55 protein-coding genes (2 of these 55 running past the window's edge) are annotated in these 56383 nt (G+C 71.7%); 42 read left to right on the top strand and 13 right to left on the bottom strand.

The features are described 5' to 3' along the window. Window positions 1-425, top strand: partial view of a 2-isopropylmalate synthase gene (locus ACZ52J_RS26075; protein ID WP_465622203.1) — the 3' end only. Its footprint begins 1303 nt before the window's first position; 425 of the gene's 1728 nt are visible here — the last part of the coding sequence; the start codon falls outside the window, past its left edge; the stop codon is at window positions 423-425. Here the strand turns inward: ACZ52J_RS26075 and trpD are convergent. After that, window positions 397-1452 (bottom strand): anthranilate phosphoribosyltransferase, encoded by a 1056-nt coding sequence (trpD, locus tag ACZ52J_RS26070; RefSeq protein ID WP_465622201.1) that lies wholly within the window; start codon window positions 1450-1452, stop codon window positions 397-399. The two genes, ACZ52J_RS26075 and trpD, sit on opposite strands and share 29 nt — an antisense overlap. 155 nt (window positions 1453-1607) lie before the next feature. On the opposite strand from trpD, the gene pdxR reads away from it, so the two are divergent. Further along, the gene (gene pdxR / locus ACZ52J_RS26065; RefSeq protein ID WP_465622199.1) at window positions 1608-3026 is read left to right on the top strand and encodes a MocR-like pyridoxine biosynthesis transcription factor PdxR; all 1419 of its coding nucleotides are present in this window, start codon (window positions 1608-1610) and stop codon (window positions 3024-3026) included. Window positions 3027-3047: 21 nt separating this feature from the next. On the opposite strand, the gene ACZ52J_RS26060 is transcribed toward pdxR, so the two are convergent. Together ACZ52J_RS26060 and ACZ52J_RS26055 are read right to left on the bottom strand one after the other, a co-directional pair. Next, window positions 3048-3623, bottom strand: a complete 576-nt coding sequence (locus ACZ52J_RS26060; protein WP_465622197.1) for an anthranilate synthase component II — start codon at window positions 3621-3623, stop codon at window positions 3048-3050. Beyond that, on the bottom strand, window positions 3620-5122 hold the full coding sequence (locus ACZ52J_RS26055) for an anthranilate synthase component I family protein (RefSeq protein ID WP_465622195.1): 1503 nt from the start codon (window positions 5120-5122) through the stop codon (window positions 3620-3622). Before ACZ52J_RS26055 ends, ACZ52J_RS26060 begins: the two co-directional genes overlap by 4 nt. A 207-nt stretch (window positions 5123-5329) precedes the next feature. Here ACZ52J_RS26055 and ACZ52J_RS26050 point away from each other — a divergent pair, with 207 nt between their 5' ends. Further along, on the top strand, window positions 5330-6673 hold the full coding sequence (locus ACZ52J_RS26050) for a class II 3-deoxy-7-phosphoheptulonate synthase (protein ID WP_465622194.1): 1344 nt from the start codon (window positions 5330-5332) through the stop codon (window positions 6671-6673). A gap of 123 nt (window positions 6674-6796) precedes the next feature. On the opposite strand, the gene ACZ52J_RS26045 is transcribed toward ACZ52J_RS26050, so the two are convergent. After that, window positions 6797-8044, bottom strand: a complete 1248-nt coding sequence (locus ACZ52J_RS26045) for an acyltransferase family protein (RefSeq protein ID WP_465622192.1) — start codon at window positions 8042-8044, stop codon at window positions 6797-6799. After that, window positions 8031-9227 carry an alpha/beta hydrolase gene (locus ACZ52J_RS26040; protein ID WP_465622191.1) on the bottom strand — a complete coding sequence of 399 codons (1197 nt, stop codon included), beginning with the start codon at window positions 9225-9227 and terminating at the stop codon, window positions 8031-8033. Before ACZ52J_RS26040 ends, ACZ52J_RS26045 begins: the two co-directional genes overlap by 14 nt. A 307-nt stretch (window positions 9228-9534) precedes the next feature. Here ACZ52J_RS26040 and ACZ52J_RS26035 point away from each other — a divergent pair, with 307 nt between their 5' ends. The 5 genes from ACZ52J_RS26035 (at window position 9535) to ACZ52J_RS26015 (ending at window position 15146) form a co-directional block, all read left to right on the top strand. Further along, a complete protein-coding gene (locus ACZ52J_RS26035; RefSeq protein WP_360507414.1) occupies window positions 9535-10191 on the top strand; it encodes a response regulator transcription factor in 657 nt (218 codons plus the stop codon). Window positions 10192-10296: 105 nt separating this feature from the next. Further along, on the top strand, window positions 10297-11970 hold the full coding sequence (locus ACZ52J_RS26030; RefSeq protein ID WP_465622189.1) for an amidase: 1674 nt from the start codon (window positions 10297-10299) through the stop codon (window positions 11968-11970). Between the two features lie 44 nt (window positions 11971-12014). Continuing rightward, window positions 12015-13415, top strand: coding sequence for a 3-isopropylmalate dehydratase large subunit (gene leuC / locus ACZ52J_RS26025; protein WP_465622187.1), 1401 nt, complete (start codon window positions 12015-12017; stop codon window positions 13413-13415). Window positions 13416-13471: 56 nt separating this feature from the next. Continuing rightward, complete coding sequence (leuD, locus tag ACZ52J_RS26020; RefSeq protein WP_465622185.1) at window positions 13472-14044, top strand: 3-isopropylmalate dehydratase small subunit; 573 nt, start codon at window positions 13472-13474, stop codon at window positions 14042-14044. 196 nt (window positions 14045-14240) lie between these two features. After that, window positions 14241-15146: an ArsR/SmtB family transcription factor gene (locus tag ACZ52J_RS26015; protein WP_465622183.1), complete on the top strand. Its 906-nt coding sequence runs from the start codon at window positions 14241-14243 to the stop codon at window positions 15144-15146. Window positions 15147-15508: 362 nt separating this feature from the next. On the opposite strand, the gene ACZ52J_RS26010 is transcribed toward ACZ52J_RS26015, so the two are convergent. Beyond that, window positions 15509-15805: a hypothetical protein gene (locus tag ACZ52J_RS26010; protein ID WP_465622181.1), complete on the bottom strand. Its 297-nt coding sequence runs from the start codon at window positions 15803-15805 to the stop codon at window positions 15509-15511. A gap of 231 nt (window positions 15806-16036) precedes the next feature. Here ACZ52J_RS26010 and ACZ52J_RS26005 point away from each other — a divergent pair, with 231 nt between their 5' ends. The 3 genes from ACZ52J_RS26005 (at window position 16037) to ACZ52J_RS25995 (ending at window position 23957) form a co-directional block, all read left to right on the top strand. Next, window positions 16037-22270, top strand: a complete 6234-nt coding sequence (locus ACZ52J_RS26005; RefSeq protein ID WP_465622179.1) for a beta-ketoacyl synthase N-terminal-like domain-containing protein — start codon at window positions 16037-16039, stop codon at window positions 22268-22270. Between the two features lie 169 nt (window positions 22271-22439). Then, window positions 22440-23369 carry a helix-turn-helix transcriptional regulator gene (locus ACZ52J_RS26000; protein WP_465622177.1) on the top strand — a complete coding sequence of 310 codons (930 nt, stop codon included), beginning with the start codon at window positions 22440-22442 and terminating at the stop codon, window positions 23367-23369. A gap of 165 nt (window positions 23370-23534) precedes the next feature. Then, window positions 23535-23957 carry an organic hydroperoxide resistance protein gene (locus ACZ52J_RS25995; RefSeq protein WP_360507392.1) on the top strand — a complete coding sequence of 141 codons (423 nt, stop codon included), beginning with the start codon at window positions 23535-23537 and terminating at the stop codon, window positions 23955-23957. A gap of 141 nt (window positions 23958-24098) precedes the next feature. Here ACZ52J_RS25995 and ACZ52J_RS25990 read toward each other — a convergent pair whose 3' ends face one another. After that, a complete protein-coding gene (locus tag ACZ52J_RS25990) occupies window positions 24099-25043 on the bottom strand; it encodes a LysR family transcriptional regulator (protein WP_465622175.1) in 945 nt (314 codons plus the stop codon). Between the two features lie 114 nt (window positions 25044-25157). On the opposite strand from ACZ52J_RS25990, the gene ACZ52J_RS25985 reads away from it, so the two are divergent. From ACZ52J_RS25985 to ACZ52J_RS25970, 4 genes are all read left to right on the top strand, one after another. Further along, window positions 25158-25970, top strand: coding sequence for an inositol monophosphatase family protein (locus tag ACZ52J_RS25985; protein ID WP_465622173.1), 813 nt, complete (start codon window positions 25158-25160; stop codon window positions 25968-25970). A gap of 48 nt (window positions 25971-26018) precedes the next feature. Continuing rightward, window positions 26019-26666 (top strand): NADPH-dependent F420 reductase, encoded by a 648-nt coding sequence (locus ACZ52J_RS25980; RefSeq protein ID WP_465622171.1) that lies wholly within the window; start codon window positions 26019-26021, stop codon window positions 26664-26666. A 173-nt stretch (window positions 26667-26839) separates the two neighbouring features. Then, complete coding sequence (locus ACZ52J_RS25975) at window positions 26840-27355, top strand: TetR/AcrR family transcriptional regulator (RefSeq protein ID WP_465622169.1); 516 nt, start codon at window positions 26840-26842, stop codon at window positions 27353-27355. A gap of 152 nt (window positions 27356-27507) precedes the next feature. Next, on the top strand, window positions 27508-28404 hold the full coding sequence (locus ACZ52J_RS25970; RefSeq protein WP_465622167.1) for an SDR family NAD(P)-dependent oxidoreductase: 897 nt from the start codon (window positions 27508-27510) through the stop codon (window positions 28402-28404). A 39-nt stretch (window positions 28405-28443) separates the two neighbouring features. Here ACZ52J_RS25970 and ACZ52J_RS25965 read toward each other — a convergent pair whose 3' ends face one another. After that, the gene (locus tag ACZ52J_RS25965) at window positions 28444-28899 is read right to left on the bottom strand and encodes a MarR family winged helix-turn-helix transcriptional regulator (RefSeq protein WP_465622165.1); all 456 of its coding nucleotides are present in this window, start codon (window positions 28897-28899) and stop codon (window positions 28444-28446) included. A gap of 120 nt (window positions 28900-29019) precedes the next feature. On the opposite strand from ACZ52J_RS25965, the gene ACZ52J_RS25960 reads away from it, so the two are divergent. The 6 genes from ACZ52J_RS25960 to ACZ52J_RS25935 all read left to right on the top strand — a co-directional run bounded on the left by ACZ52J_RS25960 (window position 29020) and on the right by ACZ52J_RS25935 (window position 34382). Then, a complete protein-coding gene (locus tag ACZ52J_RS25960) occupies window positions 29020-29412 on the top strand; it encodes a nuclear transport factor 2 family protein (protein ID WP_465622163.1) in 393 nt (130 codons plus the stop codon). 332 nt (window positions 29413-29744) lie between these two features. Further along, window positions 29745-30338 carry a TetR/AcrR family transcriptional regulator gene (locus tag ACZ52J_RS25955; RefSeq protein ID WP_465622161.1) on the top strand — a complete coding sequence of 198 codons (594 nt, stop codon included), beginning with the start codon at window positions 29745-29747 and terminating at the stop codon, window positions 30336-30338. 76 nt (window positions 30339-30414) lie between these two features. Next, on the top strand, window positions 30415-31635 hold the full coding sequence (locus ACZ52J_RS25950) for an MFS transporter (protein WP_465622159.1): 1221 nt from the start codon (window positions 30415-30417) through the stop codon (window positions 31633-31635). A 46-nt stretch (window positions 31636-31681) separates the two neighbouring features. Continuing rightward, window positions 31682-32614, top strand: coding sequence for an MBL fold metallo-hydrolase (locus ACZ52J_RS25945; RefSeq protein ID WP_465622157.1), 933 nt, complete (start codon window positions 31682-31684; stop codon window positions 32612-32614). Window positions 32615-32794: 180 nt separating this feature from the next. Further along, window positions 32795-33004 (top strand): hypothetical protein, encoded by a 210-nt coding sequence (locus ACZ52J_RS25940; protein ID WP_465622155.1) that lies wholly within the window; start codon window positions 32795-32797, stop codon window positions 33002-33004. Beyond that, window positions 32991-34382: an amidase gene (locus ACZ52J_RS25935; RefSeq protein WP_465622153.1), complete on the top strand. Its 1392-nt coding sequence runs from the start codon at window positions 32991-32993 to the stop codon at window positions 34380-34382. The genes ACZ52J_RS25940 and ACZ52J_RS25935 overlap by 14 nt, the downstream gene beginning before the upstream one ends. 175 nt (window positions 34383-34557) lie before the next feature. Here the strand turns inward: ACZ52J_RS25935 and ACZ52J_RS25930 are convergent, their stop codons facing one another. After that, on the bottom strand, window positions 34558-35004 hold the full coding sequence (locus tag ACZ52J_RS25930) for a cold-shock protein (protein ID WP_465622152.1): 447 nt from the start codon (window positions 35002-35004) through the stop codon (window positions 34558-34560). Window positions 35005-35278: 274 nt separating this feature from the next. Then, a complete protein-coding gene (gene mshB / locus ACZ52J_RS25925; RefSeq protein ID WP_465622151.1) occupies window positions 35279-36214 on the bottom strand; it encodes an N-acetyl-1-D-myo-inositol-2-amino-2-deoxy-alpha-D-glucopyranoside deacetylase in 936 nt (311 codons plus the stop codon). A 308-nt stretch (window positions 36215-36522) separates the two neighbouring features. On the opposite strand from mshB, the gene ACZ52J_RS25920 reads away from it, so the two are divergent. The 16 genes from ACZ52J_RS25920 to ACZ52J_RS25845 are packed head-to-tail and all read left to right on the top strand — an operon-like array spanning window position 36523 to window position 50056. After that, window positions 36523-37806 carry an amidohydrolase family protein gene (locus ACZ52J_RS25920; protein WP_360509192.1) on the top strand — a complete coding sequence of 428 codons (1284 nt, stop codon included), beginning with the start codon at window positions 36523-36525 and terminating at the stop codon, window positions 37804-37806. 58 nt (window positions 37807-37864) lie between these two features. Then, window positions 37865-38809, top strand: coding sequence for a hypothetical protein (locus ACZ52J_RS25915; RefSeq protein ID WP_465622148.1), 945 nt, complete (start codon window positions 37865-37867; stop codon window positions 38807-38809). Continuing rightward, window positions 38806-39009, top strand: coding sequence for a (2Fe-2S)-binding protein (locus tag ACZ52J_RS25910; protein WP_360509196.1), 204 nt, complete (start codon window positions 38806-38808; stop codon window positions 39007-39009). The genes ACZ52J_RS25915 and ACZ52J_RS25910 overlap by 4 nt, the downstream gene beginning before the upstream one ends. Before the next feature lie 22 nt (window positions 39010-39031). Beyond that, window positions 39032-39997 carry an acetylxylan esterase gene (locus ACZ52J_RS25905; RefSeq protein WP_465622146.1) on the top strand — a complete coding sequence of 322 codons (966 nt, stop codon included), beginning with the start codon at window positions 39032-39034 and terminating at the stop codon, window positions 39995-39997. 3 nt (window positions 39998-40000) lie between these two features. Then, window positions 40001-40948, top strand: a complete 948-nt coding sequence (locus ACZ52J_RS25900; protein WP_360509199.1) for a hypothetical protein — start codon at window positions 40001-40003, stop codon at window positions 40946-40948. Beyond that, complete coding sequence (locus ACZ52J_RS25895; protein ID WP_465622144.1) at window positions 40945-42186, top strand: ATP-grasp domain-containing protein; 1242 nt, start codon at window positions 40945-40947, stop codon at window positions 42184-42186. Before ACZ52J_RS25900 ends, ACZ52J_RS25895 begins: the two co-directional genes overlap by 4 nt. 46 nt (window positions 42187-42232) lie before the next feature. Continuing rightward, window positions 42233-43108 (top strand): hypothetical protein, encoded by an 876-nt coding sequence (locus ACZ52J_RS25890; RefSeq protein WP_360509203.1) that lies wholly within the window; start codon window positions 42233-42235, stop codon window positions 43106-43108. Then, entirely contained in the window at window positions 43105-43368 is a 264-nt protein-coding gene (locus ACZ52J_RS25885; RefSeq protein ID WP_360509204.1) for a PqqD family protein, read from the top strand. The genes ACZ52J_RS25890 and ACZ52J_RS25885 overlap by 4 nt, the downstream gene beginning before the upstream one ends. Continuing rightward, on the top strand, window positions 43365-44627 hold the full coding sequence (locus ACZ52J_RS25880; RefSeq protein WP_360509206.1) for an MFS transporter: 1263 nt from the start codon (window positions 43365-43367) through the stop codon (window positions 44625-44627). Before ACZ52J_RS25885 ends, ACZ52J_RS25880 begins: the two co-directional genes overlap by 4 nt. Next, a complete protein-coding gene (locus tag ACZ52J_RS25875; RefSeq protein ID WP_465622141.1) occupies window positions 44624-45310 on the top strand; it encodes an MOSC domain-containing protein in 687 nt (228 codons plus the stop codon). The genes ACZ52J_RS25880 and ACZ52J_RS25875 overlap by 4 nt, the downstream gene beginning before the upstream one ends. After that, window positions 45307-45975 carry a hypothetical protein gene (locus tag ACZ52J_RS25870; RefSeq protein WP_360509210.1) on the top strand — a complete coding sequence of 223 codons (669 nt, stop codon included), beginning with the start codon at window positions 45307-45309 and terminating at the stop codon, window positions 45973-45975. The genes ACZ52J_RS25875 and ACZ52J_RS25870 overlap by 4 nt, the downstream gene beginning before the upstream one ends. Further along, window positions 45972-46658 (top strand): HAD family hydrolase, encoded by a 687-nt coding sequence (locus tag ACZ52J_RS25865; RefSeq protein ID WP_465622139.1) that lies wholly within the window; start codon window positions 45972-45974, stop codon window positions 46656-46658. Before ACZ52J_RS25870 ends, ACZ52J_RS25865 begins: the two co-directional genes overlap by 4 nt. A 13-nt stretch (window positions 46659-46671) precedes the next feature. Beyond that, on the top strand, window positions 46672-47157 hold the full coding sequence (locus ACZ52J_RS25860) for a CYTH domain-containing protein (protein ID WP_465622138.1): 486 nt from the start codon (window positions 46672-46674) through the stop codon (window positions 47155-47157). After that, on the top strand, window positions 47154-48530 hold the full coding sequence (locus ACZ52J_RS25855) for a hypothetical protein (RefSeq protein ID WP_465622136.1): 1377 nt from the start codon (window positions 47154-47156) through the stop codon (window positions 48528-48530). Before ACZ52J_RS25860 ends, ACZ52J_RS25855 begins: the two co-directional genes overlap by 4 nt. A 41-nt stretch (window positions 48531-48571) precedes the next feature. Next, window positions 48572-49564 carry an aminotransferase class I/II-fold pyridoxal phosphate-dependent enzyme gene (locus ACZ52J_RS25850; protein ID WP_465622135.1) on the top strand — a complete coding sequence of 331 codons (993 nt, stop codon included), beginning with the start codon at window positions 48572-48574 and terminating at the stop codon, window positions 49562-49564. Window positions 49565-49591: 27 nt separating this feature from the next. Further along, window positions 49592-50056 (top strand): hypothetical protein, encoded by a 465-nt coding sequence (locus ACZ52J_RS25845; RefSeq protein ID WP_465622134.1) that lies wholly within the window; start codon window positions 49592-49594, stop codon window positions 50054-50056. 88 nt (window positions 50057-50144) lie between these two features. On the opposite strand, the gene ACZ52J_RS25840 is transcribed toward ACZ52J_RS25845, so the two are convergent. Continuing rightward, window positions 50145-50975, bottom strand: coding sequence for a helix-turn-helix transcriptional regulator (locus ACZ52J_RS25840; protein WP_465622132.1), 831 nt, complete (start codon window positions 50973-50975; stop codon window positions 50145-50147). A 310-nt stretch (window positions 50976-51285) separates the two neighbouring features. Here ACZ52J_RS25840 and ACZ52J_RS25835 point away from each other — a divergent pair, with 310 nt between their 5' ends. Genes ACZ52J_RS25835 through ACZ52J_RS25825 form a run of 3 tightly spaced genes read left to right on the top strand, consistent with a single transcriptional unit; the run spans window position 51286 to window position 53400 of the window. Further along, entirely contained in the window at window positions 51286-51474 is a 189-nt protein-coding gene (locus tag ACZ52J_RS25835; protein WP_465622130.1) for a hypothetical protein, read from the top strand. Between the two features lie 46 nt (window positions 51475-51520). After that, window positions 51521-52747: an ATP-grasp domain-containing protein gene (locus ACZ52J_RS25830; RefSeq protein WP_465622128.1), complete on the top strand. Its 1227-nt coding sequence runs from the start codon at window positions 51521-51523 to the stop codon at window positions 52745-52747. Window positions 52748-52764: 17 nt separating this feature from the next. After that, a complete protein-coding gene (locus tag ACZ52J_RS25825; protein ID WP_360509227.1) occupies window positions 52765-53400 on the top strand; it encodes a class I SAM-dependent methyltransferase in 636 nt (211 codons plus the stop codon). Window positions 53401-53604: 204 nt separating this feature from the next. Here the strand turns inward: ACZ52J_RS25825 and ACZ52J_RS25820 are convergent, their stop codons facing one another. Further along, entirely contained in the window at window positions 53605-54249 is a 645-nt protein-coding gene (locus ACZ52J_RS25820) for a response regulator (RefSeq protein ID WP_465622126.1), read from the bottom strand. Next, window positions 54213-55460 (bottom strand): sensor histidine kinase, encoded by a 1248-nt coding sequence (locus tag ACZ52J_RS25815; protein ID WP_465622124.1) that lies wholly within the window; start codon window positions 55458-55460, stop codon window positions 54213-54215. The genes ACZ52J_RS25820 and ACZ52J_RS25815 overlap by 37 nt, the downstream gene beginning before the upstream one ends. Before the next feature lie 465 nt (window positions 55461-55925). Here ACZ52J_RS25815 and ACZ52J_RS25810 point away from each other — a divergent pair, with 465 nt between their 5' ends. Together ACZ52J_RS25810 and ACZ52J_RS25805 are read left to right on the top strand one after the other, a co-directional pair. Further along, window positions 55926-56102 (top strand): hypothetical protein, encoded by a 177-nt coding sequence (locus ACZ52J_RS25810; protein ID WP_360509232.1) that lies wholly within the window; start codon window positions 55926-55928, stop codon window positions 56100-56102. A gap of 79 nt (window positions 56103-56181) precedes the next feature. Continuing rightward, window positions 56182-56383: the 5' portion of a DedA family protein gene (locus ACZ52J_RS25805; RefSeq protein ID WP_465622122.1), read on the top strand. 470 nt of this gene lie beyond the right edge of the window; the window shows 202 of its 672 coding nt (coding positions 1-202); it begins with the start codon at window positions 56182-56184; its stop codon lies off the right edge, out of view.

Below are 56383 nucleotides of genomic sequence, written 5' to 3'. Positions count from 1 at the left end.
TCTGCGAGCAGATCGGGGGTGAGGTCGACTCCGCCGAGCTCTGGCGCACCTTCGAGAAGACCTATGTCGCGCCCGGCCAGGCGCCCGACGAGGCCGAATCGGCGACCGTGACGGACCGCTTCGACGAGGACGGGCCGACGGCTGAGGGGGAGTGGGCCGAACAGGCCCGCTCGCTGCTCGCCGCCGCCGGCGGCACCGCTCGGCTCGGGCACCTGGACCTCCACAAGGCAGGCGGCCGCACCCAGGCGGTCGTCGCTTGCTGCGAACTTCTGGTGGACGGCCGCCCGGTGTGGGGAGTGGGTATCCACGAACGGGCCGGGCAGGCCGTGCGGGCCGGGGTGTGCGCGGCCCTGGAGCGCATCCGCCGCACCGCCCGGCCCGTGGACGGCGCCGCGATCAGGACACCGTCGTCCGCGGCGCACTGACGGTCACCCAGTGATCCAGCAGGGCCGCAGCGGCCCCCGAGTCGACCACTTCGGCGGCCCGCGCCAGCGTAGCCGCCAAGCGGTCGGCGACCGGCTGGTGCGACGGCTCCAGGGCGGCCAGCCCGGCCGCCGCGGACAGCAGGACCGCGTCGCGCACCGGACCGCGCTCGCCGCCCAGCACCGAGCGTGCTACAGCGGCGTTGTGCGCCGCGTCGCCGCCGCGCAGCGCGCCGCGATCCGCGAGCGCGATTCCCAGCCGACGCGGGTCCAGGCGCTCGCACTCGACCTGTCCGCCGTGCGTCGACCAGATCGTGGAGGAGCCGGTGACGGTCAGCTCGTCCAGGCCGTCGTCCCCCCGGAACACCAGCGCGCTCACCCCCCGCTCGGCCAGGAACTCCGCGATCAGCGGCCCCAGCCGGGGGTCCGCGACCCCGACCGCCAGCGCGCCCGGGTCGGCCGGATTGGTCAGCGGGCCCAGCGCATTGAACACCGTCGGCACCGCCAACTCCCGCCGCACGGCCGAGGCGTGGCGGAACGCCGGATTGAACGCCGGGGCGAAGCAGAAACCGATGCCCACCTCCCGCACCGAGCGCACCACCTCCTCGGGCGAGGACTCCAGGCCCACGCCGAGCTGCTCCAGCACATCGGCCGAACCCGACGCGGAGGACGCCGAACGGTTGCCGTGCTTGACCACCCGTGCCCCGGCCGCCGCAGCCACGATCGCCGACATGGTGGACACGTTCACCGTACGCGCCCCGTCCCCGCCGGTGCCCACGATGTCCACGACAGGCCCCGGTACGCTCAGCGCCACCGCGTGGCTGCGCGCGCAGGCGACCAGTCCGGCCAGCTCTCGCGCGGTCTCGCCCTTGGCCCGCAGCGCCACCAGGAAGCCGGCCAGCTGCGCCGGGCCCGTCTGGCCGCGCATCACCCGGTCCATCGCCCACGAGGTGTCGGCGGCATCCAGATCGGTCCCGGCCAGCAGCGCGGTCAGCAGCCCCGGCCACGTCCTCTGATTGATTCCCACCATGAGTTCCTCACCTGATATCGGATTCCGGTTTCGTCTGCCGGGCCGTTCGGCCCCGCATCGGGAATTCTTCCGTCGGAAATCCGCGTGCCACCAGACCAATTGACCGCTGCTCCCTCGGACCGCTTTTCCACGACAATTCCCCAAAGGGAGTACCGATGACTTGGCACACGCTGATCGAGGTCTCACGGAAAGCCGGACCCTCACTCACTGCCCAGATCCAGGGCACACTGCGGCGCGAGATCACCGAGGCGGTCCTGCTGCCCGGCACGAGACTGCCCTCCAGCCGCCAGCTTGCCGAGGACCTCGGCGTCTCGCGCAGCGTCGTGGTGGAGGCCTACGGGCAACTGATGGCCGAGGGCTACCTGGAGGCCACGCCCGGCTCCGGCACCCGGGTGGCCGCTCGCCCCACCGCCGCCTCGCCCCCGCCCACCCTGCTGCGCGAGGACCCCGCCCCACCGGTGCGCTGGGACCTGCGCACCGGCACCGCCGGCCTGCCGAGCTTCCCGCAGCGCGAATGGCTGGCTTGCTACCAGAACGCCGTGCGTGGCGCCTCCCGGCGCGACCTCGGCTACCCCTCGCCCTCCGGGGTGCCCGAACTGCGCGCCGAACTGGCCGGCTACCTCGGCCGGGTCCACGGCGTGCACACCACGCCCGAACAGGTCGTGGTGGTGTCCGGTTTCGCCCACGCGCTCGGCCTGGTCTGCGCCGTCCTGCCGGAGTTGGGCATCGACGCGCTCGGCATGGAGGACCCCTGCCACCTGCGCCAGCGCCAGTTCGTCCGTGAGACCGGGCTGCGCCCGCACGCCGTCCCGGTGGACGGCGACGGCATCGACGTGGCCGCGCTGTACCGCTCCGGGCTACGGGCAGTCCTGGTCACCCCCGCCCACCAGTTCCCCACCGGCGCGGCGCTCACCGCCGAACGCCGCGAGTCGCTGGCCCGATGGGCCAGGGACGTCGACGGCTGGGTCATCGAGGACGACTACGACGGCGACCTCTGGCTCGCCCGCGGCGTGCGGGTCCCCGCCCTGCAACGCCTGCTACCCGAACGCACCCTCTACGGCGGCACGGCCAGCAAATCCCTGGCCCCCGGCCTGCGGCTGGGCTGGCTCGCCGTGCCCCGCCGCCTGCTCGCCCCGTTGGAACGGGTCCGCTCCCGGCGGGACCTCGGCTCCGACGTGCTCACCCAGCTCGCTCTCGCCGAACTGATGCGCTCCGGACTGTTCGACCGCCACCTGCGCGCCCAGCGTGCTCACCTGCGCGGCCGCCGCGAGAGCCTCGAACTCGCCGTCCAGCGCTTCCTGCCCGGCACCCGGATCCTGGGCACCGCCATGGGACTGCATGCCTACCTGCGCCTGCCCGACCACGTGGACGAGGCCCGCTTGGTGGCGGCCGCGCTGCGCCGCTCGGTACTGGTCCAGGGCGGGCGGCTGTTCCACCACCGCCCGCGCCCGGACGCCCCGGCCCTGGTGCTCGGCTACTCCAACCTCCCGCGCTCGGCGGTCACGGAGGTCCTGCGCATCCTCGGCGAGGCCTGCGCCGAACAGCCGGCCGGGCGCCGCCGCAGCTGCGCCTGACCGGCTGTCCGGAATCTGTTCTCAGGAGCGGGCCCCAGCCGCCAGGAAGTTCTCCAGCAGCCGCATCCCACCGGTGGTAGTGATGCTCTCCGGGTGGAACTGCAGCCCCTCCACCGGCAGGCTGCGGTGCCGCAATCCCATCACGTAGCCGTCGTCCGCGGCGATCGCGGTCAGCTCCAGCTCCTCGGGCAGCGGCTGCGCCACGACCAGCGAGTGGTACCTGGTTGCGGTCAGACTGTTGCCCAGCCCGGCGAAGACGCCCCGGCCATCGTGCGTCACCGTGCTGGTCCGCCCGTGCATCAGCCGGCCCGCCACCTCCACCCGGCCGCCGAAGGCCAGCGCGATCGCCTGGTGCCCCAGGCACACGCCGAGCAGTGGGATCCGCCCGGCGAAGGCGTGCACCAGCTCGACGTGGCCGGAGGCCGCCGGGTGTCCCGGGCCCGGGCCGAGCAGGATTGCGTCCGGGGCGGATGCGGCCAGCTGCCCGGGGGTGCGGGTGTGGGCGCGCACGACCTCGGTCTGCGCGCCCAGCGAGCGCAGGTACTGGTCGATGATGTGGACGAAGCTGTCCCTCGCGTCCACCAGCAGGACCTTCACGCCGTCAGCTCCTCACCGGTCAACGCCCAGTACCCGGCGCCCAGTTTCGCCAGGGTCTCGTTCCACTCCGCCTCCGGCGTCGAGTCGGCCACCACTCCCGCCGACGCCTGCACCGAGTACACCCCGCTGTGGTGGGAGACGGTGCGGATGCACAGCGCCAGCTCGCTCCAGCCGCCGACGTCGATCAGCCCGACCGCGCCCGCGTAAGCGCCGCGCGGCTCGTGCTCGATGTCCTGGATGAGCTCCATTGCGCGCAGCTTCGGCGCGCCGGTCATGGTGCCGGCCGGGAACGTCGCGCAGAGCGAGCGCCACACGTCCGCCTGCGGCTCCAGGCGGGCGGAGACCGTCGAGACCAGGTGGAAGACGTGCGAGAAGGTCTCCACCGTCATCAGGCCCTCCTCCGTCAGCGAGTGCGGACGGCACACCCGGCTGAGGTCGTTGCGCGCCAGGTCGACCAGCATGATGTGCTCGGCCTGCTCCTTCGGGCTGGCCAGCAGCTCCTTGATCCGCCGCTCGTTGGCCTCCGGGTCGCCGTCGCGGCGGGTGGTGCCGGCGATCGGGCGCATCACGATCCGCTCGTCCTCGATCCGGAACAGCAGCTCGGGGCTGGCGCCGATCAGCGTGCCGCCCGCGTTGGGCAGCAGGTACATGTGCGGCGAGGGGTTGCGCGAGCGCAGCCGCCGGTACACCTGCTCGGGGGTCAGCGCAGTGCACACGTCGATCCGGTGGCCCACCTGAATCTGGTAGATGTCGCCGACCCCGATGTGCTCCAGGCAGCGCCGCACCCAGCCGAGAAAGGTGTCGCGCTCGACGGTGTCGCGCACCGACTGCGGGCGGGCGGCGGGCGGGCAGGCCTGCGCCGGTGGCGCCTGGGCGGCCTCCCGGGCCGCGGCCGCCACATCCGCACCACCGGCCGTACCGAACGCGGCGCACTGCGCGCTCAGCAGGAGCGGCCGCTCGGGGTCGTCGAAGCGCACGCAGTCCCTGAAGAGGGTGAACACCGCGTCCGGGCGCTGCGCCGGCCGGGTACGCGCGGGCAGCTCGTCCATGTGCCAGGCCGCGTCGTAGGCCAGGTTGGCGAGGAAGCCGAAGCCGAACCCGGCCGGAGCCCGCTCTCGGTCCACGGCGAACAGGCCCTGGGTCCTGCGCAGCAGCTCCCACACCACGGTTGCGTCTCCCAGGTCCAGCCGGTCCAGGCCCTCTCCCGGGGTCGCCGGGAGGCCCAGGTCCGCGGCCACGGAGCGCAGCGCGGCGCGCAGCTCGGGCATGCCGTCGATCTCCAGGTAGGTGTCGTACAGCCTGATCTCGGCCAGCCGCCCGTAGCCGACCATGGCGGGCCCGCCGGGGTGGCCGGTGTCGGTCAGGCTCTCCAGCAGGTACACCTCGCCCGGCCCGTGGCGCCGGCCCAGCCGGCTGTACAGCTCCAGCGGGTCGTGCGCCGGCAGCGCTGCGGCGCCGATCCGGACGGCGAACGGGGGCGGTGGCGGAACTTCTGGCATCGGAATCCTCATCGCGAAAAGGCCAGGTCGGTATGGCCGGTGGACTTCGCATCCCAGTCAAACCGGCGTCGCCACAGGCCGGACAGACCAGTTCCCGGAAAGTCGAGCGGACCAATTCGCACTCGCTTGACCGGTTTTCCGGCAGTGGGTTGCAATGGGCGGACCCCTGCGATTTCCCCATTCGCCAGATTCCAGTGGAAGGCCACCATGAACCTCATTCCGCAGTACGAGCCGGGCGCCGCCTGGCGATCACTTCCGGCGGCTCAGCAGCCGAGCTGGCCCGACCAGGCGCAGCTGCGCGAGGTGACCGCCGCGCTTGCGGCCGCGCCGCCCCTTGTCTTCGCCGAAGAGTGCGACCGGCTGACCGAGCGCCTGGCGGCCGTCGCCCGCGGCGAGGCGTTCGTCCTCCAGGGCGGTGACTGCGCCGAGACCTTCGACGCTCTCACCGTGGACGCGGTCACCGGCAAGCTGCGAACCCTGCTGCAGATGGCGGTGGTGCTGACCTACGCCAGCGGCGTGCCGGTGGTGAAGATCGGCCGCCTGGCCGGGCAGTACGCCAAGCCGCGGTCCCAGCCGGACGAGACCAGAAACGGCGTCACCCTGCCCGCGTACCGGGGCGACGCGGTCAACGGACTCGCCTTCACCGCCGAGGCCCGCCGCCCGGACCCGCACCGCATGCGGCGGATGTACGAGGCCTCGGCGGTCACGCTCAACCTGGTGCGCGGGTTCGCCGGCGGCGGCAGCGCCTCGCTCCACCAGGCCCACGAGTGGAACCGGGGCTTCGTCAGCGACTCCGCCGTCGGGCGCCGCTACGAGGAGCTGGCTGATGGCATCGACCGGGCGCTGCGCTTTCTGCGGGCCTGCGGCGGCCCCAACAAGAAGCTGCGAGAGGCTGAGTTCTTCGCCAGCCACGAGGGGCTGCTGCTGGACTACGAGGAGGCCCTGACCCGGACCGACCCGCGCACCGGCCGGCGCTACGCGACCAGCGGGCACCTGCTGTGGATCGGCGAGCGCACCAGGGACCTGGAGGGCGCGCACGTCGCCTACTTCGCCGGGATCAACAACCCGATCGCGATGAAGCTCGGCCCCGCGGCCACCGCCGAGACCGTCCTGCCCTATCTGGAGCGCCTCGACCCCGAGCGCCGGCCCGGCCGGCTCACTTTCGTGGTGCGCATGGGCGCCGACCGAGTTCGCGACCTGCTGCCGCCGATCGTGGAGAAGGTCCGCGCCGAGGGCCGGCAGGTGGGCTGGCTCTGCGACCCGATGCACGGCAACACCGTGACCGCGGGCGGGCGCAAGACCCGTCGCTTCGACGACGTCGTCGACGAGGTCCGCGGCTTCTTTCAGGTCCACCGCGAGCTCGGCACCCACGCCGGCGGCATCCACGTCGAGCTCACCGGCGACGACGTGACCGAGTGCGTTGGCGGGGGAGACCGACTGCTGCCCGAGAATCTGCACCAGCGCTACGAGACCGCCTGCGACCCCCGCCTGAACCACCGCCAGTCCCTCGACCTCGCCTTCCAGGTGGCCGAGATGCTCGCCCGCCAGTGACACGGTCCGTTGTTGTGCCATCTCGTCGAGCCATGGCGGGCAGGCCGAGGGAGACGCTCGTCCTGACAGAGGATTGAGAGGCGTACGCTCGAGAGGTCGGCAAGTCGGCGCAAGACCGGGACACTAACCGAGCAGGGCGTACCCGACGAAGCCGAGGCTCAGCACCACCGCAGTCGTTCGTTGGGCCGTGGAGACGCCCGTCCACGGCTGTTCGAACCGCCGGGTCGCCAGGCCGATCGCGATCAGCGCGACGGCGAACAGCGGGATCCAGCAGAGCCGGGCCAGCGCCCACCCGGGCGAGTCCGGGCTGGTGGTGAGCCCGGGGACGGCGCCGACCAGGGTTGCGGACAGGCCGCCGGACAACATCGCGCTCTGGTGCCAGCAGAAGACCGTCATCGCGGACAGGTTCAGCACCACCGCGGTGCTCCACAGCCCCGGGTGCGAGAGCAACCGGCCCAGGCGCTCGCGTACCAGCACTGCCAGCCCGCACTGCACGCACGCCAGCGCGATCACCAGCAGGGACGGCGGGTGGGAGTTGGTGCGCTCCACGCCGGGCACGCCGACCATACTGGCTGGGTAGTGGAACTGCGTCAGTAGGACGGTGAAGAGTGCGATCCCGGCCACCAGCAGGAGCCGCGCGCCCGGCCGGCCCAGGCGCCGCTCGCTCCAGCAGACGCCGAGCTGGTAGCCGAACAGCCAGCCGGGCACCAGGTTGACCAGCCCGATCCAGGACGGAACGGCGTCGCTCGCCGGGCCGTAGCGCAGCAGGTCCACCACCGCCACGACGGCCACCAGCGGCAGCACTGACCAGCAGCCCGCCCTCCGGGCGGCCGCCCGGCACAGCGGTGTGAGCGTGGTCAGCCCGGCGTACACCGCGACGAACCACAGCGGCTGGATCACCAGGGTGGCCGCGGTGTGCAGCGAGTCCCCGGGTACCCCGAGCAGGCGCAGCGCGACCAGCAGCACCGCCCAGATCGCGGTCACGGCCAGGGTCGGGCGGCCCAACCGCACCATTCGGCGTCGGATCCAGTCCCCGGTGTCCTCACCGCGCCCGACCGTGCGCCCGAGCGAGAGCGCTGAGGAGTAGCCGCCGACCAGGAAGAAGATGGCGAGCATCTGCAGCACCCAACTGACCGGGGAGAGGTAGCCCATCGCGGTCAGCGGGCTGGCGTTGTGCAGGGCACCGCCGTCGTCGACGGTGAAGCCGCCGAGCAGCCAGTGCCCGAGCGGGACGGAAAGCAGGGCCAGGGCGCGCAGCCCGTCGATTCCGCGGTCGCGGTCCAGCGGAGTGGTGATCTCGATCCGGTGGACGACGGAGCGCAGCGGCTCCAGGACGGAGGGGCGGGTGACAGCCGGTTCAGTCAAGGTCATGGCGGCAGTCCTCAGCGGGTGGGGTGGCGGCACAGCGTACGGACGGGTACGAACCGAGGATGATGCGGGCGAAGTTGGCGAGCGATTCGGTGCCGGGCACGAAGTAGCCGGCGTGCCCGTCGGCTCCTTCTGCCGACACCACCCGGGCCCCGAAACCGGGATCGGTGGGGTCGCGGCCGTGGCCGAGGCCGAGCAGTTCCAACTTGGGGACGTCGCCGACCCAGTCGGAGTCGTTGCGCACCGCCCACACCCGGGCACTGGTCCCCAGGTCGGCGGCGCTGTCGGCGTGCATGCCCGGGCTTGCCACCGCCACCAGGTCGGCGACCAGGCCGGGGCGCAGCCCGTCCACCGCCTTGGCGCACAGCACCGAGCCGTAGCTGTGGCAGATCAGCGCCGGGGCGGGGGAGTCGACGGCGGCCAGGCCCTCCAGGAAGCGGCGCAGCCGGGGCGCGCCCAGGTCGGCGAGGCGGGTCGTGGCGGCGTCGACCCCGACCCCGACCGGGGTGGTGTACCCCACCCAGGCGATGGTGGCGACCCTCGTTGCGGGCGCCTGGCGGGCCATCTCCTCACGCAAGGCGCGGGCCTGGCCGGCGGTGCGGGCGTACGGATCCCCACCCTGGTCGAAGGTGGCAAGGTCGATGTCCGATCCGGGGACGACCACGGCGACGCGCTCCGCGGTGGAAAGGTCGCCGAAGACCTCGGTGATTTGGCCGCGCCCGCGCGGGTCGAAGGCGAGGTACTGGCCGTCTTTCGCGAGCAGTTCGGCGTACCGGTCGGTCAGCGTCGCCGCCTGCTCCCGCTCCCGGGCCGGCAGGGCGCCGTCGTCGGCCTCGGCCCGTTGCTGGTCGCGCTCCCGGCGAAGGGCGAGCGCGTTGGCGCGGTAGCGCAGTTCGACGGGAGCGCCGTCGAGGCTGCCCACCACCAGCGGGTGGCGCTCGGCCAGGGACGCCTGCTGCGTCGGGCTCAACGTGCCCGTGAAGTCGGCGATTTCGGAGACCGGGGTGGTGTCCGGGGCGGGCAGCTTCCGGCCCAGGGAGTGGTCGGCCAGCCAGGCGCTGGTGCCCACCGGCGGGCCTGTGACGGCGTTCTGGCTGTCGCCGGCGGCCCAGCCGGCCGTGGCCGGCACTGCCACGCAGACCAGGACGGCGGCGGCCAGCCGGCGGCGCAAACGGAAGCCTGGCATCGGGCGAGCCACTCCTTCAGGCGTTCGAGGAAAGGGAGTTCGCAACTCGACCCACCCGGGCGAGTCGCCGCTATCAGGGTCGCCCGCGACCCGGTGCCGGGTCAGTGGGGCGTGTGCCCCAACCGGGGTGGGGCCCGCACCACCAGCGACACACCAGGCACCACCACCATGTCGGTACGTATTGACGACGCTCCGTCAGTTTGTGGACGTAGGTGGTAGGTTGATCCTCGGTTGCGTGCAACGGGGGCACCGGAGAGTGCGCAGGAGCCCTGGGCGTCCCGCCGGGCTTTGTGGAACGGAGACTTCCGTGCGTGTGGTGATCGCGGAGGACAACACCCTGCTGCGGGAGGGCCTCGCGGCCCTGCTCGGCGGAGCCGGGCACGAGATCTGCGCGACGGTGCGCGACGGCGACGAACTGGCCCCCGCCCTGCTGCGCCACCGCCCCGACGTCGCGGTGGTCGACATCAGGATGCCGCCGACCTACCGGGACGAAGGCGTGCGCGGCGTGGCCGAGGCCCGCCGCCTGATCCCCCGGCTCCCGGTGCTCTTCCTCTCCCAGTCCGTCGACCGCCTGGTGGCCGGCGAACTGCTGAGCAACGGCGCCTCCGGCGTGGGCTACCTCCTCAAGGACCGGGTGGGCCGCGTCGAGGACTTCCTGGGCGCCCTGTGGCGGGTCGTCGAGGGCGGCACCGCCCTCGATCCCGAGGTGGTCGGCGAGCTGATGGCCTGGTGTCGAGGCGACCAACCGCTGGAACTGCTCACGCCACGCGAGCGGCAGGTGCTCGCCCTGATGGCCGAGGGCCACCACAACACCGGCATCGCCGAGCGGCTGCGCCTGGCCGAGAGCTCGGTCGGCAAGTACGTAGGCAACATCTTCGGCAAGCTGGGACTGAGCCCGGAGGGCGCCGGTCACCGCCGCGTCCTCGCCGTGCTGACCTATCTGGAGGCCGTGCAACCAGCGTGATTAAGGCAGCTGTGAAGTTCTTGGAGGCACACGGGCGGCGGTGAGACTCTGCTGTGGGCGCCGTGCACAGGTCACGGTGCCGTCTCGCTGACAGGAGCCCGTCCCGTGTCCTACCGGACCGCAGGACTGACACGTCGAGCCACCCTGGGTCTCGGCACCGCCCTCGCCGTCACCCCGGCGCTGGCCCAGGCCGGCCGGGCGTTTGCCGCACCGGAGCCGAACACCACCGGCCCCGACCCCTTCCTCCAGGAGTCGCCCGACCGGCCAGGTCTGGAGGAAGCGTCACTGACCGACCTTCAGAAAGCACTGTCCAGTGGGCTGTTGTCCTCGGTCGACCTGGTGCGCTACTACCTGTCCCGGATCGAACGGCTCGACCGCCACGGCCCCACCCTCGGCTCCGTCCTGGAGACCAACCCCGATGCCATCGCGCAGGCCCGCACCCTGGACGAGGAACGACGCGCCGGGAGGCTGCGCCACCCGCTGCTGCACGGCATCCCGGTCCTGCTGAAAGACGTCGTCGAGACCGCCGACCGGATGCACACCACCGCCGGCTCGCTCGCCCTGCTCGGCGCCCGCCCGGCCCAGGACGCCACCGTCGCCGCCCGGCTGCGCGCGGCGGGCGCCGTCCTGCTCGGAAAGGCCAACCTGACCGAGTGGGCCGGCAGCGAGGTCACCCGGGTCAATGGCTGGAGCACCCGCGGCGGGCAGTGCCGCAACCCCTACCGGCTGGACCGCTCACCCAGCGGATCCAGCGCCGGGCCCGCCGTCGCCGTCTCCGCGAACCTGTGCTCCGTCGCGATCGGCGCGGAGACCAACGGCTCGATCCTCAGCCCGGCCGCCGTCAACGGCGTCGTCGGCCTCAAGCCCACCGTCGGACTGACCAGCCGGGCCGGCGTGATCCCCTGCTCGCCCACCCAGGACTCCATCGGCCCGCTGTGCCGCACCGTCGCGGACGCCGCCGCTGTCCTCGGTGTCATCGCCGGGCCGGACCCGCGCGATGCGGCCAGTGCCGCCGCCGTCGGCCACACCCAGTCCGACTACACCCGCCACCTGGACCCGGATGGCCTGCGCGGCGCCCGTATCGGCGTCCCCCGGCAGGTCTTCTTCGGCTACAGCAGCCACGCCGACGCCGTCGCCGAACAGGCCCTGCGCACTCTGGCAGCGGCCGGTGCGATCCTGGTCGACCCGGCCGACATCCCCACTGCCCAGGAGATGGCCACCGCCGAGGCCCCCGGAACGGTGGCCCTCTACGAGAGCAAGCACAGCTTCGACAGCTACCTCGCGAGCACCCCTGGCGACCACCCGCGCAGCCTCACCGAACTCATCGCGTTCAACGAGCAGCACGCCGGCCAGGAACTGCGCTACTTCGACCAGTCCCCCCTGAAGATGGTGGACACCGCCACCGACGGCGACCTCACCTCCGAGCGCTACCGCAAGGCCCTCGCCGACACCCGGGACATGGCCCGCACCCGCGGCCTGGACGCGGTTCTCGCCGAACACCGCCTGGACGCCCTGGTCATGCCCACCTGGAACCCGGCCTGGAAGATCGACTACCTGAACGGCGACTTCTACCTCGGAGGCAGCTCCGGGCCCGCCTCCCTGGCCGGGTACCCCGCGATCACCGTCCCGGCCGGCACCGCCCTCTCCCTCCCGCTCGGCATCACCTTCACCGGCCCGGCCTGGAGCGAACCGGTGCTGCTCCGGCTCGCCTACGCCTTCGAACAGCGCACCCGGGCCAGGACCAAACCGGGCCTCCTGCCCGCCGAGACCGGGCTCTGACGCCCAAGCCGGACTCCCACCCCGCCGTTCGCACCGGAGGACCGATGAGTCGCCCCACCACCCTCGCCGACAAACTCTGGGACGCCCACGTCGTCCACGCCCAGGACGGCGAACCCGACCTGCTCTACGTCGACCTGCACCTCACCCACGAGGCCACCTCACCCCAAGCCTTCGACGGGCTGCGCCTGGCCGGGCGCACCGTGCGCCGCCCGGAGCTGACCCTCGCCGTCGAGGATCACAACGTGCCCACCGCATCGCAGGAGGTCACCGACCCCGTCAGCCGCCTCCAGTTGGAGACCCTGCGGACCAACTGCGCCGAGTACGGCGTCGAGCTGTACCGCCTGGGCCACGCCCGCCAGGGCATCGTGCACGTCGTCGGACCCCAGCTCGGCCTGGTCCAGCCCGGCATGACGGTGGTGTGCGGCGACAGCCACACGGCCACTCACGGCGCCTTCGGTGCCCTCGCCTTCGGCGTGGGCACCAGCGACGTGGAACAGGTTCTCGCCACCCAGTGCCTGACCCTGGAGCGGCCGCGCACGATGGCTGTGGAGTTCACCGGCGCCCTGCCGCCGGAGGTCGGCGCCAAGGACATGATCCTCGCGCTGATCGGCGCGATTGGCGTCAATGGCGCCCGCGGCCACATGATCGAGTACCGCGGCGAACCGGTCGAGGCCCTGTCGATGGAGGGCCGGATGACCCTGTGCAACATGAGCATCGAGGCCGGCGCCAAAGTCGGCCTGATCGCCCCCGACCGCACCACCATTGACTACCTGGCCGGCCGCCGGCACACCCCGACCGGATCCGCCTGGCAGCAGGCCACCGCGTACTGGCAGACCTTGCGCACCGACCGCGGCGCCACGTTCGACCGCACCGTCACCATCGACGTCTCCCACCTGACCCCGTTGGTCACTTGGGGCACGAACCCAAGCCAGGTGGTCCCGCTCTCCGGCGTCGTGCCCGCACCCGACGACCTTACCGATCCCGGCGAACGCGCCGCTGCCCGCCGGGCCCTGGAGTACATGGACCTGACCCCCGGCACCGAACTGCGCTCACTGCCCATCGACGTGGTCTTCCTCGGCTCCTGCACCAACGGCCGCATCGAGGACTTGCGGGCCGCCGCCGCCGTCCTGGACGGCCGAACCGTCCACGAGAACACCAGGATGCTGGTTGTCCCCGGCTCGATGACGGTACGCGCCGAGGCCGAACAGGAGGGACTGCACGAGGTCTTCCTCGCAGCCGGCGCCGAATGGCGCCTGCCCGGCTGCTCGATCTGCCTGGGCATGAACGAGGATCGTCTGACGGGTGCCCAGCGTTGCGCCTCGACCTCCAACCGCAACTTCGAGGGCCGCCAGGGGGACGGCGTGCGCACCCACCTGGTCTCCCCGCAGGTCGCGGCCGCGACCGCCGTCGCGGGCCGCCTCGCGGTTCCGGCGGATATCCGGTGACCAGCAGCACACCGATTTGACCCAGCCGTTTTGGAGTTTTCGTGATGAATTTCGAAATGCATTCAGGGCGCGCCGTCGTACTGGCCCGCGACGACATCGACACGGACCAGATCGTGCCTGCGGAGTTCTGTCGCAGAGTGGTGAAGAGCGGTTATGCGGACGCCCTCTTCGCCAACTGGCGGAAGGAGCCGGGCTTCGTCCTGGGTCGCCCGGAGAACCAGGGCGCCAGCGTGCTCGTCGCGGGCCGCGACTTTGGTATCGGGAGTTCCCGCGAGCACGCGGTGTGGGCACTCAAGGACGGAGGTTTCCGGGTCGTGGTGGCGGCCGGCTTCGGCGACATCTTCCGGCGCAACGCATTGAACAACGGACTGCTCCCGCTTGACCTCCCCTACGCGGAGCTCGGCCGGCTCGCCGGGCAGATTGCCGCCCACCCCGGCCTGGAGGTGGTCGTAGACCTGCGCGAGTGCACGCTGCGACTGGGCGGCACGTGCTGGCAGTTCGAGGTCGAGGAGCGCGGCCGCCGGATGCTGCTGCGCGGGGAGGACGCCATCGAGGCGGTGCTGCAGCATGGCGGTCTGATCTCTGCCCACGAGGCCCGGCGCCCCGCCTGGCTGCCGACCGTCGGCTGATCCCGGCGGACCGTCTGAAATCCGGGCCATCCCCGTCCCGACCTCCCCGCGGGCCCGTCCCCGAAGTCAGTCCCGGTCCTTCGGAAAACGGAATCTGGAATTCAGTTCGGTTCGTGATAGGATTCCGTGTGCAGAAGAATGAACCATTGATAGCCTGACCTCGCGTAACACGGCTGGCGGGGGCGCGCTATGCCAATTGGTCGGCTTTGACGCGGGGGAAACAATGCGGCGCATTCATTTTACGGCGGAAAGTCTGGCGAGCACTCGCTTTCTGATCGATATCGAGCAGATACGAGAAACGCTCCTGGCGCTCGACGTTTTGAGTACCGGAGTCGGCGGAGAGGCCTTCCGGGCCTGGCGCAAGAGAACCGCTGGCAGAAGTGACATCCGCCGCATGATCTCACTGGCCCAGGCACTGCGACCGCTCCCGGACCTCGACCACGTCGTGCAGACCCTGTTACAAGGCGACCCGGACGCCCCCGAAGCCGCCACCCAGTCACGCCTGTCAGCTGATCTGGAAAGCTTCCGTCAGATCGCCATCGCCCCCTATTGGGCGAGCATCGAACGGCGCCTGGCCGCCGACCGCGCCGCCCGCAGTGAGATCGTACTCAGTGGAGGGTGGGATCAGATGTTCACCTCACTCCACCGCGCCATCCGGTGGGACCCGCCGGTACTGGAGGTCCCGGGGGAGGGGGAGGACGTCAAACTGGGGTCGGAGGGCCTGTGGCTGGCCCCCTCGCTATTCCTCGCTGCGCGCCCCCCGATCCTCTTCGACCGCTACCTCGGCCAGGACCGCCCCACGTTACTCTATCCCATCCCCATCGACTGGGGCCGCTCCTCCTCCATCTGGGACGCCGTCGAGGAAGGCAACGGCGCCCTGCACGCCCTCATGGGCCGCACCCGCGCCGCCGTACTCGTTGCACTTTCCAGCAGCGCCACCACGACCGAAGTGGGCGAACGCGTGGGCATATCCTCGGCTGCCGCCAGTCAGCACACCGCCGTACTCCGCGCCGCCGGCCTGATCACCACCCTGCGCTCCCTGAACCGGGTCCAGCACACCCTGACACCACTGGGCGCCGCACTGATCACCCGACTGCACTGACCCCGGTCCACACCGGCAGGCGCGGCGCCGGAGAGCATGAACTCACGGAAAAGCTCCGCTTCTGACGCTAAGTCAGATGGTGAGGAGCGCACTCCCCGGGTCGGTAAGAAGAGGGGCTCTGTCCCGTCATCGGCTCTGCCCCGTCATCGGTGGTGATGGCCATCGTTGGCATGGTGTGCGTGAATGTCAACGAGCTTGTGGGTGTGGTGTTTTCGGGACGGACCTGCACTGACGGGTTGACGGGCTGGGGCCTCCCGGGGATCGGGAGGCCCCAGCCGTGAGCGGCCGCAGCGGTTCCGGTCGAGCCCGCCGCAGGGCAGGAGAACCGGGTGCGTCGGCAGTCGTTCGTCAGGCGTCGTTCGTCAGGCGTTGCAGGTGACCACCGCGCTGGACTGCCAGAGGGTCGGGCCGATCCGGATGGCGATCGGAGCACGGGTCAGCGAACACTGGGCGGTGGTGTAGCCCGCTGCCTTGGCCTGGGCGTAGGCGCTGTTGTAGGCGGTGATGTTCGAGGCGAACGGGCTGCCGCTGAAAGCGTTGCCGACGAAAAGGGCCTGGCCGGTGACGGCAGTCTGGGCGCCGGCCGGCAGTGCGCCGACGGTCAGCAGGAGGGCGCCGGCGGCAAGGGCGGTTCCGAGTGCGCGCTTGAGGTCGGTCATGATGAGGCCCTTCTGGGGATGGTGGCTCCTCGTTCCGAGGCGCCTCGACTTCGGGGATCTGTGGAGCCCGGTGTAGATCGAATTCTTGTCGTGGCGGTGGGGTGCGGACAAGGGCTGTACCCGCCTTCTGTTCGTGCCGTCGCCGGCAGGGAAGAGTCCGCGGCCACACCATGGGCAGGACCCTGATGCCCGACTTCAGCCGAACGTCGTGACCGACTGCCGAGGTGCAAGATGCATGAGCTGATCCTCCGTCACGCAGCGGATCTCAAAGACAAGATCGCCTTTGCCGATGCCGAGGACGCGGTGAGCTACGGTGATCTCGCCCGCCGTACTGCCCGGGTGGCCGGCAACCTCCCTGTCGATCGCGGCAGTCGGGTGGCGCTGTACCTGGGCAGCGGGGGGACCGCCATCGCGGCTACCCTCGGCGTCTGCCGCGCGGCCGCCGTCGGCGTTGTACTCGACCCGCGAAGCGGCGACGACGAGCTCCGGTTCCGTTTGGAGGACAGCGGCGCCGGGTTGGTGGTCACTGACCGCCAACGCCTGGCGCAGGTCCGGCGGGTGGCCGGCACCGGTGTGGTGACCGTTGACGACCTGCTCGCGCCCACCCGGACGCCGCCACGTGACGACCTCGAGCCGGACGAGCCCGCCTGGCTCCACTACACGTCCGGGACCAGCGGGGACCCGAAGGGCGTGCTGTCGACGCAGGGAGCCTGGCTCCGGTCGGCGGAGCACGCCTACCGGGGACTGCTGGGCATGTCCGGCGACGACCACCTGCTCTGGCCGCTGCCGCTGTTCCACGCCTTCGGGCATTCGATGTGCGTGGTGGGTGTCCTGGCCCTGGGCGCGAGTGCCTACGTGATGGACCGTTTCACGGCGGACCGGGCTGCCGCCCTGCTTCGCCGGACACCGTTCACCGCACTGGGCGGCGTGCCGACGGTCTTCACCCAGCTCCTGGACGTCGGGGCTCCGCTGCCGCCCAGGTGTCTGTCGGCCGGGGCCCCGCTGCGGGAAGAGCTGCGGGTCCGATTCCGCCGCAGGTTCGACCGTGAACTGCACGACGGCTACGGCAGCACGGAGACGTCCGGAAAGATCGCCATCGACGGCGTCGTCCTGCCCGGAATCGACACCCGATTCGTGGACGGTGAGATCCACCTGAGGATGCCCGGTGCCGATCGGTGGCACGCCACCGGAGACCTCGGCCGCGAGGAGCACAGCCGTCTGGTGGTGACCGGGCGAGCCGGCGAAATGATCATCCGGGGCGGGGAGAACATCCACCCGGTCGAGATCGAGCGGGTGCTGGCTCGCTGTCCGGGCGTCCGGGACGTGGTCGTGGTGGGTGAGCCCGACGCGGTGCTCGGTGAGGTGCCGGTCGCCTACGTCGTGGGCGACGTGGATCCGGCGACGCTGCTCGCCTTCTGCCGTCGCCGGTTGCCATCGCATCGGGTGCCGGAGGCAGTCCGCCCGGTCAGCCGGATTCCGCTGACCTCCTCGGGCAAGCCGGTGCGGAAACGGGTCCGGTTCCAGTACCTGCTCGACGTGGTCCGACGGGAGGCCGCGGGGATCACCGGCCTGTCACCCGAGGCGGACCAGCCATTCGTCGAAGCCGGTCTGGACTCGCTCGGCACGGTACGACTGCGTGACCGGCTGGGCGCGGAACTGGGTGTCGCACTGCCGCCGTCCCTGGTGTTCGACCACCCCACGCCCCGCGCGGTGGCCGACTACCTCGCCGGCGGGGCCGCCGACCCGCCGCCGCCCGCCCGCAAGGCCACCGAGCCGATCGCGATCGTGGGCATGGCGTGTCGCTATCCCGGCGGGATCACCTGCCCCGAGGACCTCTGGCGGGTGGTGGCCGCCGGCCAGGACACGATCACGGGGTTCCCCACGGACCGGGGCTGGCCCTTGGACGAGTTGTTCCACCCGGACCCTGACCATGTGGGCACCAGCTACGTCACGCGTGGGGGCTTCCTCGCCGACGCGGCCGACTTCGACGCCGGGTTCTTCCGGATGTCGCCGCGCGAGGCCCTGGCCACCGACCCGCAGCAGCGACTGCTGCTGGAGACGGCCTGGGAGGCGTTCGAGCGGGCGGGCATCGCGCCCGAGTCGGTGCGGGGCAGTAACACCGGTGTGTTCGTCGGCCTGATGTACAACGACTACGGCAGTCGCTTCCGGGGCGCCGCGCACCAGCTCGAGTCCCAGATCGCGTTGGGTGCGGCGGGGAGTGTGGCCTCCGGACGGATCGCCTACAGCCTGGGTCTGCACGGGCCGGCGCTCACCCTGGACACGGCCTGCTCCTCGTCGCTGGTCGCCATGCACCTCGCGGCAGACTCCCTCCGGGGCGGCCAGTGCGACCTGGCCCTGGCGGGCGGTGCGACTGTCATGGCCACACCGGACAGCTTCGTGGTGTTCAGCCGGCAGCGCGGCCTGGCCCCGGACGGACGGGTGAAGCCGTTCTCCGCGGCTGCCGACGGCACGGCCTGGTCGGAGGGCGTGGGGCTGTTGGTCCTTGAGCGGGTGGCCGACGCGGTGCGCAACGGTCACCCGATCCTGGCCCTGCTGCGGGGCTCTGCGATCAACCAGGACGGGGCGTCCAACGGCCTCACGGCGCCCAGCGGGCCGGCCCAGGCGGCCGTGATCCAGCAGGCGCTGGCCGACGCCGGGCTGACCGGCGCCGACGTGGACGTGGTCGAGGCCCACGGAACCGGCACCGCCCTGGGCGACCCGATCGAGGCGGCCGCGCTGCTCGCCACCTACGGTCAGGACCGGTCAGCTCCGGTCCTGGTCGGTACCGTCAAGTCCAACCTCGGGCACACCCAGGCAGCCGCCGGGGTCGCGGGCGTGATCAAATCCGTGATGGCGATGCGGCACCGCACCGTGCCGGCCACGCTGAACGTCGACGAGCCGACCCCGCACGTCGACTGGTCCGCCGGTGCACTTCGCCTGGTCACCGAGCGGACGCCCTGGCCGGCGCAGAACCGTCCGCGCCGTGCCGGAGTGTCGGCTTTCGGGATCTCGGGGACCAACGCGCATGTGATCGTCGAGGAGTACGAGCAACTGCGGGTGGCGTTCCTCTTCCCGGGGCAGGGGGCGCAGCAGCGGGGGATGGGACGGGACCTGGCCGCCAGGTACCCGGTGTTCGCCGCGGCGTTCGAGCAGGCGTGCGCCCAGCTGGATCCGGAGCTACGCGAGGCGATCGACACCGACCTGGTGCACCGTACGGACATCGCCCAGGCGGCCCTGTTCGCCTACGAGGTGGCACTGTTCCGCCTGTTGGAGTCCTGGGGATACCGCCCGGACGCGCTGATCGGGCACTCCGCCGGGCAGATCGCGGCGGCTCACGTGGCGGGCGTGCTGTCGCTGCCCGACGCGGCGAGGCTGATCACTGCCCGCGGGCGGCTCATGCGCGAACTGCCGGCGGGAGGCGCCATGGTCGCCGTCCGGGCCGCCGAGAGCGAGATCAGGCTGACTCCTCGCACCGCGATCGCGGCCGTCAACGGACCGGACTCGGTCGTCGTGTCCGGCCCGGAGGAGGACGTGCTGGCCATCGCCGCCGGGTTCGAGCAGGTGACGCGGCTCACCGTCAGCCACGCCTTCCACTCTCCTCTCATGGACCCCGTTCTGGCCGAGTTCACGGACGTGGCACGGAGCCTGACGTACCATCCACCGCTCATTCCGATCATCGGCGGCCGCCCGGACGATCCGCACTACTGGGTGCGGCACGTGCGCGAGACGGTCCGCTTCGCCGACCACGTGGCCATGGTCGACGGCGCGGCCCTGGTCGAACTGGGCCCGGGCAACACGCTGGGCGCGCTCGTCGAGGGTGTCATCTCCACCACCGACCCCGAGCAGGCAGCGAGCCGGCTGCGGGGCACCCGCGCCTTCCACCGGCAGCGCTACTGGCTCGACCGCGCCACCGAGCACCCGCTGATCGAGTCGACCGTGATCGTGCCCGGTTCCGGTGAGGTGGTGTGCATCGCCGACCTCAGCCCGGTGTGGCTGCTCGACCACGTCGTTGACGGGACGGCGATCGTGCCCGCCACGGCGATCCTGGAGCTGGTGCTGTACGCCGGGGAGCGGGCCGGCTGCGGCACCGTCGACGAACTGGTCCTGCACACGGCGATGCGCCTGCCCCGGACGCGGCGGGCCGAGATCGTCGTCCGCCCCGAGGTCGACGGCGCGCGGCCGTTCGAGGTGCACGCGAACGGAGTCCGCTGTGCCAGCGGCCGACTGGACTCTCGGCCCGCGCCGCAGGTGGACATCGGCGAATGGCCCCCGCCGGACGCCGAGGAGCTCGAAGTCGAGCATGCCGACTACGGACCGGCGTTCCGAAGGCTGAGCAGGATGTGGCGCCGCGGCGACGAACTCTTCGGCGAGGTGCGCGGGGAGTTCCCGGACGCCGGGCGGTTCGCGCTGCACCCCGCCCTGTTCGACGCGGCGTTGCACCCGGCACGGCTGCTCACTGACGGGGTGCCGTTCGCCCTGCGCGGCGTGCACCTGCTGGCGCGGGGCGCCACGGGTCTGCGAGTCCGCATCCACGAGGGGCGGATCGCCGCGACCGATCAGACGGGCCGGCCGGTGGCGTACGTCGAATCACTCACCGTGCGTGCGACCGGAACCGGCCGGGGAACGCTGTTCCGCCCGGAGTGGCCCCGGGTTCCCGGCCGGCCACGGGGCCAGGTCCTCGAGGTGCCGCCGGGCGACGCCCCCGACGCCCTGGCGCTCACCCTGCGGGAGCTGCAGGCCGATCACGAGCACCTCACCGTTCTGGTACCGCCGGCCGACCTGGCCGGAGCGGCGGTGGCCGGCCTGATCCGGGTCGCGCAGACGGAGCACCCCGGCCGGTTCACCCTGGCCGAAGTCAGCGATGGGCGGACCGAGATCGTGCCCGAGCGCGCGAATCTGGTCCCGGTGCCAGGCGGCGCCTTCACCTGGCGCGGGACCGTCCTGGTCACCGGTGGCGGCGCGCTGGGCCAGGCGGTCGCCGACCACCTGCGAGCCAAGGGAGTGCGCGTCGTGGTCGCCAGCCGCAGCGGTGAGACGCGCCTGGACGTCACCGACCGGGAGGCCCTGGCCGCACTGGTCGACTCGATCGAGGACCTGCGGGCCGTCGTGCACACCGCCGGGGTGCTCGACGACGGGATCCTGGCGTCGATGACCCCGGCGCGCATGGATACGGTATGGCTCCCAAAGGCCGAAGCGGCCCGGCACCTGCACGAGCTGACCGCACATCGAGAACTGGACGCCTTCGTGCTCTTCTCCTCGGCGGCCGGTGTACTCGGTCACGCCGGACAGGCCAACTACGCGGCGGCCAACTGCTACCTGGACGAGCTCGCTCGCCACCGGCGGCGACTGGGGCTCCCCGCTCTCTCCCTGGCCTGGGGCCCGTGGACGATCGGGATGATGGCCGACCGGACCGCTGATCCCGGCCTGGTGCCCCTCACGCCCGCAGAGGGCGTGGCACTCCTGGAGGCGGCGCTGGGCACCGACGAGCCGGTTCTGGTCCCGATCGCGTTCGACCGCCCGCCCCGGCCGAAAACACGGACCACGCCGGAACCGACCCCGCCGACAAACCTGCTGGAGATGGTGTGCGCCGAGATCGCCGCCGTGTTGAGCTACCCGGACGTGCAACCGGACACCCCGATCCTCGACCTCGGATTCGACTCACTGACCTCGATCGAGCTGCGCAACCGCCTGGAGGGACGGACCGGCCTACGCCTCCCCGCTACGGCGGTGTTCGAAGCTCCCACGCCCAGGGCACTCGCCGAGCAGTTGCGTCCGCCGCCGCCCCCGGGGACGCTCGCGTACCTGTACCGCAAGCTGTGTGAGCTGGGCCGGCCTCGAGAGGCCATGCACCTGCTCGTCTCCGCGTCGTGGGCGCTGCCGTCGGCGGCAACGCTCCCTTCCGCCGCCCCACAGCGACTCAGCGACGGCGAAGGCCCGGCGATCGTCTGTTTCCCCGCCTTTGCCTCACCCCCTGGGGAGTACGGCCTCCTGGCCCGGCATCTGCCGGGCATGTGGCTGCTCCCGCACCCGGGGTACGACGGCGGCCCCGTGCCGGAGGACGTGGAGGCCCTCGTCCGGACACATGCCGCCTCGATCAGGCGGCTCGACCGACCGGTGGTGCTGTTGGGCCGCTCCACCGGCGGCCTGGTCGCGCAAGCCGTCGCGGAACGAGTCGGTGCCGAGGCGGTGGTGCTGGTGGACACCCACCCGGTCCGGGACGAGGAATGGCTCACCGAACTGCCGGTCCGCAGCGCGATCAGGCTCGACGAGCCCGGTCTCGCGGCGATGGGCGCGTATACCCGCATCTTTCTGGACCGGCAGGAGGAGACGACCATTCCGACACTGCGCCTGCGAGCCGGCGAAGTGCCAGGTGACCACCACTCAGTCCTCGAGGAGCACGCGGCCACGACGGCGGAAGCAATCCAGGCGTGGCTCTCCCGGACGGTGTCGCCCACGCCGGGATAGGTGTCGGGGCGAGGCCCAGGCGCGCTCGAGCAGGCGAAGGCCTCTTCGGCGGCGGGGCACCCCGGGCCGGCGCCTCGGATGGTCCCGGCATCCGGCGGTGTCGATGTCCGGCCCGCCTGACACTGACAGGGGCAGGCAGGCGCGGTCGCGCGTGGCCATACTCGAATCCATGAGCAGCAGATCAGAGTTGGGGAGGTTCCTGCGGACGCGCCGGGCGCAACTGCAGCCCGCGGACGTCGGGTTGCGGATGTTCGACGAGGAGCGGCGGGTGCCGGGACTGCGCCGCGACGAGCTGGCGCGGTTGGCGGGTGTGAGCGAGTCCTACTACACGCGACTGGAGCAGGGGGTGTCGCTCAACGCGTCGACGGAGGTGTTGGAGGCGATCGCCCGAGCGCTTCGCCTGGACGGAACCGAACGCCGCCACCTGCACGATCTCGCAGGAGCGTGGCACAAGGGCGGCAACGAGCGAACCCGCCGGCAGGCGCCGGAGCACGTCAGCGATACGACGAGACAGCTGATCGGCGCCTTCGGGGACACCCCGGTCATCGTGCTCGGCCGCCGCAGCGACGTGCTGGCGTGGAATCGCGCGGGGCATGCGTTGTTCGCCGGACACCTCGACTACCGGAGCCCCGAGCATCCCGACAGGCGTCCGAACACCGCCCGCCTGGTCTTCCTGGATGCCCACACCCGCGAGCTGTACGAGGACTGGCCGAAGAAGGCCAGGGACGTGGTGGGCAGGCTGCGCATGACCGTCGGCCGGCACCCCGACGATCCGATGCTGGCCGCGTTGATCGGCGAACTGGTCATGCACAGTGCCGAGTTCACCGCGATGTGGTCCGCGCACCCGGTCCGGGCCTGGGACACCGCGACCTACCGGATGCGCCATCCCCTGGTCGGAGCCGTGGACGTCACCCAGCAGGCCATGCCGGTCCCGGACGGGCCGGGACAGCGAATCGTGGCGGTCACCGCGGCGGCGGGTTCGGCCTCGCAGGCCGCGCTGACCCTGCTCGCTCAAGCCGTCGCCCCGGGCGAACAGACGCCCCCGGCAGATAGGACACCCGGACCGGAACCGATCGCTGACACCAGCCCGGTCTCGTAGTCGTCGTCATCCCCTCCCTGGCCGGCGGCAACGATGCCGCCCGATCAGGACAGTCAGGGAAGGCCGCTGACGACGGCGCGTCTCAAGAAACCTGTCCCACCCTGCGCACGCGGTGGGCGACCGAAGACCCAACCCCCATCTGTGGCACCCGTGAAAGGAACAAGCATGTCCGTGCTCTACACCACCGAGGCGATATCGACCGGCGACGGCCGGAACGGGGAGGTCCGCTCCCTGGACGGGGTGCTCGACGAAGTCCTGGCGGTCCCCAAGGAGATGGGCGGCCCCGGCGGCGACCGGACCAACCCCGAGCAGCTCTTCGCCGCAGGCTACGCCGCCTGCTTCCACAACGGGCTGCGACTGATCGCAGGCCGGCAGAAGGTCGACGTCGGTGCGTCCACCGTCACCTCCACGGTGAGCCTGCTCGCCCTGGACGAAGGACGCTTCACCCTCGCCGTCACGCTCTCGGCACACCTGCCCGGCCTCGACCAGGCCACCGCCGACCAGCTCGTGGCGACCACCCACCAGGTCTGCCCGTACTCCAACGCCACCCGTGGGAACGTCGAGGTGACGCTCAGGGCAACGGTCTGAGCCCAGGCGGCCGTGACAGGTCGCCGGTGACGCCACAGTGATGGTGGGCCGGGCGAGGACTGACCGTGTCCTGGAGCACGAGTCGGCCGCCCGGCCCACCATCACTCAGGCTGCCCGGCGGCCTGTTCCCGGGCGCATCCGTCACTGCCCGGTCCGGTCGGTGAGGGGCTGCCGGGAGGCGGTCGGTGGTGTGAACAGGGCCTGGACGGTACTGGTGGCCAGGTCTCGCAGCCAGGTGTGGGCGCGGTCGTCGTCGTAGCGCCGATGCCACAGCAGGTACAGGGGGACGTCGGGCAGCGGGAGTGGCGGCGGCAGGGTGGCCAGGCCGAGTCGTTCCCGGGCTGCGCGGGTGACCGCGTCGGGGAGGGTGACGACCAGGTCGGTGTCGAGGGCGAGTTGCAGGGCGAAGGCGGCGGTGGGTCCGGCGGCGACGACGCGTCGTTCGAGGCCGTGGGTGGTCAGGGCGTCGTCTATCGGGTCGCGCAGGCTTCCACGTCGCGAAACGGTGAGGTGTTCGGCGGCTGCGTAGCGCTCGATGCTCAGCGGGCCGTGGGTGAGGGGGTGGTCCGGTCGGACGGCGACGACCAGCCGGTCGCTGCCGACGAGGCGGTGGCGGATGTCGGGGAGCGTCGGAGCGCTGGAGCTCGATTCGAGGTCGACCTCACCCCGGCGCAGCTCGGCGTCGTCCGTCCCGGGTTCGGCGGACAGGCGCAGCCGGACGCCGGGGGCCCGGCGGTGGACGGCGGTGATCAGGGCGGTGCCGCAGGCGGCGGTCAGGGCGTCGTGCCAGCGCACGGTGAACACCCGGTCCAGAGCTGCCAGGTCGAGTTCCTGCTGCGCGGAGAGAAGGTGGTGGGCCTGCTGTACGAGGGCGTGGACCTGGGCGCGCATGGCCAGTGCGCGGGTGGTGGGAACCATGCTGCGGCCGGTGCGGACCAGGATCTGGTCACCGGTGGCCTTGCGGATGCGGCCCAGGGAGCGGCTCATCGCCGGTGCGGTGACGTGGAGGCGTGCTGCGGCGCCGGCGACGCTGCCCTCTTCCAGTAGTGCGTCCAGGGCTGTGAGCAGGTTCAGATCCAGTTGCATGACAGTAACTCTATGACTGAACAGCATGCACTTGTTGTTAATGATTGAGGGGCCTACCTTCGAAGTGCAGGCGCGAGACAAGCCGCCGCACACATCGAATCCAGGGAGCCCACCATGAGCACAGCCATGCCTTTCGCCGCCGACACGACGCTCCTGTCCGAGGTGACCGCCGCGGTGAGGACCGCAGGCCTCACCCTGCGCGACCGCCACACCTCGCACGCCCGGGGCGTGAGTCTGGACGAGGTCGTCGCCGAGATCCATGCCAACGACGACGCGGTGCTGGACGTGCTGCGGGAGCCGCTGCTGCGGGCCCGGCGGGGATCACAGTGGGCCGAGGACGAGCTGGCCGGCGGTGCGCTCCCGTCGGGGGAGTGGTGGGTCGTCGACCCCGCCGAGGGCAACATCAACCACGTTCACGGCATGGACGACTGGGCCGTGACCGCCACCCTGGTCCGTGACAACCAGCCGGTGCTCACCGTCGTCCACCTGCCACTGACCGGCGACACCTACACCGCTGTCGCCGGCGGCGGTGCCCGCCTCAACGAGCGGCCCCTGAAGGTGTCCGCCAAGGCCGATCTGGGCGCCGCGCTCGTCGGCACCGGCCAGGCCAGGCCCGGCGAGGACGAGCGCACCTTCCGGCGGATCGGTGACTCGGTCACCGCCATGCTCATCAACGGCCTGGTCGTGCGCGTGTCCGTTCCCGCCACGATGCAGCTCATCCACGTCGCGGCCGGACGCACGGACGCCTTCTGGCAGTTCTCCGACGTTCGCTCCGGTCTGGTCGCCGGTGCGCTGCTGGTCTCCGAGGCCGGAGGCACCGTCACCGACCTGGCGGGCGAGCCCTGGAACACGGGCAGCCGCGACTTCCTGGCCGCCGCCCCCGGCATCCACACCGCCGCCCTCAAGGTCCTGTCGCCGATCGCTTGACCGGGCACCTCCGCTCCACCCACCTCACACCGCAAGGAGCATCACCTCATGACCAGCATCGGCATCCTGGGCGCCGGCCGCGTCGGCGCCAACCTCGCCGGCAAGCTCTCCGCAGCCGGACACCACGTCACCCTCGGCGTCCGGAACCCGGAAGAGACCTCCGCGGCCCTTGCCGCCGACATCGCCCCACAGATCGCCTTCGCCGACCAGCGCACCACCGCCTGCACCGCGGACATCGTGATCAACGCGACGCCCGGCGACAGCACCCTGGACCGTCTCACCGATCTGCGCGCCGAACTCGCCGGAAAGATCCTGGTCGACGTCTCCAACGCGACCCGCGACGCCGACGACGGCCTGCCCGGCGACCTGTGCTACCCCGGCAGCAGCCTCGCCGAGCAACTCCAGGCCGCCCTCCCCGACACCCGTGTGGTCAAGACCCTCAACACCATGTTGTTCATGGTCATGACCGCCCCCGAAACCCTGGCCACCCCGCCGACCGCCTACGTGTCGGGTAACGACGAACCCGCGAAGAAGACGGTCACCGGCCTGCTCGGCGACCTGGGCTGGCAGCCCGCATGGATCGAGGACCTCGGCGACGTCACCACCGCCCGCGCCACCGAGGCCATGATCCTCGTGGTTCCCCACATCCTGCGCCGACACGGCTTCCGGCCCTTCGCGGTCTCCCTCGCCCACTGACCGTGGTCGTCGCCGGCCCCCAGGCCTGACCTGGATCCTGACCGTGGAGGGGTGGACTCCGGGGTCCGAGTCCGGGTCGGGGATCTCGGGCGGCCGCTTATGCTGGGGCCGTGACACCGAGAGCGGGGCAGGGGCCAGTATTGCGGGCCGATGCTGCGCGCAACCGGGCCCGGGTGCTGCAGGTCGCCCGCGAGCAACTGGCCGTCGGTGACGACTCCCTTCAGCTGAACGCCATCGCCAAGCTCGCCGGCCTGGGCGTGGGGACCGTGTACCGGCACTTCCCCAACCGCCATGCGCTGGTGGAGGCGCTGTCGGCGGACCGCTTCCGGGAACTGGTCGACGAGGCGCAGGCGGCCGCCGCCGACGAGGACGCGCTTGCGGGCCTGCACCGGCTGCTTCGTTTCGCTCTCGACCACGCGCTGGACGATCCGGGGTTCGCGGCCGTGCTGGAGTCCGCGAGCGATGCCGAGGCGCAGACCTCGCAGATGAAGGCCGAGCTGGACCGTGCCGTCGCGGAGCTGCTGGACCGCGCACGTCTGGCCGGTGCCATCCGGGGCGGCATTCGGGCGGACGACGTGCGCCGCCTGCTCTGCGGCGTCGAGCATGCCGTGCGCTCCGGCGACAGCGACCATGCGCGTCGCGGGCTCTACCTCGACGTCCTTCTTCAGGGGCTGCGCTCTCCGCGCTGACGGCAGCGCGCCCTCCCGGCGTCCGCCGACCGGTCCCGAGGGGTCGGCCGGTTCGTCCCACCCACCAACAACCGGATGACTATCCGCTTGTGCTAGCGTGCCCATCGAAGCGGATAGCTATCCGAATATGTGGAACGTGGGAGGGCGGACCTGTGGTCCAACGGGCAGTGGTGACGGCGGGGACCGGAGGCATCGGCCTCGAAACCGCGATGGGACTTGCGGCGCGCGGGCTCGCCGTCACCGTGGTCGGCCGCGACGCCGAGCGCGGTGGAAGCGCCATCGAGCGGATCACGGCGGTCGCCACCGGAGCCGCTCCGCGCTTCGTGGCCGCCGACCTCGCATCGCTCGACCAGGTACGAGCGCTCGCCGCGCAGCTGGCGGACGAGGGGCCGCTGAAGGTGCTGGTCAACAACGTCGGCGCGATGTTCACGCAGCGGCGGCAGACGGTCGACGGGATCGAGGCGTCATTCGCCGTCAACCACCTGTCGCCGTACCTGCTGACCGAGTTGCTGCTCGATCAGCTCCGAGCCGGCGGGCCGAGCCGGATCGTCAACGTCACCTCAGGCGCGATCAGGGTCGCCAAGCGCGCCTTCGATGCGGTCGAACCGCCGGGTGGCTACTACGGCTTCCACTGGTACGGCCGCGCCAAGCTCGCCAACCTCGCCTACACCCTGCACCTGTCCGAGCGGCTGCGCGGCACCGGCATCACGGTCTTCGCGGCCGACCCCGGCGGCGCCGCCACCGACATGACCAACGGCACCATGGCCTCACCGAAGATCGTCTCCCCGGGGTTGCGTCTGCTGTGGCCACTGGTCCGACGGACCTTCGAGCGTTCCACCGCCGGCCCCGCCTCCGTCGCCGCCCGTCCGTCCGTCTTCGCCGCGACCGATTCCTCGCTCGACGGGAGGACCGGCCTGCTCATCGGCCCCCAGGCCCACCCCGTTCCCGCCTTCCGCGGAAGCGCCGACCCTCGGCTCATCGACAACGTCCTCAGGCTCAGCCGCCAGCTGGCGCCGCTTCGTGGAGGTGGTGGCGCCCAACCGAGGTGAGCCCGATGCCTGCTGCCCGGCGGCCTGCGCCGGTGGCCGTCAGTGGCGTTCGGGGGCGAACGGGCCCTCGTCGACGAAGCGGCGCAGCCGGCGTGCGAAGGCTTGGGCGTCCGCCTGTGGCCAGGCGGCGAGCGAGGCCGCGATGCCGGCCGCCAGTCGCTGTCTGGTGACCGACACGATGGTGTGGCCCTCCTCGGTGAGCGCGAGGAGGGTCGCGCGGCCGTCGGCCGGGTCGGGTTGGCGCCGGAGCAGGCGGGCCTGCTCCAGCCGGTCGGCGCGACGGGTCACGGTGGTGCGGTCGAGTCCGATCTCGCGGCCCAGGTCGGCGGCGCTGCACGCTCCGGTCCGGGCCAGGCCGCTGAGGATCGGGTAGGTGAGGTCGTCGACCGCTTCCCCGAGCCCCTCGGTCAGCTGGGTGTGGAGGCGGGCGCGAGTGCTCCGCCGCATGAGCAGTCCCAGGGCGTCGGCGATGTCGTGTCCCGTCGAGTTCTTCACCTCTCGAGATTAGCGTGCTTGGCGCACGCTTTTCCTGGTACAGTCAGAAGCGTGCTTAAGGCACGCATCCCCTGACTGGCCCAGGGCGGGCCACGCCCGCACCCAACCGAAGGAATCCCCATGAACCACACCGACGCCCGCGCCGCCCTCACCGACCTGCTCCTCACCCCGGGCCTCGACCTCGACGAGGCCGCCGACCGGCACTTCGCCCCCGACTACCGCCAGCGCACCGACGGCGAGTGGGCCGACCGCACCGAGTTCCTCGCCCACATCGCCCACCTGCGCACGGTCGTCGCCGGCGGCTCCGTCGACGTCCACGAGGAACTCACCACCGGCAACCTCTACGCCGACCGCCACACCATGACCGTCACCAAGACCGACGGCTCCACCGTCCGCATGGAGGTCTACCTCTTCGCCGAGTTCGCCGCCGACGGCCGCTTCCGCCGCATCGAGGAGACCACCCTCATGCTCGAAGGCGCCGACACCGACCGGAACCTCGGCAGCGCCCGCTGAGCCACATTCCCACCAGGCGACACGAGGCCGGCCCCGTCCCGGCGCATCGGCGCGCGCCGCCGTCATGGCGCAACATCCGAAAAGCGAGAGGAAGTGGCTGTCACGCTCGACGTGCCCTCTCGCACGGATCGGGCCGGATCAGCGCGCGGCGCCGCCGGCTCCCGGCCGGGGGTGCCCCCCCATTCGTACGTGCATCGCCAGGCGGGCCCCCGGCGCTGGGCCGGACTGCCCATGGACCCCGCATCGCTCGCACAGCCGGGGCGGTGCGGGCCCGGACAGGGCCCCGGGGTCTGCTCGGCCCAGACGCAACTTCTTCGCGTTAAGCTGTGTGCATGAGTGCCCGAGCGACCACACGCCCCGGCGGGCGCAGCGCCCGCGTCCAGCAGTCCGTGCACCAGGCCGTCCGGGATCTGGAAGCGGAGGTGGGGCGGGACGCGCTCACCGTGCCCCTGATCGCCGCCCGCGCGGGAGTGACGCCGTCCACCGTCTACCGGCGCTGGGGGGACCTGCGGGAACTGCTGTCCGACGTGGCCGTCGAGCGGCTGCGCCCCGACACCCCGCCGGCCGACCATGGCAGCCTCCGGGCGGACCTGGGGGCATGGGCGGCGCAGTTCGCCGACGAGATGTCCTCGACGGCGGGCCGCACGTACATCCGCGACGCCCTGCTGGGCGACCCCGAGCAGGGCAACGCGGTTCGCTGCTCCGATTACGCCGCCGAGCAGTTGAAGGCCATCGGTGTGCGCGCGGCGGGGCGAGGGGAGGCCGTGCCCGATGTGGAGACCCTGCTGGACGTCGTCGTCGCCCCCCTGATGTACCGCATCCTGTTCCGTCCCTCGGATCTGTCGGCGGCCTACACCGACCGCCTCGTGGCGACGGCCCTCGGCCGGAGTTCCGCTCCCTCCGCACCCTCCGCTCCTAAAAGCTAAAAGTTTGCGTTTCGAGTGGCCTGGGGCCTACTCTTCCTAATGCAAAGCGTTTGCCTTTAGGTGTGAGAGGTGCTCCATGCTCAGCGTTGCAGCCCTGCCGTCCCGCCCCCGCCGCCTGCCCCTGCTGAGCCACCGCGGTGCCTTCCGGCTCCACGCCTCGGTCCTGGTCGGCCTGCTGGCCGCCTCCAGCGCACCGACCCCGCTCTACGCGCTCTACCAAACCGCATTCCACTTCTCGGCCATGACGCTGACCGTCGTGTTCAGCGCCTACGCGCTCGCCCTGCTGGCGGCACTGCTGACCACGGGCACGCTCTCGGACCACCTGGGCCGGCGCCCGGTCCTCGCCGGGGCGCTGCTGGCGGAAGGCGCCGCGATGGCCGTCTTCGCGACCGCCCAGGGGGTGCCGGCGCTGATCGCCGCCCGGATCCTGCAGGGCGTGGCCACCGGCGTGGCCACCAGCGCCGCCGGCGCCGCCCTGCTCGACTTCGAGGACCGCGACCGCCCGGGACGGGCCACCGCCGCCAACGGCATCGCCCCCGTGGCCGGCATGGCGGTCGGGGTGCTGGCTGCCACCGCCCTCGTGCAGTTCGCCCCCGCTCCCACCCGCACCGTCTACCTGCTGCTGCTCCTGCTGTTCACCGCGCAGGCGGCCGCAGTGCTTCTCACCACCGAGACCGCACATCCCCACTCCGGCGCGTGGCGCTCGCTGCGTCCCGGCACTGCCGTCGCCCCCGCCTCCCGCCCGGCCATGAGGCTTCTCGCCCCCGGCGTCGTCGCCGCCTGGGCGCTGGGCGGTTTCTACTCCTCCCTCGGCCCCTCGCTCGCCCGGCTCATCGCCCCGCACGCGAGCCGCGCCACCGGAGGCCTGGTCTTCCTCACCATGACGGCCGCGGCCGGCCTCGGCGGCCACGCCGCCCGGGCGCTGCCCGCCCGCACGGTGAGCCTCGCCGGCAGCGCGCTCCTGATCCCGGGAGCCCTGCTGACCCTGAGCAGCCCCCAACTGCACAGCCTGCCCGCGCTGTTCGCCGGCACCGCCCTGGCGGGCGCGGGCTTCGGCGCCGTCACCCAGGGCGCCCTGCGCCTCCTGCTCCCCCCGGCCGCCCCGGACCAACGCGCCGGCACGCTCGCCGCCTACTACGTCCTCAGTTACCTGGCGATGAGCATCCCCGCCGTCCTCGCCGGTCTGCTCACCAACCTGTACGGCCTGCAGACCGCAGTCTCGCTCTACGCCGCGACCGTCGTCCTGCTGACCCTGGTCGGCCTCGTCCGCGGCGTGCGGCGGCCGCGCACCGCCTGACCGAGCTCCGCCTTCCCGCACCCGCACCACCCGAAAGGACCCCACGATGAGCACCGTCACGCCCCGTCAGGCCGCCACCTCCACCAGCACGGGGTGGAGCCTCGGCGACATCACCCTCCGCCGCGTCGACGAGATCGAACTGCCTCGGGAGACCGGCCCCTGGCTGCTGCCGGACGCCACCAAGGAGGTGCTGGACGAGGCGTCGTGGCTGCGCCCCGACTTCGCCGACGCCGAGGTCCCACGGCTGGCTAGCCACAGCTTCGCGGTGGAGGCCGGCGGACTGCGGATCGTCGTCGACACCGGCATCGGCAACGCCAAGCCACGCGCCAACCCGGCCTGGAACGGTCTCGACACCGACTTCCTGGAGCGCCTGGCCGCGGCCGGCTTCCCGCCCGAGTCGGTGGACCTGGTGATCACCACGCACCTGCACACCGACCACGTCGGCTGGAACACCCGCCTCGTCGGCGGGGACTGGGTCCCCACCTTCCCCAACGCCCGCTACCTCACCAGCCGGACCGAATGGGACCACTGGGCCGCCACCGACCTGGACGAGGCCCGCCGCCAGATGTTCCGAGACTCCGTCACCCCCGTCCGCGACGCCGGGCAGTACCACCTCGTGGACGTCCCCGAGCAGGGGCACGAAGTGGCACCCGGCGTCCTCCTGGTCCCGGCCCCCGGCCACACCCCGGGGCAGGTCGCCGTGGAACTGCGCGGCAGCGACCGCCGCGCCCTGATCACCGGCGACAGCATCCACCACCCCGTGCAGCTGTCCCACCCCCACGTGCACAGCTGCGTCGACATCGACTCCGCCCAGGCGGTCCGCACCCGCGCCCGGATACTCGACGCGCTCGCGGACACCGACGCGCTGCTCCTGGGCACCCACTTCCCGCAGCCCACGGCCGGCGCCGTCCGCCGGGAGAACGGCCGCTACCGGCTGCTCGCCGAGCCGGGCGTCGAGATCCCGGCCGGCGCGGCCTGATCGCCCGGCCCGATCGCCCGGCCTGATCACGCGGCCGGTGCCGCTCGGCCGGTGCCGCTCGGCCGGTCCCGCGCGGGCCGCCGAACTGCCGCGGCGCCTTCGGCTGTCCACAACGAATCCTCGGCCTACAGGGCGTCGGCCACTCCGCCGCCCCAACCTCCACCGAGAGGGAGAACATTCATGCCCGCCGTCGAACTCACACCGCCGGAGGCCGCCCGCTGGGCCGCCCGCGCCGGACTTGCGCTGCCAGCCGAGCGCCACGCCGCGGTCGCCGCGGTCGCCAACCACATCCACAGCGTCGTCGCGGTCCTGCGCGAACTGGACTTCGCGGACGTCCCGCCCGCCGCCGCCTACCGCGCCGTAGAGGAGAAGCACGATGCAGCCGTATGAGCTTTCCCTCGCCGCCGCCGCGGACGCGATACGTGACCGGCGACTGTCCCCCGTCGAACTGGTCGACTCCGTCCTCGATCGCATCGAGAAGGCGGAGCCGTCCCTCGGCGCCTACGTCACGGTCGCCGCGGAGCAGGCACGCCGGGCTGCGGGCGAAGCCGAACACGAGGTGGCGCAAGGCCGTTACCGGGGAGCGCTGCACGGCATCCCGATGGGGCTCAAGGACCTGATCGATGTCAGCGGGATGCCCACCACGGCCAGCTCCCGGGTCCGTGCCGACCATCGCGCGACAGCGGACAGCACGGTCGCCGCGCGTCTGAGCGCAGCCGGCGCGATCCTGCTCGGCAAGACCCACACCCACGAGTTCGCGTTCGGCCTGACCACCCCGCAGACCCGCAACGCCTGGGACCGCGGCCGGGTCGCCGGTGGCTCCAGCGGCGGCTCCGCGGTCGCCGTCGCGTCGGGCACCGCGACCTTCGCCCTGGGCACCGACACCGGCGGGTCGATCCGGGTGCCCGCCGCGCTCAACGGGGTTGTCGGCCTCAAGCCGACCTACGGTCTCGTCCCCCGTCACGGCGTCACCTCCCTGTCCTGGTCGCTGGACCACGCCGGTCCGATCACCCGCACCGTCGAGGACGCGGCCCTGGTCCTGACCGCGCTGGCCGGACACGATCCGCGCGACCCCGCCTCGCTGTCCGTGCCCGCCGCGGACTACCGGCCCGGTGCCGGCACGAACCTGACGGGGCTGCGCATCGGGTTGCCCCGCACCTACTACTTCGACAACGTCGACCCGCGCGTGGAGACCGCCGTCCGGCACGCCATCGGGCAGCTGGAGTCCCTGGGCGCACGGCTCGTCGAGGTCGACATCCCGATGACCCGCTACATCCAGGCCACCCAGTGGGGCCTGATGGTGCCGGAGGCCGGGGCCTACCACGAGGGCAGCCTGCGAGCGGTCCCCGAGCTGTATCAGGAGGACGTCCGCATCCTCCTGGAGGCAGGCGAGTTGATGAGCGCCGGTGACTACCTGCGCGCTCAACGCTCCCGCACGCTCATGCGTGCCGAGTGGGCACGGATGCTGGAGGAGGTCGACGTGATCGCCGCCCCGAGCGTCCCGATGCCCGCGGTCGGGGCCGACGAGACGACGGTCACCTGGCCCGACGGCACGGCCGAGAGCGTCTCCGACGCCTACGTGCGGCTCTGTGCCCCCGCCAACATCACCGGACTGCCCGCCCTGACCGTTCCGGTGGGCCAGGACACGGCGGGCCTGCCGATCGGCATGCAGCTGCTCGGCCGGCCCCTCGGTGAGCCCACGCTCCTGCGGGTCGGCCACGCCTACGAGCAGACGCAGCCCGCCCGGGCACTCGCCACGGCGGTCTGATCTTTCGGCGTCGGCGGAGGAGAACAGCGAGCTGACGGTGTGTCACCGGCGGGGGCGGTCTTGCGGCCGTCCCCGCCTCTCGCTCCGATCCGGTGCACACCGTGGAAGGGCCCGACGACGAAGCCGACCGGGGCACGTTTCCGTGCCCCGGTCGGCTCTCGACCGATGGCGGCCGTTACGACTCCACCCAGCCGTGGTCCACGGCGATCCGCACCAGGCGCTTCCTGACGTCCAGGATCTGCTCACCGGTCAGTGCCGGGGCGCTGACGAGCAGGGCCTCGGTGACCTCGTCGGTGAAGTCCTTGACGGAGAGCACCTCGCAGGTGCCGTCGTCCAGGTCGATCCGGGCGTCCGTCGCCGGTGCGTGGGGGACCACCGACGACGGACGCGAGTCGGTGCGGGGTGAGGAGGGCAGCCGGCCGCTCGCGAGGGAGACGGCCGAGGCCTTGAGGCCGCGGTCACCGTCCTCCAGGTCGAAGCTCACGAGAACGCCGGGGCTGATCAGCGACTTGTCGACCAGAAGGTCGTTGACGTGCAGGAACACGTCGGACCCGCCACCGTCGGGAGAGACGAACCCGTACCCTCGAACCTCGTCGAACCGGACGACCTTGCCCATAGCCATAGCCAGACCCCACACCTCTGCTGAAACAACACAACACTGAACACCGCAAAACCACACCGTCGGCCTGCCACCGGGTCCCAGAACTCGACCGGCCGACCGTGAACCCAGGCTATATGCCGGGAAATCCAAGGGGCACCCCTGAGGGCGGTCGGTGGCCAGGGGCCGGCACAGGGGTCCCGAGGTGCCGCCGACCCGCGCCAGTGGCCCGTCGCCCTGGAGTCCTGCTCTGCGGTGTGCGGTTCGGCGCGCGGCGCTTCGTGAGGGCCCGGCTCTTCTACGGTCCCGTGCTCGGGAATGCGGCGAACAGGTCCTCCTCGCGGCCGGAGGGGCCGCTGGGGCCGGGCTCCCCCTGGGCGAGCTGGTAGTACTCGGTTGCCGAGAGCGGCTGGGCCAGGTTGTTGGAGAGGGCGAAGAACGGGTCCGCCACGGTGATCTGGGTGGCGTGGGCGGCCATGGCCGCGCGCTTCCGGTCCAGGTGTGCGCTGCCGTCGACGACTGTGGTCACGGCGTCGTCCTCGACCACGCGCGGGATGTCGTGGTGGCCCGCGGCGGCGGGGAAGGGTGCGTTCGCGCCGGCGGTGTGCAGGGCTGCGGCGCAGGCGTCGACGACCGAGCGGGGCACGCAGTTCCAGTAGATCTTGGCGATGCCGTGCGGCGTGCCGGACTCCGGGCGGTAGGCCGGGTCGGCGGCGAGCGCGGCGGCCCGCATGGCGACCCGATGGGCCTGGATGTGGTCGGGGTGCCGGTAGCCCCCGTCCGGGTCGTAGGTCACGAGGACCTGCGGCCGGATCTCGCGGATGACCTCGACCAGGTGCGCGGCGGCCTCGTCGGGGTCGGCCTGCCAGAACGAGTCGGGGCGGTCGTTCCCGGGGGAACCCATCATCCCCGAGTCGCGGTAGCGGCCGGGTCCGCCGAGGAAGCGGTGGTCCGTCACGCCCAGCTCGCGCAGGGCGGCCGCGATCTCCTGGGCCCGGTGGGGGCCCAGACGGTCCTCGCGGTCGGAGGTCAGGTGGGCCAGGTCCGGCCCGATGACCTCGCCCTCCTCGCCCAGGGTGCAGGTGATCAGGGTGACCGTGGCTCCCTCCGCGGCGTAACGGGCCATGGTGGCGCCGTTGGCTATTGACTCGTCGTCAGGATGGGCGTGCACGAGGAGTATCCGGCTGCCTGACCGGGTGGGGGTGCCGGTCGCGGTGGTGGGCTGGGTCGTCATGTCGGGGGAGCCTACCCTTCCCGTCCGCGCCCGGCGGTCCCCATCGGTGCTCGGACGAAAGCAGCCGGTGACTGTCTGAATTCCGACGATTCACTGCAGTTATCCGGTATTCGACGCCTCGACTCACCGTATTGCGGAACTTGGAGCCCTGCGGTCGCTTGGCCTGCACAGGGCGAACGGCGAGAGTCTTCTGCAGTCGTGATCACAGTCGCTCAGGACAGGGCGCGGCGGCTCGCGGACGCTGACCGCTCTGCGAGTCGGCCCGCTGGGCGGCCGGTGACGGGGAATCCGAGATTTAAGGGGCGTTCGTGGCTGAGACGTTGGGGTCGACGCAGATCTGGCTCGGTCCGCAGGGGGCGGCGAACGCCGAGGTCACCTGGGCCGCCGGCCGCATCACGCGCGGCGACGCGGCGGTGCACCGTGACCTCGGCGAGGTGCCGAGCGGCGCGCCGTACGTGGTGCCGGCGCTGCCGGTGGAGGTGCACTGTCACGGCCTGGGGCCGATCGACTTCTCGAACTTCGCCGAGATCGACCTCCACGAGCTGGACAAGGTCGCCTCGGACGAGGGCCTGCTCTGCATCCCGACCCTCTACCTGCGGCGCGAACGGCTCGACGCCTTCGTCGAGTTCATGCGCGGCTACGCGGCGCTCCGGGCCGACGGGCAGCTGCCGTTCGTGCCGGCCGTCGCGCTCGAGGGCCCGCTGGTGGCCAGCTTCGGCGGCACCCCGGCGAACGCCGTGTGGGCTCCGTCGAAGGAGGAGTGGGAGAAGCTGGCGAGCTGTGGCGAGCTCGGCCTGGTCTACATCATGCTGTCGCCGGACGCGCTGCAGTCCAGCTCCTACCTGGCGGAGCAGTTCACGCCGGACCACCCCTCGCTGGAGTGGATCGTCACCCGGCTGGTCGAGAGCGGGGTCCGGCCGGCGCTCGGCCACTTCGCCAAGGAGGACCCGCAGCTGGGTGCCGACTGCGTGGAGGTGGTGCTGGGCGCGGCGGAGGCCGCCGACTGCCCGCACAACGGCGTGCGCGTGGTGACCGACCACCTGTTCAACGAGATGCCGCTGCTCATCAAGCACGCCTTCCGGACCCGCAAGGCCCAGGCCGAGCGGGAGGCCCTGCTGGCGAGCTACGACCTGCCCTCCTGGAACCTGGCGGACCTGCACGAGCAGGTCGGGCCCGTTCCTGCCGCGATCATGCGCGGCGCGCACGCCGGCCGCATCGCGGCCTGCCTCAACTTCGACGGCGAGCACGTCGACTACGCCATCGCCAAGCGGGCGATCGAGATCGTCGGCCCGCAGAACATGATGCTGATGACCGACCGCAGCGACACCGCCCGACTGGCCGGCCAGGACCTGCACCTGGAGCCGGGCTCCCAGCTCTGGTACCAGGAGAAGGGTGTCGTCGCGGCCGGCACGATGCCGATCGACAAGCAGATCGCGAACGTCCGCGAGCTCGGGGTCGGTGAGCACGACATCTGGCGGCTGGTCGCGTTCACGGCCTACCGCACCTTCTTCCCCGAGATCGACCTGGGAGCGGCCACCGTCGGCCTCGGGTCGCTCGTGACCGCGGACCGCCGGCGCATCGCCCTCATGTGAGTCCGCGTCGCCCTCAGGTGAGTTCGCGTCGCCATCGATTCTCGAACGAGGTACTGCCATGACCACGGCGCCCCTGCACGACATCCCCCGGCACGTCCTGGAGGCGGTGACACGTTCACCGGCCAAGGCCGCCCTCTACGGGGTGGACAACTACTTCCGGGAAGGCTGCTGGACCTTCGGCGAGCAGCTGGAGGACGTCCTCGGAGTCACCCTGTGCGTGCTGAAGCCCGAGGCGGCGGCCGGTCGGCGCTACCGGGTCGCGTTCCAGGCGCTCGCCGACAACGGCTTCCACCCGGTGGACGTGCTGCGCTTCCGACACGACCGGCTGACGATCAGGGAGACCTGGCGCTACCAGTTCAACTTCGCCGCCCGCGAGCGGATCGACGCGATGGATCTGGTGCTGCCGACCATCGATTCCGTCCTGCTGGTGGTGAAGGACTCGCAGTGGCGGCCGGGACGGGTGCCGGCCTCGGTGCGGCTGACGGCGCTGAAGGGGCCGTCCGCGCCGGAGCTGCGCCGTCCGGAGCACCTGCGGCGACGGCTGGGCGCGGTCAACGGCCTGTTCAACTTCATGCACACGTCGGACGAACCGATCGACGTGATCCGGGAGTTGTCCATCCTCGCCGGACCCCGGCGCCGGGACGTGGTGCGCGACCGGATCCGGGCCGGGTACGACGCGCGGGCCGAGGCGGAGGCCGCCTTCGACGACCTGGAGGCGCAGACGCCGGCCCATGACCTGGAGCTGGAGAAGAGCTGGGAGCGGTTGACCGAGTCGACCGCCCCCGCCGGCGAGCTGGCCAGGATCCGGGCCAAGGGCGGCGAGATCGCCCTGGCGGACGTGCTGGCGGCGACCCGGTCGGCCTTCGCCGATCCGGCGGACCACTGGGACCTGCTGTCGGTCACCACGCACACGATCGAGTTCAACACTCCCGGGATCCAGCGGATCTTCCCCAACGTCATGCTCGACTCCTGGCAGGGGAGCGAAGGCGGTGAGCCCGCGTGAGCACCTTCGCCGCGCCGAGCATCTGCATCTGCTTCGCGGTGGGCGAGGACGAGATCGTCGACTGGATCAGGCGCGGTGCGACGAGCGTCGACGAGATCGGTGCGAGCTGTCTGGCCGGCCAGGGGTGCGGCGACTGCCGCGGCCTGCTGGAGGAACTGTTGGCGGACTTCGCGACGGAGGCCCGCCCTGACCAGCATTGATGGATCGCCGCAGGTCGGCGCGGTGCCGGGCGGCGCTCCCGAGGGCTTCGCCCGGTTCTGGGCGGACACCCTCGCGGAGGCCGAACGGCACCCGTTGGAGCCGGAGTTCACCCCGGAGCGGACTCCGGCGGCCGGGGTGACGGTCTTCGACACCTCGTTCGCCGGTTCGCGCGGCCACCGGATCCGGGCGTGGCTGGTCCTGCCGCGCTGGCGGGACGAGCCGGTGCCGTGCGTGGTCCAGTTCCTCGGTTACGGCGAGGGGCGCGGCCACGTGCTGGACTGGCTGCTGTGGCCCGCCGTCGGCTACGCCACCCTCGTGGTGGACACCCGCGGGCAGGGCGGCAGCAACCTGAAGCCGGGGGCGACTCCGGATCCGGTCGGGCTGACCGTGCCGCAGATCCCGGGTTTCGTGACCCGGGGCGTGCTCGACCGGCACGACTACTACTACCGCGACGCGTACGTGGACGCCGCCAGGGCGGTCGACGCGGCCCGGCTGCACCCCGGAGTCGACGGCGCCAGGGTCGCCGTCGCCGGTTGCAGTCAGGGTGGCCAACTCGCGCTGGCCGCAGCGGCGTTGAACCCGCACACGGCGGCTGCGCTGGTCGAGTCGCCGTTCCTGAGCGCGGTGGTCGATCCGGCGAAACTGCCCGATCAGCAGCCGTACCGCGAGCTGCTGCGGTTCTGCCACTACTACCCGGACCTGGCCGGTCGGGCGCTCGCCACGATCGCCTGGTTCGACGCCGCGACCATGGCCGAGCACGCGCACTGCCCGGCCCTGTTCGCGGTCGGCGGGCGGGACAACCGCTGCCCGCCGGCCACCTGCCATGCCGCCTACGAGCGCTACGCAGGTCCCAAGTCCCTCCGGGTCTGGCCGTTCGCCGGACACGCGGAGCCCAACCCGTACCAGCGCTTGGCCGAGGTGGAGTTCCTGGCGCAGAGCCTGGCCACCCCCCGACCAGTCGTGCCCGCTTTCCGGCAGGAGAGGTAAGACGTGATCCTCGCCCAGGTTCCGCCCGTGGACCAGCTCACCGAGATCCCACCGACGGTTCGGCAGGAGGTCACCCGGTCGCCGCTGAAGGCCGATCTCTACGCGCTGGACAGCTACTTCCGCGAGGGCTGTTGGACCTTCGCCGACGAGCTGCCGGACATGCTCGGCGTGGCGTTGTGCATGCTGAAGTCGGAGGCGACCGCGGGGCGCCGGCTCCGCAGCGCGCTCGACGCGCTCGCCGACACCGGATTCCGTCCCCTCGACGTGGTGCGCTTCCGGCACAACCGGCAGACCATCCGCGAGGTCTGGCGCTACCAGTTCAACATCGCCACGCGGGACCGGGTCGAGGCGATGGACGCCGTGCTCCCCAGCACCGACACGGTCTGCCTGGTCCTGTGGGACGAGCAGTGGACGCCCGACCGCGTGCCGGCCGCCGTCCGGCTCAACTCCCTCAAGGGCCCGGCCGATCCCTCGCTGCGTCGCCCCGAGCACCTGCGCCACCGGCTGGGTGTCGTCAACGGGCTGTTCAACTTCCTGCACATCTCCGACGAGCCGGTGGACGTCATCCGCGAGATCGCGGTGCTCTGCGACGAGCCGCGGCGCGAGCTCATGCGCGAGCGGATCCGGTCGCGCCACGACGCCCGGCCCGAGGTCCTCGCCATCTTCGACGACCTGGAACGGCTGCACCCGGAGCACGACTTCGACCTCGGCAACAGCTGGCAGCGGCTGGCCCGGGTGCCCGGCCCGGCCGGCGACCTGGCCCGACGGCAGGCGGCCGGAGCGGACGTCGGCATCGCGGAGGTGCTCGCGGTGGCCCCGGACGTCCCGCTGGACGCGCCGTACCGCTGGGACCTGCTGACCGTGATCACCCACCTGCTGGAGGACATGAACCTCCCCGGTGTCGACCCCGCCGTGCCCAACGTCGACGTCGAGTGGCAGGGGCAGCGATGACCCTTCGGTTCGGGATCGTCGACGGCTACTCGACCGGGCGCTTCCTGGTCGCCCAGCTCCGCGACTACGGCGCCGAGTGCGTCCACGTCTCCAGCCAGCCCGACATGCCGGCCTACTTCAGCGCGGCCCACGACCCGTCGAACTACGTCGAGGACCTCGGCCACGACCCGGACCCGCGCCGGGTGGCCGGCCGGCTCCGTGACCTGGGGGTCGCGACCGTGCTGCCCGGCACCGAGTCGGGGGTCCTGCTGGCCGACGAGCTGACCGGCCTGCTGGGCACGCCCGGCCACGATCCGGCGACCAGCGAGGCCCGGCGCTGCAAGCCGCTCATGGCCACGACCCTCCTCGAGGCGGGCGTGCGGGCCCCGCTCGGCCTGCGGGTGGACTCACCCGGGCAGGCCCGGCAGTGGTGCGTCGACCGCGGGATCACCGACGCCGTCGTGAAGCCGGTGGACAGCGCGGGCTCGGACAACGTCCACTTCTGCCGCACCCCCGACGAGGTGGCCGAGGCCGCCGAGCAGGTGCTGAGCGCCCGCAACCTCTACGGGGCGCGGAACATCACGGCCCTGGTCCAGGAGCGGGTGTTCGGCCCGGAGTTCTACGCCAACAGCGTCTCCCTCGACGGCGAGCACAAGATCGCCGAGCTGTGGCGGTACACCAAGCGGGTCGGGGACGGGATGTCCCCGGTGTACGACTACGAGGAGCCCGTCCCGGTGGGCTCCGCGGAGTACCGGCAGGTGGTCGACCACGTCCGCCGGGCGCTGACCGCGCTCGGGATCGGCAACGGCGCCGCGCACACCGAGGTGATCCTCACCGCGGACGGCCCCGTACTGATCGAGACCGGGGCCCGGCTGGGCGGCGCGACGCTGCCGTGGCTGGTCGAGAAGTACTGCGGGGTGTCGCAGACCCGGCTGCTGGCGATGTCGCTCGTCGATCCCGCCGCCTTCCGCTCCTTCGACGACACCCGGGTCGCGTGGTCCGAGTACGTCCGCAACGTCTCGTTCATCAACCCGGTCGCGGGCGAGGTCCGGTCGCAGGCCTGGCGGACGGAGCTCGAGGCGCTCGTCAGCTGCTCGGCGGTGGTGTCCGGGGTGGGCGTCGGGCACCGGCTGCCGGTCACGACCAGTCTGACGTCCTCCCCGGGCTTCGCCTACCTCGCGTCCTCCGACGCGGCGGACGTGCACCGCGACTACGGGGCGCTCCGGGAGCGTGAGGAGCAGGGCCTGTACCTGAACTGACGCTCCGGCAAGATCCGCGGTTCATTCGATCGAAAGGAATCACCCCATGGCCTTCGAGGCACCGTCACTCACGCTCAAGTACGGCACCGGCCGTGAGGCGTCCGCCGAGGGACGCGAGGCCCTGCTCAAGGGCCGGCTCGCCGAACTCCAGCTGCCCACGGCGGCGGACGTCCACGCGAAGTACCCGGCCTTCGCCGACGCCACCAGCGTCTTCGTCAGCGGCTCGCTGATCTGGGGCTGGGCGCACGCCAACAGCGACCTCGACCTCTACGTCATCTCCAAGGAGCCGTTCGTCGCCGGCCCCGGCATGGAGACCTTCGAGCGGCACATCTCCACCGCCGACCCGCTGATCTGGATCACCCTGGGCGAGTTCGGCCCGTTCCGCACCGACATCGAGATCTGGCGCGAGGAGCAGGTCGACGAGATCATCGGCCGCTTCGCCAACGGCGTGCCGAACCAGGAGATGCCGGAGATCGGCATGTCCGAGCACGACATGCTGCACCGGCTGGCCAGCGGCGCCCCGATCGCCGGCGACGACTGGTTCAACTCCCGCCGTGACGCCATCCGCGCGTCGTCCTTCAGCGCCTGGCTGGCGGAGGCCAAGAAGCTGGACGCCGAGGGCTTCCTCGAGGACGTGGCCGGTCTGCTCGCCTCCAACGACGAGCACGCCGCGGTCATCGCGGCGCGGGAGGCGTTCAACCGCAGCCTCGCCGGCCTGCTCGCCCTGTACGGAGAGTACGGCGTCTCGCCGAAGTGGATGTTCAAGCGCGTGCTGGCCGCCCAGCCCACGGAGATCAGCAAGGACGAGGCCTGGGAGCTGCTCACCATGAAGGGCTGTCACGAGGCGCCCGCCAAGTGGGCGGAGCACGCCGCCGCGGTGGCGACCCGCCTGCTCATCGGCATCGAGGAGAAGACGGCATGATCGAGCAGAACTGGATCCCCAAGCGGACGACCGGCCTGTTCACCCGACGGTCGGACACCGGCACCCTGATCGAGACCTACCACGACGCCTACGAGACCAACCAGGTCGGCGCGTTCATCTGGTCCCAGTGCGGTGTCGGCCTGAGCGTCGAGGAGATCGTCGCGCGCACGGCCGAGAAGTACGAGGCCGGACTCGACGAGGTGCGCGACTCGGTCGTCGGCTTCGTCACGGATCTCCGCGCGAAGGGCTTCCTGGAGTGACCGGGCGGCTGAGGTCCTTCTTCTCGCTGTTGGGTTGGTGGGACGTCCTCGCCACCCCGGGTACCTCGCGGATCCTGGGTGTCAACGGTCTGGTCGACGCGGCGGGCATGGGCCTGAGCGTGATCTGCCTGCCGTTCTACTTGGTGCAGGTCGAGGGCCTCAGCAACGCCCAGCTGGCCGTGGTCCTCACGGCCGGTGGCATCACCGAAATGCTGGCGGCGGTACCGGCCGGCGCCCTCGCCGGCCGGTTCGGCATCGGACCGTACTCGGTGCTGAGCCGGATCGGCCGGGCCGCCGTCTACCTGGGGCTGGTCCTGGTCCACGACTTCGTGTCGCTGCTGCTGCTCACCGTGCTCCTCGGTGCGCTGCGGGCGGGCAGCAACGGCCTGATGCAGAGCCTGGTCGGCGTGGTGATCCCCGGCGACAGCCGGACGGGCATGTTCGCGGCGATCCGCGCGCTGCGCAACATCGGGTACCTGGTGGCGGGCAGCGTGGGCGCGCTGCTGCTCAGCTCCGGATCCGGGACAGCGGTGCGTGCCGGTCTGCTGGTCAACGCGGCCACCTTCGCGGTGGGCGCGGTCCTGATGTACGCGGTCAGGGTGAAGTCGGTGGCGCCGGAGGAGTCGAGGAAGACCGACTGGTCGGTCCTGCGCGACTTCAACTACCTCGGGCTGATCGCCTCCTCCGCGGTCTTCACCAGCTCGATCCTCGTCCTCAGCGTGGCTCTGCCGCTCTGGGTGCTGCGGACCGGCGACATTCCCAAGTGGACCGTGGGCGTCGTCGTCATCATCAACACCGCCCTGGTCATCGTGCTCCAGCACTGGTGCTCACAGGTGGCCAGGACCGTCGCCGGCAGCCTGCGGGCGCTCCGGATCGCGATGATCGGCTTCGTCGCGATGGTCGGGCTCTTCTGCGTCTCGGCGCTGCACAGCGCCGCGCTGGCGACGGTGGCCGTCCTGCTGGCCGGTGCCATGCTCACCGTGGGCGAGCTGTTCGAGGGCCCGGCCTGGTGGACGATCAGCTACGAACTGGCCCCGCCGGAGCGCAACAAGCAGTACCTGGCCGCGTTCGACCTCAACATGGCGGCGGTCAACGTGGCCGGACCGGTGCTCTGTGTCGCGATGATCCAGGCGGGCTGGCTCGGTTGGCTGGTGTACGGCGCGCTGCTCGTCGCCGCGACCGCGCTGGCCCACCGGCTGGTCGCGGTGCGCACCCGCCGGACGGCCCCCGCCACCGTCGAGACCGGGGTGGCCGTATGAGCGGTGACGCCGGGCAGGCCGCCGACGCGGTCCTGCTGACCGTCAACCTCGGTGTCGAGCGGACCGGCTGGTGGACGTACGGCCTCGGCCGCAGCGGTATCGACAAGCAGCCGGTGGACCGCCGGGTGACCGCGGTCCGCGACGGACTCGTCGGCGACCTCATCGTCAACACCAAGGCCCACGGCGGTCCGGACAAGGCCGTGTACGCCTTCGCCTCCGAGGACGGTGCCTTCTGGGCGAAGGAACTGGACCGGGAGATCGCCCCCGGGAACTTCGGGGAGAACCTCACGCTGCGCGGCGTGGACGTCACCAACGCCGAGATCGGCGAACGCTGGCGGATCGGTACCGCGCTGTTCGAGGTCATCCGGCCACGCAAGCCCTGCCGGGTGTTCGCCGGCTTCTGGGACGTGCCGGACCTGGTCAAACGCTTCATCGCGCACGGAGCGCCCGGCGCCTACCTGCGGGTGCTGGAGGAGGGCACGGTCGGTGCCGGCGACCGGGTCGAGATCGTCCACCGGCCCGGGCACGGCATCACGGTCAACCTCATGCTGCGGGCCATCACCACCGAACCCGAGCTGTTTCCACGAATGCTGGAAGCGCCCGAAATGCTGCCGAAGATCCAGGAGAAGGCGCGGCGGTGGATCGCCGCCCGTCAAGAACAGAAGGAGCGTGCAGAGATATGAGCACTGACAGCTCGCCGCTGATCGACCCGGCCAGGCTGGCCGCGCTCGACTGGAACGACATGGCCGTGCTGAACGAGCAGCTCGACGAACTGCTCGAGGAGCTCGCGACCTCTCCCACCTGGCTCAACGACGCCTTCGACCACGTGCTGGCCACCCCCGACCTGCTGGTCCAGAGCGAGCGGCTGCAGGAGCTCGACCGGGTCGTCCTGGTGAACGACGAGGCGAGCGGTGTCCGGGTCCGGCTCCACGTCTTCCGCCAGCGGTTCTTCGACCGCCCGCACAACCACCGGTGGAGCTTCGGCACCCGGATCCTGGCCGGCAGCTACCGCCACTACATCTTCGGCGACTACCCGGACCTGTCCCCGGACACCGACGCCCGCAAGCTCACCCCCCCGCTGGTCCGCGTGGAGACGCCGGGCACCGGCTACGTCCTGCGGCACACCCTGGTGCACTCGGTCGGCGCGGTCCCCGAGACCACCTCGCTGATCGTGCGCGGGCCGGCCGAGAAGGACCGGTTCGTGGTGATGAACCGGGACACGGGCGAGGCGTGGTGGCAGTACGCCCACACCGTGGAGGACCCCGAGGTGATCCGGAACCGCCGGCTCGGCGCGGACAAGGTCAACGACATCCGTGACCTGCTCAAGCGGCAGGGCGTCGTCACGTGACCTTCGGTCCGCCCGTCGAGCTCGTCATCTTCGACTGCGACGGGGTCCTCGTCGACACCGAGCGCATCGCGGTCCGTACCCACGTGGCCCTGGGCGCCGAGTACGGCTGGCCGATGACCCCGCACGAGGTGATCGAGGAGTTCGTGGGGCGTTCGACCGCGTCGATCGCCGAGAAGATCGCGGCCCGGCTCGGCAGCACGACCGCCGAGGCCTGGGACGAGCGCTTCCGCGAGCTGCACCGGGTGGCGGTCGACGAGGAACTGGAGGCCGTGGACGGCGTGGTCGAGGCCCTGGACGCCATCGACCTGCCGTGCTGCGTCGCCTCCAGCGGCAGCCACCCGAAGATGCGGCACACCCTGGGGCGGACCGGCCTGTACGACCGTTTCGAGGGCCGCATCTTCAGCGCCGGCGAGGTCGAGCGGGGCAAGCCCGCACCCGACCTGTTCCTCCACGCGGCCGACCGGATGGGGGTGCTCCCGCAGCGGTGCGCCGTCGTGGAGGACAGCCGGCCCGGCGTCCTGGCCGCCCGGGCGGCGGGCATGCGTGCCTTCGGCTACGCGGGCGGGGTCACCCCCGCCGAGCGGCTGGAGGGCCCGGGAACCGTGGTCTTCACGGCGATGAGCGCGCTGCCGGCCCTGCTCGGCACCCGGGCGCCCGTACCGCCCCCCGTACACCACAGCTAGGGAGACCGTGGACATGGCACTGGAGATCGAGCGGAAGTTCCTCGTCGAGGGGGAGCATCCGGCCCCGGGCGGGGAGCCGCGGTCCATCGCGCAGGGCTATCTCACCGCCCCCACGGACGGCACCGAGGTCCGGCTGCGGCGCATCGGCGGCAAGCACGTGCTCGGCCTCAAGCGCGGCTCGGGGCTGGTGCGCACCGAGTTGGAGACGGAGATCGGCGAGGAGAACTTCGCCGTGCTCTGGCCCGCGACCGAGGGCGCACGGGTCGTGAAGGACCGGTACACCGTCGCCCTGGGTGAGCACACCGCCTATCTGGACCTCTACACCGAGGCCCTGGCCGGACTGCGCACCGTCGAGGTCGAGTTCGCTTCCGAGGCGCAGGCACGGGACTTCCGGCCGCCGGCCTGGTTCGGCCGTGAGGTGACCGACGACAAGGCGTTCAAGAACCAGAGCCTGGCGGTGCACGGGCTCCCCGCAGATGAAATGAGGAACGCTCAGTGAACTCCCCGTCGATGAAGCAGGACCAGCTGCTGGCGCTGCGCAGCCTGTCGAGCCTGCAGCCGCGGCTCAGCCTGGAGGAGTCGGTGACGGTCATCGACGCCGTCGGCGGCGTCGCGGCGGCCGCCTTCCTGGAGCTGCTGCGCATGCGCTCCCTGGTGATGCGCCGGCTCGCGCCGTTCGAGTCCACGCACCCCGAGGTCCGCGCGTGCATGGCCGCGATGCGCCCCAAGGCGGACAGCATCCGGCACATGCACGCGGTGCTCGACGAGAACCTCGCGCGGCTCGACCGGATCGGCCGGGAGGCGGGGATCGAGCTGTTCGGCGGAAAGGGGCTCGGCGCCCGGGCCAGCTACGCCGACAAGTCGGTGCGCGACTTCAGCGACCTCGACATCTTCGTGCGCACCCGGGCCGACGCCACTCGGCTCGTCCAGGCGCTGCGGGACGGCTTCGGCTACGTCTACCTGGACCGTGAGCTGCCCTGGTTCAAGTTCGACCCGCAGGACGGCCTGCTCTACGGGCAGTTCCCGCTGGTCGCGCCCGAGGGCGGCACCGATCTGCTCAACGTGGACATCCACTTCGGCGACTACTCGGTGCGGCACGCCAGCCGGCTGGGGCTCACGCCCACGCTCCCGGCGTACGGGCCCGGGCTGCACACCGTCCCGGTCGAGGAGAACCTGGCGTGCGTGGTCAACAACGCGGCCGGCGACTTCTTCGTGACCGGGAAGGACACCAACGACCTGCTGATGGCGCTCTCCCAGCCGGAGCTGGACGTCGAACGCCTGACGCTGCGGCTGAAGCAGGCCGGCCTGGAGGCGTTCTTCGGGTCCATCTGCGCGGAGCTGAAGGCCTCGTCCGCCCTGACCGAGGAGCAGGGGGACCGGCTGAGCCGGCTTCCGGCCGTCGAGAGCTGGGAACCGGCCCCGCAGCCCGACCGGCCGGACTGGGAGCAGCGCTGCCTGGCGACCGTGGTGCACACCTTCAACGCGTACGAGGAGCGGGGCAAGCTGACGGCGCTCAGCATCGCGATGAACGCCTATGACTACTACCGCACGCCGCTCGCCCTGGCGCTCGCGGACGACCGCTCGACGGTGACCGCGCCGATCGAGCTGAACCCGTGGACCTGCGTCCGGCTGGTGCCGGTGGAGTTCGCCCAGCGGCTCCTGGACGGGACCGCGCCGGCGGCGGAGACCGAGGTCGCGGCGGCGGCGGAACAGCGCCACGTCATCGCGGACGACCCCGACGTGGAGCGGGTCGACCTGCCGACCGGCACCTTCGTCCGGATCGCCGACGAGGTGTTCGTGGCCACCGTCTCCTACGAGCTGTCCCCCTCGGTCATCGCCCGCACGGCCCGCGAGCAGGCAGCGCTCAGGTGATCGATCTCACCGGTCCGCCGCGGCCGTGGCCGGAGGCACTCGTGACCCGCTTCGGCGAGTCCGTGGCCGACGCCCTGGCCGCGGCGGACCGCTGGAACACGCCGTCGGCCTTCGGGGACCGCGCCCTGCTCGACCGGCTCGGCGAGCTCTTCGACGCCCCGGAGGGCCGGACCCTGGTCACGGGCGGGGTGCGCTCCTTCGCCACCGCCTGGAGCGGGCGCACCGGGACGGCGGTGGTGGAGCAGCCGAGCTTCTCCGAGATCCCGGAGATCCTGGCCGCGGCCGGACCCGTCCGGCGTGCGCCGTGGCGGCGGCTGCCGGAGATCGTCGGGGAGCTGACGGAGCCGGCCACCGTGTGGCTGACGACCCCCGCGCGGAACCCGGACGGCAGATCGCTCGACGAGCGGCAGCTCGACGCCCTCGCGGCGCTCGCGGGAGCGGGCCATCAGGTGGTGCTGAACCAGGTCTACCGCTGGTTCGTGGAACCCGGGCCGGTCCCCGAGGGGATCTGGACCGTGACCTCCCTGGCGAAGCTGTGCGGCGGTGGGAGCCGGCTGGGTTGGGCGGTCATGCCGGCGGCCGAACCGCCGGAGGCCTCCTTGCGCGCGTGCGCACCGGGCACGGTGTGGCAGCGGGCCTGGGCGGGCTTCCTGAACCGGCGCGTGGTCGCGGACCTGCGCTCCGCGTGCATCGAGCCGACGGTCGACGCACGCCGGGCCTTCGAGACGGCGACGGCCGGGCTGCTCGGCTGGGAGTTCCACGGTGACGGCCTCTCGCTGGCCCTGGAGTGCCCGACGCCGGAGGCCGCGTCGGGGCGGCACCCGGGAGCGCGCACCGAGGGCGAACTGCTCGCCCTGCTCGCCGAGGCGGGCGTGTCCGCATCACCCGGTGCTGCGTTCGCCATGCCGACGGCCTCGGTGCGACTGGCCTTCTCCGGTGTCGCGGTCGCGCAGGCGCGCGACGCGGCCGAACGGATCGCCCGGCTGGTCGACAGGGCCGGCCCGTGCCTGCGGCCCTGTCCGGACGGGCTCTAGCCGACCAACATCCACGGAGGCGTACGTATGGAATCATTCGCTGACCAGTTCATCGGGCTGCTCCCGCGGTACGCCGGGGGCCGGGCTCCCGGGTGCGACGCGGCCGGCGAGGGGCTGTACTCCCGGCTCGCCGACGAGTCGGTGGCGGTCTTCGAGGTCCATGGTGACGGGACGCTCGGGAAGGGCGGCGAGAGCGCCTGTCCTGCCGTGGTTCCCGGCATCTGGTGCGACGGAGCGCCACTGGGCTCGGTCGGCACCGGCACCGAGGAGTTGCTGCGGGGCTTCCACGACCGGCTCGTCCCGCACGGCGTGCTGTTCGTGGGAATCCGTCAGGACGCGACGGTCGAGCCGCTGCTCGACCGGGTCGGATTCGATCTGGCCGGCAGGTTCCCCGGCGCGGGCGGCGTGGAGTACCTCCTGGGCACCAAGCGGGCCGGTTGCTGTTCCGGCGCCCGCCGGGTGCTGTACGACCGGAGCGGCTTCCTCGATTGACGTCCCCGGCGGCCGGCTGTCGACCCCTCGTGTGTCGACAGCCGGCCGGGCACGGGTCCGCGCCACCGTCCGGTTCCGGTACGGGCGCCTACTCCGGCGGAGCGGTCCAGGTCTGGTCGGTCACGCCGTCCGGGGACAGGTCACTTGTCGTGTAGTCCTCGCGGGCGAGGATGTATCCCAGTTGCAGCCGGTTGGCCGCGCCGAGGTCCTGTTTGATCCGCTGGATGTGTGCCTGGAGTGAGCGGGAGCTGATGCCGAGTCGGCGCGCGATTGCGGCATCCGAGTAGCCGCGCACCAGAAGCCTTTTGATCGAGGACCGGAGGTCCGGGAGAACCTCCAACGCCGCCTGGGCCGAATGGTTGGGCACGAATGGATAGCCGGAAGCCCGGTCCCAGGCCCGGTCGAAGCTGTCGACCAGGAAGGCGACCAGCGCGGGATGGGTGATCCTCAGTGCGCGACTGCGGTTGGGTGAGGACGGGACGAAGGCCACGCGACCATCGAAGATCAGCAGCCGGTCGAAGAACTCGCCCAGGGTCCGGACCTCGACGCCGAGGTCGGAGACCGCTCTGACGTATTCCTTGGTGGCTTCGTCGAACCGGGCGGTGTGCTGGTAGAGCGTCCGCATTTTGACGCCGGCTCGAATGGGTTTCTCCACCGACGCCAAGGCTTCTTTCAGCGTCTCCGGGGGGCGGCGCCCGTCCGGCTGGGCCGTGAGCATTTCTCTTCGTACGGAATTCACCTCCGAGTTGATGGCCGATGCTATGTTGGACAGGCCTGAGATTTCCTCGCCCCAGTGCGTCGGAAGACCGTCCTGGCTGGAATTCCGAGTATTCTCCCGAGTCAGTTCCCGACTGAGCAGATCCGTCTTCTCGAGGGTGAGGACCGCAGTCTCCCGTAGCGAGTCGAGCAGATGGCTCAACTCTCCTACGATGGGGGATTCCAGTGCCTTCGGGACGATCTGCCCGAAATCGTAGCGAGTTCCGGAATAGTCGGCGTCGATTGAGCCCGGGGTGTGGGGTTGGCCCGTCCCCGCCGTTCGACATCGGGGATGGGGTGTCTGTTTTGTAGGGTTCTGCTCCATTGGGGGACCCCTCATGTCTCTGCTGTGCGAGATCTCGAACCATGGCAAGGGTTGGCCGTAATCGAGACCTCGGCAACAATGTTGCCCGCTGTTAATCGTACCGCTCCTCGACAAAATCGACCGTGCGGTGTAGCTGTAAGGGGGCATCATGACGCAAGCGGTATTCGCTGCGAACGGGCTTATTGCGAGGCGGGCTGTTCTGCTCGCGGCGGGCGCACTTCTGGCGCTCGGCTTCGCCGCCGTCACCACCGGTGAAGACGCCCCCCCTGCATCCGCCCGGCTGGTGGCCGACGTGGGCTGGAACACGGTCGAACCGTCCGCTCCCCAAATCAACTGACGTCGCGTCAACCGACGTGAAGCCGGACAGAAGCAAAGGATCTGACATGCCCGTTCCGAACCCGGTCCTGCACCTCGGCTGGGACCCGCGGCCGATCGGTGCGCTGCAGCGCGCGGGCGCCGAGGTGACCTGTGTCGTACCGGCGAAGGACGCTCCGGCGGTGCGTGCGGCAGGGGCCGCCGCCATCGTGGTGCCGGACCCGGGCAGCGTCGAGGACGTTCTCGCCGGCCTGGTTCGGAACTCGCTCAGCCCGTCGGACTTCGGCGCGGTCTGCAGCGCCAACGAGTTCTACCTGGTGCAGGCCGCGGCCCTGGCCGAGCTCGGCGGGGCCGTCGGCTCCGGCTCCCGGCAGATGCTGGCCATGCGGGACAAGTTCGTGCAGAAGGACCTGCTGCGCCGGGCGGACGTGCGCACGGCGGCGCACCTCCTCGTGGAGAGCCTCGAGCGACTGGACGTCACGACGGTCGAGTACCCCCAGGTGCTCAAGCCGCTGAACGCCGCAGGGGCCATGCACACGGTGGTCGTCCGGGACGCGGAGGAGCTCCGGCAGGTGATCGACGCGTCGCGGCAGAGCAGCGACGGACCCTGGCTCCTGGAGGAGTACGTCCCCGGCCGGGAGTTCTTCGTCGACGGTGTCGTCCGCGAAGGCCGGCTCCGGCTGTTCTCCCTCTCCCGGTACTTCCAGAACCTCATCGAGTGCCACGGTGGCGGAATCGTCGCCTACCACACCCTGCCGGAGTCGGAGGAACCCGAACTCCACGCCAGGACGCGGTCGTTGACCGAAGCCGCGTTCAAGGCGCTGCAGTTCGAGGACGGGGTGTTCCACCTGGAGGTCTTCTGGGACGGCTCCGAGGTGGTCTTCGGGGAGTGCGCGGCGCGGGTCGGCGGCGGTCGTGCGGACCGGGTCGTCGAGCTGACGTACGGCGTGAACCTCCACGACGAGTGGGCGCTGGCGGCGCTGGACCTGCCGTCGCGGATCGTCGACGAGCCGACGCCGACCGAGGAGAGCTACGGCGGCCTCAACCTGCGCTGCCCGCAAGGAACGGTGGTCTCGGCCCCGACCCTCGACGAGACCCTGGCCCGCCCGGGCGTCGTGGAGGCGGACATCTACGTCACCCCGGGCGCTGTGGCGCCGGACTTCAGCTCGGCCAGCCACATCCGTGCCGGACAGGCCGTCGTCAGCGGCGCGGACACCCGCGAGGTGGCCGAGCGGATCGCCGGCCTGAGCGCGTGGTTCCATGACAGCGTCCAGGTCGCTCCCACCGCCGACTGATCACGAGGACCAGAGGAATGCACGACTACCTCAGCGGCACGATCCGCGCGTACGACGGGGATCCGCAACGCTACGAGAACGCGACCGCGGGGATGGTCCCCGTCGCCGAACTCGACGCCTTCACGGCGCTCCTCCCCGACCCGGCCGGACGCGTCCTCGACGTCGGCTGCGCGTTCGGGCGCGACACCGCGCTGCTGGCGGAGCGGGGCCTGCGCGCGGAAGGGGTCGACCTGACGAGCGCCTTCGTGGCACGAGCGCAGGAGCTCCACCCGCAGCTCACCTTCGCGCGCATGGACGCCCGCGACCTCGCGTTCCCGGACGCGAGCTTCGCGGGTGTCTGGTGCCAGGCGACCCTGCTCCACCTCAAGGACGAGGACGTCAGCGCCGCGCTGGCCGAGTTCCACCGCGTCCTCACCCCCGGCGGGGCGCTCTTCGTCAGCTTCAAGGAGGGGGACGGCGAGGAGGAGATCGTCGAGAAGTTCAGCAGCGGCAGCGCCCGCTTCTACCGCTACCAGACGGTGCGGAGCGTCACCGGGCTGGTCGGACAGGCGGGCTTCCGGGTGGCGGCCGTCGAGCGCTCGAACGAGTTCGAGCGCTACGGTCCGGGCTACCGTGACCTGACCTGGATCCACGGGTACGCCACCAAGGCGTGACCAGCGCGCACGAGAAGTCCCGGTCGGGCATGACGACCGGGACTTCCGGCATGTCCGGATCCGTCCCCTCCGCGCCACTCTCGCACCGCTCCCGGGCCGCTCTGGCACCGTTCCCGGGCCGTTCCCGGGCCGGCGCCGCGGGAATTCCGTGAAAGGCCCTGTTTGCTCCTCCGGCGGGGGCGGCCCGTCGCCGCGCTGGGCTTGCTACGACTCCAGGTACCGCAGGACCGCCAGGATCCGCCGGCTGTAGCCGGTGGTGTGGCTCAGTGCCAGCTTGTCGAAGACGGTGTTCAGGTTCTTCTCCACCGAACTCAGCGAGATGTGCAGCTTCTGCGCGATGGCCGTGTTGGTGTGCCCCTGCGCCAGCGCCTCCAGCACGGTGCGCTCGCGCGGGGTGAGCCGGGCCAGCGGATCGCCGTGCGTGGTGCGGATGACCAGCTGCCGGACGACCTCCGGGTCGATCGCCGCCCCGCCCGCGTGGATCCGCTCCAGCGCGTCGAGGAACTCCTCGACCTGGGCCACCCGGTCCTTGAGCAGGTAGCCGACCCGCTCCGCGTTGGACGCCAGCAGCTTGGCCGCGTAGGTGCGCTCGATGTGCTGCGAGAGCACCAGCACGCTCACCTCCGGCCAGCGCTCGCGGATCTCCACGGCGGCCCGCAGTCCCTCGTCGGTATGGGTCGGGGGCATCCGGATGTCGAGGACGACGACGTCCGGCTTCTTCGCCTCGACCTCCTGAAGGACCGTCACCGCGTCGCCGAGCGCCGCCACGACCTCGTGGCCCTCTTCGACGAGCAGCCGGACCAGGCCCTCCCTCAGGAGGGTCGAGTCCTCGGCGAGGATGACGCGCATGGAATCTCCGCGGTGATGGTGGTCGGTCCCCCCAGGGGGCTGTCGATGTGCAGGACGCCGTCCAGCGCGGCCACCCGGCTGAGCAGCCCGGTCAGGCCGCTGCCGGCCGGGTCCGCGCAGCCCGTGCCGTTGTCCTCGACCCGGACGGTGAGCAGCGCGCCGTCGAGCGTCACCCGCACCGAGATGGCCGAGGCCGAGGAGTGCTTGGCGGCGTTGGTCACGGACTCGGACACCACGAAGTAGGCGGCCGTCTCCACGGGTTTGGGCAGCGCCGCGCCGACCTCGAACCGGGTCCGCAGCGGGATGCCGCACCGCTCGGCCACCCCGCCCAGCGCCTCTTCGAGACCGAGGCTGTCCAGCGCCGAGGGATAGACCCGCCAGGCCACCTCGCGCAGTTCGGTCAGCACGTCCCGGGACTCGTCGTGCGCCTGGAGCAGCAGCGCGCTCGCCTGCTCGGGGTTGCGGCCCCGGCGGGCCCTGCCCAGCAGCATGGCCAGCGCCACCAGACGCTGCTGGACGCCGTCGTGCAGATCGCGTTCGATGCGCCGGCGCTCGGCGTCCACGGCCTGGACCACCGCGGCCCGGCTGGTGGCGAGTTCGTCGATCCGGCGCTGTAGCAGCTCCCGCTCGGAGGGGCCGAAGCACTCGCGGGCGATCCGGGTGTCCAGGGCGGCCAGCGAGTACAGGCCCTGCACGTCGAGGAAGAGCAGGACGCTGCCCAGCAGTGCCTGGGTGAGGAGTTGGTCCCAGCCGAGCGTCCCCCGGGCCATCCCGTTGACCGTCAGCCCGGCCAGCATGGCGCCGAAGCCCAGCAGTCCGATGACGACCGCGCAGAGCAGTCCCGCGTAGCAGCGGACCGCCAGGTAGCGCAGGAGCTTCTGGTCGGACGCCTTGTAGTGCTCGGGGAAGCGGTCGTCGAAGAAGGCGGAGCGCCGGTTGCGTTCCAGGGCCGTCAGCCGGCGCGCCCCGGCCATCACGATCTCCAGGGCGTTCGGCCGGCTGCGCGGCCAGAGCAGGAAGGGGCCGAGGACGGTGCCGACCACGAGGAGGTAGAGCGCACCGAGCACGGCGGTCAGACAGCCGATCAGGACGCCCAGGCTGCGGCGCGACCAGGCCGGGGCCCGCGTGGCGGTCTCGTCCTCAGCGGTGCCCTGACCACCCGCAAACCCCGTCGGGGGGTGGGATGCGGCGCCCGCTGAATCTCCTCGCACGAGGCCCGAGCCTAGTGCGGCCGCGCAGCCCGGGCAAGATCGCCAGGACTGCGCGGCGGCTTCGACCGTGCGGTCGGGAAGCGCGGCCCGGTCATGAACTGGCCTGCTGCTGCGACCGGTTGCGGTTGCGCAGCCGGACGACGAGGTACCCGGCCAGGGCCGCGACCGGCGACTGAGCGGCCACATCGGATTCACCCTGACCCACGCCTCGGGACGCCCCTGGGTCATCGGACAGGCCCCGGACGGGAACACCGGTGTCACCTCGGCCGTCCACGCCCGGCACGGCACCACCGCGCGCGGCTGGTCACCGGGACCCACACGCTGACCACCGGTCAGCTCAAGGACTGGGCCAGGCGCGTACGGCACCCGGCCGACCTCGACGAACTCGCCGGATCCCTCACCGGCAGCGCCCACCTGGTCGCGAGGATCGACGGCGAGGTCCGCGTCCAGGGCACCGTCACGGGGGTGCGTCGGGTCCTCACCGCCACCGTCGACGGCTGCGCCCTGGCGTCCGACCGCGCCGACCTGCTCGCCGCCCTGGCCGACGCCCCCCTGGACCCGGTCCGCCTCACCGCGCGGCTGCTCGGATTCCCGGCGCCCGTGTGCGTACGCCATGCGCCCGGCCGGGAGGAGCCCGGGTAAGGGGTTACGGAAAACCGCAGCAGGACCGGGCGGTTGACCGCATGGTGGCGCCCCCCGCCCGGCTCCTACCGTGGACCGCATGATCGCAACGTTGGCTTCCGCGTCGCTCGCCACCGCTTCCGCCGAACCCGCAGGCGGCATCGCCGGATGGGCCGTCGACGTCATGAGCACCCTCGGCGCCCCGGGCGCCGGTCTCACCAACCTGGTGGACACCGTCCTGCCGTTCATTCCCAGCGAGATCATCCTGCCCGTCGCCGGATTCGCCGCCGGACAGGGCAAGC

The sequence above is a fragment of the Kitasatospora sp. NPDC034035 genome, assembly GCF_055575755.1.
This window is presented reverse-complemented; position numbering and strand designations above follow the sequence as displayed.

Bases quoted from the DNA above. Each gene is read 5' to 3' on its own strand.
- trpD (WP_465622201.1), bottom strand. From the start codon at position 1,452: ATGGTGGGAATCAATCAGAGGACGTGGCCGGGGCTGCTGACCGCGCTG.
- pdxR (WP_465622199.1), top strand. From the start codon at position 1,608: ATGACTTGGCACACGCTGATCGAGGTCTCACGGAAAGCCGGACCCTCA.
- ACZ52J_RS26055 (WP_465622195.1), bottom strand. From the start codon at position 5,122: ATGCCAGAAGTTCCGCCACCGCCCCCGTTCGCCGTCCGGATCGGCGCC.
- ACZ52J_RS26050 (WP_465622194.1), top strand. From the start codon at position 5,330: ATGAACCTCATTCCGCAGTACGAGCCGGGCGCCGCCTGGCGATCACTT.
- ACZ52J_RS26045 (WP_465622192.1), bottom strand. From the start codon at position 8,044: ATGACCTTGACTGAACCGGCTGTCACCCGCCCCTCCGTCCTGGAGCCG.
- ACZ52J_RS26040 (WP_465622191.1), bottom strand. From the start codon at position 9,227: ATGCCAGGCTTCCGTTTGCGCCGCCGGCTGGCCGCCGCCGTCCTGGTC.
- leuC (WP_465622187.1), top strand. From the start codon at position 12,015: ATGAGTCGCCCCACCACCCTCGCCGACAAACTCTGGGACGCCCACGTC.
- leuD (WP_465622185.1), top strand. From the start codon at position 13,472: ATGCATTCAGGGCGCGCCGTCGTACTGGCCCGCGACGACATCGACACG.
- ACZ52J_RS26010 (WP_465622181.1), bottom strand. From the start codon at position 15,805: ATGACCGACCTCAAGCGCGCACTCGGAACCGCCCTTGCCGCCGGCGCC.
- ACZ52J_RS26005 (WP_465622179.1), top strand. From the start codon at position 16,037: ATGCATGAGCTGATCCTCCGTCACGCAGCGGATCTCAAAGACAAGATC.
- ACZ52J_RS26000 (WP_465622177.1), top strand. From the start codon at position 22,440: ATGAGCAGCAGATCAGAGTTGGGGAGGTTCCTGCGGACGCGCCGGGCG.
- ACZ52J_RS25995 (WP_360507392.1), top strand. From the start codon at position 23,535: ATGTCCGTGCTCTACACCACCGAGGCGATATCGACCGGCGACGGCCGG.
- ACZ52J_RS25990 (WP_465622175.1), bottom strand. From the start codon at position 25,043: ATGCAACTGGATCTGAACCTGCTCACAGCCCTGGACGCACTACTGGAA.
- ACZ52J_RS25985 (WP_465622173.1), top strand. From the start codon at position 25,158: ATGAGCACAGCCATGCCTTTCGCCGCCGACACGACGCTCCTGTCCGAG.
- ACZ52J_RS25980 (WP_465622171.1), top strand. From the start codon at position 26,019: ATGACCAGCATCGGCATCCTGGGCGCCGGCCGCGTCGGCGCCAACCTC.
- ACZ52J_RS25960 (WP_465622163.1), top strand. From the start codon at position 29,020: ATGAACCACACCGACGCCCGCGCCGCCCTCACCGACCTGCTCCTCACC.
- ACZ52J_RS25955 (WP_465622161.1), top strand. From the start codon at position 29,745: ATGAGTGCCCGAGCGACCACACGCCCCGGCGGGCGCAGCGCCCGCGTC.
- ACZ52J_RS25950 (WP_465622159.1), top strand. From the start codon at position 30,415: ATGCTCAGCGTTGCAGCCCTGCCGTCCCGCCCCCGCCGCCTGCCCCTG.
- ACZ52J_RS25945 (WP_465622157.1), top strand. From the start codon at position 31,682: ATGAGCACCGTCACGCCCCGTCAGGCCGCCACCTCCACCAGCACGGGG.
- ACZ52J_RS25940 (WP_465622155.1), top strand. From the start codon at position 32,795: ATGCCCGCCGTCGAACTCACACCGCCGGAGGCCGCCCGCTGGGCCGCC.
- ACZ52J_RS25935 (WP_465622153.1), top strand. From the start codon at position 32,991: ATGCAGCCGTATGAGCTTTCCCTCGCCGCCGCCGCGGACGCGATACGT.
- ACZ52J_RS25930 (WP_465622152.1), bottom strand. From the start codon at position 35,004: ATGGCTATGGGCAAGGTCGTCCGGTTCGACGAGGTTCGAGGGTACGGG.
- mshB (WP_465622151.1), bottom strand. From the start codon at position 36,214: ATGACGACCCAGCCCACCACCGCGACCGGCACCCCCACCCGGTCAGGC.
- ACZ52J_RS25915 (WP_465622148.1), top strand. From the start codon at position 37,865: ATGACCACGGCGCCCCTGCACGACATCCCCCGGCACGTCCTGGAGGCG.
- ACZ52J_RS25895 (WP_465622144.1), top strand. From the start codon at position 40,945: ATGACCCTTCGGTTCGGGATCGTCGACGGCTACTCGACCGGGCGCTTC.
- ACZ52J_RS25890 (WP_360509203.1), top strand. From the start codon at position 42,233: ATGGCCTTCGAGGCACCGTCACTCACGCTCAAGTACGGCACCGGCCGT.
- ACZ52J_RS25885 (WP_360509204.1), top strand. From the start codon at position 43,105: ATGATCGAGCAGAACTGGATCCCCAAGCGGACGACCGGCCTGTTCACC.
- ACZ52J_RS25875 (WP_465622141.1), top strand. From the start codon at position 44,624: ATGAGCGGTGACGCCGGGCAGGCCGCCGACGCGGTCCTGCTGACCGTC.
- ACZ52J_RS25870 (WP_360509210.1), top strand. From the start codon at position 45,307: ATGAGCACTGACAGCTCGCCGCTGATCGACCCGGCCAGGCTGGCCGCG.
- ACZ52J_RS25860 (WP_465622138.1), top strand. From the start codon at position 46,672: ATGGCACTGGAGATCGAGCGGAAGTTCCTCGTCGAGGGGGAGCATCCG.
- ACZ52J_RS25845 (WP_465622134.1), top strand. From the start codon at position 49,592: ATGGAATCATTCGCTGACCAGTTCATCGGGCTGCTCCCGCGGTACGCC.
- ACZ52J_RS25835 (WP_465622130.1), top strand. From the start codon at position 51,286: ATGACGCAAGCGGTATTCGCTGCGAACGGGCTTATTGCGAGGCGGGCT.
- ACZ52J_RS25830 (WP_465622128.1), top strand. From the start codon at position 51,521: ATGCCCGTTCCGAACCCGGTCCTGCACCTCGGCTGGGACCCGCGGCCG.
- ACZ52J_RS25825 (WP_360509227.1), top strand. From the start codon at position 52,765: ATGCACGACTACCTCAGCGGCACGATCCGCGCGTACGACGGGGATCCG.
- ACZ52J_RS25820 (WP_465622126.1), bottom strand. From the start codon at position 54,249: ATGCGCGTCATCCTCGCCGAGGACTCGACCCTCCTGAGGGAGGGCCTG.